General features: G+C 60.1%; 80 protein-coding genes and 1 tRNA gene. 45 read left to right on the top strand and 36 right to left on the bottom strand.

What is annotated here, in order from left to right:
• Positions 1-67: 67 nt before the first annotated feature.
• The 29 genes from ACUSIJ_RS24655 to ACUSIJ_RS24795 all read right to left on the bottom strand — a co-directional run bounded on the left by ACUSIJ_RS24655 (position 68) and on the right by ACUSIJ_RS24795 (position 14,623).
• The gene (locus ACUSIJ_RS24655) at positions 68-1,237 is read right to left on the bottom strand and encodes a tyrosine-type recombinase/integrase (protein WP_449311075.1); all 1,170 of its coding nucleotides are present in this window, start codon (positions 1,235-1,237) and stop codon (positions 68-70) included.
• A gap of 485 nt (positions 1,238-1,722) precedes the next feature.
• Positions 1,723-2,034, bottom strand: a complete 312-nt coding sequence (locus tag ACUSIJ_RS24660; RefSeq protein WP_449311076.1) for a hypothetical protein — start codon at positions 2,032-2,034, stop codon at positions 1,723-1,725.
• Positions 2,027-2,203: a hypothetical protein gene (locus tag ACUSIJ_RS24665; RefSeq protein WP_449311077.1), complete on the bottom strand. Its 177-nt coding sequence runs from the start codon at positions 2,201-2,203 to the stop codon at positions 2,027-2,029. Before ACUSIJ_RS24665 ends, ACUSIJ_RS24660 begins: the two co-directional genes overlap by 8 nt.
• A 284-nt stretch (positions 2,204-2,487) precedes the next feature.
• Positions 2,488-3,033 (bottom strand): hypothetical protein, encoded by a 546-nt coding sequence (locus ACUSIJ_RS24670; protein WP_449311078.1) that lies wholly within the window; start codon positions 3,031-3,033, stop codon positions 2,488-2,490.
• Positions 3,026-3,286 carry a hypothetical protein gene (locus tag ACUSIJ_RS24675; RefSeq protein ID WP_449311079.1) on the bottom strand — a complete coding sequence of 87 codons (261 nt, stop codon included), beginning with the start codon at positions 3,284-3,286 and terminating at the stop codon, positions 3,026-3,028. Before ACUSIJ_RS24675 ends, ACUSIJ_RS24670 begins: the two co-directional genes overlap by 8 nt.
• Positions 3,279-3,764, bottom strand: coding sequence for a hypothetical protein (locus ACUSIJ_RS24680; RefSeq protein ID WP_449311080.1), 486 nt, complete (start codon positions 3,762-3,764; stop codon positions 3,279-3,281). Before ACUSIJ_RS24680 ends, ACUSIJ_RS24675 begins: the two co-directional genes overlap by 8 nt.
• Entirely contained in the window at positions 3,761-4,567 is an 807-nt protein-coding gene (locus tag ACUSIJ_RS24685; protein ID WP_449311081.1) for a hypothetical protein, read from the bottom strand. The genes ACUSIJ_RS24680 and ACUSIJ_RS24685 overlap by 4 nt, the downstream gene beginning before the upstream one ends.
• Positions 4,560-5,048: a dATP/dGTP pyrophosphohydrolase domain-containing protein gene (locus tag ACUSIJ_RS24690; RefSeq protein WP_449311082.1), complete on the bottom strand. Its 489-nt coding sequence runs from the start codon at positions 5,046-5,048 to the stop codon at positions 4,560-4,562. The genes ACUSIJ_RS24685 and ACUSIJ_RS24690 overlap by 8 nt, the downstream gene beginning before the upstream one ends.
• Before the next feature lie 210 nt (positions 5,049-5,258).
• Complete coding sequence (locus ACUSIJ_RS24695) at positions 5,259-5,573, bottom strand: hypothetical protein (protein WP_449311083.1); 315 nt, start codon at positions 5,571-5,573, stop codon at positions 5,259-5,261.
• Positions 5,570-6,064, bottom strand: a complete 495-nt coding sequence (locus ACUSIJ_RS24700; RefSeq protein ID WP_449311084.1) for a hypothetical protein — start codon at positions 6,062-6,064, stop codon at positions 5,570-5,572. Before ACUSIJ_RS24700 ends, ACUSIJ_RS24695 begins: the two co-directional genes overlap by 4 nt.
• A gap of 22 nt (positions 6,065-6,086) precedes the next feature.
• Positions 6,087-6,437: a hypothetical protein gene (locus ACUSIJ_RS24705; protein ID WP_449311085.1), complete on the bottom strand. Its 351-nt coding sequence runs from the start codon at positions 6,435-6,437 to the stop codon at positions 6,087-6,089.
• Between the two features lie 91 nt (positions 6,438-6,528).
• Positions 6,529-6,801: a hypothetical protein gene (locus ACUSIJ_RS24710; protein ID WP_449311086.1), complete on the bottom strand. Its 273-nt coding sequence runs from the start codon at positions 6,799-6,801 to the stop codon at positions 6,529-6,531.
• Positions 6,782-7,042, bottom strand: a complete 261-nt coding sequence (locus ACUSIJ_RS24715; RefSeq protein WP_449311087.1) for a hypothetical protein — start codon at positions 7,040-7,042, stop codon at positions 6,782-6,784. The genes ACUSIJ_RS24710 and ACUSIJ_RS24715 overlap by 20 nt, the downstream gene beginning before the upstream one ends.
• Positions 7,043-7,236: 194 nt before the next feature.
• Positions 7,237-7,710, bottom strand: a complete 474-nt coding sequence (locus tag ACUSIJ_RS24720) for a hypothetical protein (protein ID WP_449311088.1) — start codon at positions 7,708-7,710, stop codon at positions 7,237-7,239.
• Positions 7,697-8,227, bottom strand: coding sequence for a hypothetical protein (locus tag ACUSIJ_RS24725; RefSeq protein ID WP_449311089.1), 531 nt, complete (start codon positions 8,225-8,227; stop codon positions 7,697-7,699). Before ACUSIJ_RS24725 ends, ACUSIJ_RS24720 begins: the two co-directional genes overlap by 14 nt.
• Before the next feature lie 6 nt (positions 8,228-8,233).
• On the bottom strand, positions 8,234-8,503 hold the full coding sequence (locus ACUSIJ_RS24730; protein WP_449311090.1) for a hypothetical protein: 270 nt from the start codon (positions 8,501-8,503) through the stop codon (positions 8,234-8,236).
• Entirely contained in the window at positions 8,490-8,726 is a 237-nt protein-coding gene (locus tag ACUSIJ_RS24735) for a hypothetical protein (RefSeq protein ID WP_449311091.1), read from the bottom strand. The genes ACUSIJ_RS24730 and ACUSIJ_RS24735 overlap by 14 nt, the downstream gene beginning before the upstream one ends.
• 330 nt (positions 8,727-9,056) lie before the next feature.
• Entirely contained in the window at positions 9,057-9,272 is a 216-nt protein-coding gene (locus ACUSIJ_RS24740) for a hypothetical protein (RefSeq protein ID WP_449311092.1), read from the bottom strand.
• The gene (locus ACUSIJ_RS24745; protein ID WP_449311093.1) at positions 9,269-9,481 is read right to left on the bottom strand and encodes a hypothetical protein; all 213 of its coding nucleotides are present in this window, start codon (positions 9,479-9,481) and stop codon (positions 9,269-9,271) included. Before ACUSIJ_RS24745 ends, ACUSIJ_RS24740 begins: the two co-directional genes overlap by 4 nt.
• Complete coding sequence (locus ACUSIJ_RS24750; RefSeq protein ID WP_449311094.1) at positions 9,478-9,672, bottom strand: hypothetical protein; 195 nt, start codon at positions 9,670-9,672, stop codon at positions 9,478-9,480. The genes ACUSIJ_RS24745 and ACUSIJ_RS24750 overlap by 4 nt, the downstream gene beginning before the upstream one ends.
• On the bottom strand, positions 9,669-10,067 hold the full coding sequence (locus ACUSIJ_RS24755; RefSeq protein ID WP_449311095.1) for an HNH endonuclease signature motif containing protein: 399 nt from the start codon (positions 10,065-10,067) through the stop codon (positions 9,669-9,671). The genes ACUSIJ_RS24750 and ACUSIJ_RS24755 overlap by 4 nt, the downstream gene beginning before the upstream one ends.
• Positions 10,064-10,705 carry a hypothetical protein gene (locus ACUSIJ_RS24760; RefSeq protein ID WP_449311096.1) on the bottom strand — a complete coding sequence of 214 codons (642 nt, stop codon included), beginning with the start codon at positions 10,703-10,705 and terminating at the stop codon, positions 10,064-10,066. The genes ACUSIJ_RS24755 and ACUSIJ_RS24760 overlap by 4 nt, the downstream gene beginning before the upstream one ends.
• Positions 10,702-11,172 carry a hypothetical protein gene (locus ACUSIJ_RS24765; protein ID WP_449311097.1) on the bottom strand — a complete coding sequence of 157 codons (471 nt, stop codon included), beginning with the start codon at positions 11,170-11,172 and terminating at the stop codon, positions 10,702-10,704. Before ACUSIJ_RS24765 ends, ACUSIJ_RS24760 begins: the two co-directional genes overlap by 4 nt.
• Positions 11,169-11,954 (bottom strand): ERF family protein, encoded by a 786-nt coding sequence (locus tag ACUSIJ_RS24770; RefSeq protein ID WP_449311098.1) that lies wholly within the window; start codon positions 11,952-11,954, stop codon positions 11,169-11,171. Before ACUSIJ_RS24770 ends, ACUSIJ_RS24765 begins: the two co-directional genes overlap by 4 nt.
• Positions 11,905-12,654, bottom strand: coding sequence for a hypothetical protein (locus ACUSIJ_RS24775; protein WP_449311099.1), 750 nt, complete (start codon positions 12,652-12,654; stop codon positions 11,905-11,907). Before ACUSIJ_RS24775 ends, ACUSIJ_RS24770 begins: the two co-directional genes overlap by 50 nt.
• Positions 12,655-12,728: 74 nt before the next feature.
• Complete coding sequence (locus ACUSIJ_RS24780) at positions 12,729-13,001, bottom strand: hypothetical protein (RefSeq protein ID WP_449311100.1); 273 nt, start codon at positions 12,999-13,001, stop codon at positions 12,729-12,731.
• The gene (locus ACUSIJ_RS24785; protein ID WP_449311101.1) at positions 12,998-13,264 is read right to left on the bottom strand and encodes a hypothetical protein; all 267 of its coding nucleotides are present in this window, start codon (positions 13,262-13,264) and stop codon (positions 12,998-13,000) included. Before ACUSIJ_RS24785 ends, ACUSIJ_RS24780 begins: the two co-directional genes overlap by 4 nt.
• The gene (locus tag ACUSIJ_RS24790) at positions 13,264-13,605 is read right to left on the bottom strand and encodes a hypothetical protein (protein ID WP_449311102.1); all 342 of its coding nucleotides are present in this window, start codon (positions 13,603-13,605) and stop codon (positions 13,264-13,266) included. Before ACUSIJ_RS24790 ends, ACUSIJ_RS24785 begins: the two co-directional genes overlap by 1 nt.
• Positions 13,606-13,612: 7 nt before the next feature.
• Positions 13,613-14,623: a DUF7666 domain-containing protein gene (locus ACUSIJ_RS24795; RefSeq protein WP_449311103.1), complete on the bottom strand. Its 1,011-nt coding sequence runs from the start codon at positions 14,621-14,623 to the stop codon at positions 13,613-13,615.
• Between the two features lie 701 nt (positions 14,624-15,324).
• On the opposite strand from ACUSIJ_RS24795, the gene ACUSIJ_RS24800 reads away from it, so the two are divergent.
• Positions 15,325-15,834 carry a hypothetical protein gene (locus ACUSIJ_RS24800; RefSeq protein WP_449311104.1) on the top strand — a complete coding sequence of 170 codons (510 nt, stop codon included), beginning with the start codon at positions 15,325-15,327 and terminating at the stop codon, positions 15,832-15,834.
• Between the two features lie 34 nt (positions 15,835-15,868).
• On the opposite strand, the gene ACUSIJ_RS24805 is transcribed toward ACUSIJ_RS24800, so the two are convergent.
• Together ACUSIJ_RS24805 and ACUSIJ_RS24810 are read right to left on the bottom strand one after the other, a co-directional pair.
• The gene (locus ACUSIJ_RS24805; protein WP_449311105.1) at positions 15,869-16,138 is read right to left on the bottom strand and encodes a hypothetical protein; all 270 of its coding nucleotides are present in this window, start codon (positions 16,136-16,138) and stop codon (positions 15,869-15,871) included.
• 89 nt (positions 16,139-16,227) lie between these two features.
• Complete coding sequence (locus ACUSIJ_RS24810; RefSeq protein WP_449311106.1) at positions 16,228-17,154, bottom strand: LexA family transcriptional regulator; 927 nt, start codon at positions 17,152-17,154, stop codon at positions 16,228-16,230.
• On the opposite strand from ACUSIJ_RS24810, the gene ACUSIJ_RS24815 reads away from it, so the two are divergent.
• The 21 genes from ACUSIJ_RS24815 to ACUSIJ_RS24915 all read left to right on the top strand — a co-directional run bounded on the left by ACUSIJ_RS24815 (position 17,074) and on the right by ACUSIJ_RS24915 (position 29,391).
• A complete protein-coding gene (locus ACUSIJ_RS24815; protein WP_449311107.1) occupies positions 17,074-17,313 on the top strand; it encodes a carph-isopro domain-containing protein in 240 nt (79 codons plus the stop codon). The two genes, ACUSIJ_RS24810 and ACUSIJ_RS24815, sit on opposite strands and share 81 nt — an antisense overlap.
• Complete coding sequence (locus tag ACUSIJ_RS24820; protein WP_449311108.1) at positions 17,310-17,567, top strand: ClpX C4-type zinc finger protein; 258 nt, start codon at positions 17,310-17,312, stop codon at positions 17,565-17,567. The genes ACUSIJ_RS24815 and ACUSIJ_RS24820 overlap by 4 nt, the downstream gene beginning before the upstream one ends.
• A complete protein-coding gene (locus ACUSIJ_RS24825; RefSeq protein WP_449311109.1) occupies positions 17,564-17,908 on the top strand; it encodes a hypothetical protein in 345 nt (114 codons plus the stop codon). Before ACUSIJ_RS24820 ends, ACUSIJ_RS24825 begins: the two co-directional genes overlap by 4 nt.
• Before the next feature lie 16 nt (positions 17,909-17,924).
• Complete coding sequence (locus ACUSIJ_RS24830; RefSeq protein ID WP_449311110.1) at positions 17,925-18,314, top strand: hypothetical protein; 390 nt, start codon at positions 17,925-17,927, stop codon at positions 18,312-18,314.
• 91 nt (positions 18,315-18,405) lie between these two features.
• Positions 18,406-19,425: a hypothetical protein gene (locus tag ACUSIJ_RS24835; RefSeq protein ID WP_449311111.1), complete on the top strand. Its 1,020-nt coding sequence runs from the start codon at positions 18,406-18,408 to the stop codon at positions 19,423-19,425.
• Positions 19,426-19,429: 4 nt separating this feature from the next.
• Positions 19,430-20,209, top strand: a complete 780-nt coding sequence (locus ACUSIJ_RS24840; RefSeq protein WP_449311112.1) for a ParB/RepB/Spo0J family partition protein — start codon at positions 19,430-19,432, stop codon at positions 20,207-20,209.
• Entirely contained in the window at positions 20,206-20,490 is a 285-nt protein-coding gene (locus ACUSIJ_RS24845) for a hypothetical protein (RefSeq protein WP_449311113.1), read from the top strand. Before ACUSIJ_RS24840 ends, ACUSIJ_RS24845 begins: the two co-directional genes overlap by 4 nt.
• A 183-nt stretch (positions 20,491-20,673) precedes the next feature.
• A complete protein-coding gene (locus ACUSIJ_RS24850) occupies positions 20,674-21,096 on the top strand; it encodes a helix-turn-helix domain-containing protein (protein ID WP_449311114.1) in 423 nt (140 codons plus the stop codon).
• Positions 21,093-21,449 carry an endonuclease gene (locus tag ACUSIJ_RS24855; protein ID WP_449311115.1) on the top strand — a complete coding sequence of 119 codons (357 nt, stop codon included), beginning with the start codon at positions 21,093-21,095 and terminating at the stop codon, positions 21,447-21,449. Before ACUSIJ_RS24850 ends, ACUSIJ_RS24855 begins: the two co-directional genes overlap by 4 nt.
• Positions 21,446-22,648 (top strand): DNA cytosine methyltransferase, encoded by a 1,203-nt coding sequence (locus ACUSIJ_RS24860; protein ID WP_449311116.1) that lies wholly within the window; start codon positions 21,446-21,448, stop codon positions 22,646-22,648. Before ACUSIJ_RS24855 ends, ACUSIJ_RS24860 begins: the two co-directional genes overlap by 4 nt.
• 61 nt (positions 22,649-22,709) lie before the next feature.
• Positions 22,710-23,681: a hypothetical protein gene (locus ACUSIJ_RS24865; protein WP_449311117.1), complete on the top strand. Its 972-nt coding sequence runs from the start codon at positions 22,710-22,712 to the stop codon at positions 23,679-23,681.
• On the top strand, positions 23,681-23,932 hold the full coding sequence (locus ACUSIJ_RS24870) for a hypothetical protein (RefSeq protein ID WP_449311118.1): 252 nt from the start codon (positions 23,681-23,683) through the stop codon (positions 23,930-23,932). The genes ACUSIJ_RS24865 and ACUSIJ_RS24870 overlap by 1 nt, the downstream gene beginning before the upstream one ends.
• A complete protein-coding gene (locus ACUSIJ_RS24875) occupies positions 23,926-25,506 on the top strand; it encodes a DEAD/DEAH box helicase (protein ID WP_449311119.1) in 1,581 nt (526 codons plus the stop codon). Before ACUSIJ_RS24870 ends, ACUSIJ_RS24875 begins: the two co-directional genes overlap by 7 nt.
• Positions 25,503-26,435, top strand: a complete 933-nt coding sequence (locus tag ACUSIJ_RS24880; RefSeq protein WP_449311120.1) for a toprim domain-containing protein — start codon at positions 25,503-25,505, stop codon at positions 26,433-26,435. The genes ACUSIJ_RS24875 and ACUSIJ_RS24880 overlap by 4 nt, the downstream gene beginning before the upstream one ends.
• A gap of 387 nt (positions 26,436-26,822) precedes the next feature.
• Entirely contained in the window at positions 26,823-27,485 is a 663-nt protein-coding gene (locus ACUSIJ_RS24885) for a hypothetical protein (protein WP_449311121.1), read from the top strand.
• A gap of 205 nt (positions 27,486-27,690) precedes the next feature.
• A complete protein-coding gene (locus ACUSIJ_RS24890; RefSeq protein WP_449311122.1) occupies positions 27,691-28,011 on the top strand; it encodes a hypothetical protein in 321 nt (106 codons plus the stop codon).
• Positions 27,995-28,177, top strand: a complete 183-nt coding sequence (locus ACUSIJ_RS24895; protein ID WP_449311123.1) for a hypothetical protein — start codon at positions 27,995-27,997, stop codon at positions 28,175-28,177. The genes ACUSIJ_RS24890 and ACUSIJ_RS24895 overlap by 17 nt, the downstream gene beginning before the upstream one ends.
• The gene (locus tag ACUSIJ_RS24900) at positions 28,170-28,301 is read left to right on the top strand and encodes a hypothetical protein (protein ID WP_449311124.1); all 132 of its coding nucleotides are present in this window, start codon (positions 28,170-28,172) and stop codon (positions 28,299-28,301) included. Before ACUSIJ_RS24895 ends, ACUSIJ_RS24900 begins: the two co-directional genes overlap by 8 nt.
• A 172-nt stretch (positions 28,302-28,473) precedes the next feature.
• A complete protein-coding gene (locus tag ACUSIJ_RS24905; protein ID WP_449311125.1) occupies positions 28,474-28,902 on the top strand; it encodes a hypothetical protein in 429 nt (142 codons plus the stop codon).
• A gap of 1 nt (position 28,903) precedes the next feature.
• Entirely contained in the window at positions 28,904-29,101 is a 198-nt protein-coding gene (locus ACUSIJ_RS24910; protein WP_449311126.1) for a hypothetical protein, read from the top strand.
• Between the two features lie 215 nt (positions 29,102-29,316).
• Positions 29,317-29,391: transfer RNA gene (locus ACUSIJ_RS24915), tRNA-Met, on the top strand.
• A gap of 2 nt (positions 29,392-29,393) precedes the next feature.
• Here ACUSIJ_RS24915 and ACUSIJ_RS24920 read toward each other — a convergent pair.
• Entirely contained in the window at positions 29,394-29,648 is a 255-nt protein-coding gene (locus ACUSIJ_RS24920; protein WP_449311127.1) for a helix-turn-helix domain-containing protein, read from the bottom strand.
• Between the two features lie 311 nt (positions 29,649-29,959).
• Here ACUSIJ_RS24920 and ACUSIJ_RS24925 point away from each other — a divergent pair, with 311 nt between their 5' ends.
• The 19 genes from ACUSIJ_RS24925 to ACUSIJ_RS25015 all read left to right on the top strand — a co-directional run bounded on the left by ACUSIJ_RS24925 (position 29,960) and on the right by ACUSIJ_RS25015 (position 42,318).
• Complete coding sequence (locus ACUSIJ_RS24925; RefSeq protein WP_449311128.1) at positions 29,960-30,337, top strand: hypothetical protein; 378 nt, start codon at positions 29,960-29,962, stop codon at positions 30,335-30,337.
• Positions 30,321-30,650, top strand: coding sequence for an HNH endonuclease (locus ACUSIJ_RS24930; RefSeq protein ID WP_449311129.1), 330 nt, complete (start codon positions 30,321-30,323; stop codon positions 30,648-30,650). The genes ACUSIJ_RS24925 and ACUSIJ_RS24930 overlap by 17 nt, the downstream gene beginning before the upstream one ends.
• 214 nt (positions 30,651-30,864) lie before the next feature.
• Entirely contained in the window at positions 30,865-31,248 is a 384-nt protein-coding gene (locus ACUSIJ_RS24935; protein ID WP_449311130.1) for a hypothetical protein, read from the top strand.
• The gene (locus ACUSIJ_RS24940; protein WP_449311131.1) at positions 31,205-33,010 is read left to right on the top strand and encodes a terminase large subunit; all 1,806 of its coding nucleotides are present in this window, start codon (positions 31,205-31,207) and stop codon (positions 33,008-33,010) included. Before ACUSIJ_RS24935 ends, ACUSIJ_RS24940 begins: the two co-directional genes overlap by 44 nt.
• Positions 33,007-34,317 carry a phage portal protein gene (locus ACUSIJ_RS24945; protein ID WP_449311132.1) on the top strand — a complete coding sequence of 437 codons (1,311 nt, stop codon included), beginning with the start codon at positions 33,007-33,009 and terminating at the stop codon, positions 34,315-34,317. Before ACUSIJ_RS24940 ends, ACUSIJ_RS24945 begins: the two co-directional genes overlap by 4 nt.
• A complete protein-coding gene (locus ACUSIJ_RS24950) occupies positions 34,301-34,906 on the top strand; it encodes an HK97 family phage prohead protease (RefSeq protein WP_449311133.1) in 606 nt (201 codons plus the stop codon). The genes ACUSIJ_RS24945 and ACUSIJ_RS24950 overlap by 17 nt, the downstream gene beginning before the upstream one ends.
• A 108-nt stretch (positions 34,907-35,014) precedes the next feature.
• The gene (locus ACUSIJ_RS24955; protein ID WP_449311134.1) at positions 35,015-36,295 is read left to right on the top strand and encodes a phage major capsid protein; all 1,281 of its coding nucleotides are present in this window, start codon (positions 35,015-35,017) and stop codon (positions 36,293-36,295) included.
• Positions 36,296-36,340: 45 nt separating this feature from the next.
• Entirely contained in the window at positions 36,341-36,595 is a 255-nt protein-coding gene (locus ACUSIJ_RS24960; RefSeq protein ID WP_449311135.1) for a hypothetical protein, read from the top strand.
• 3 nt (positions 36,596-36,598) lie between these two features.
• The gene (locus ACUSIJ_RS24965) at positions 36,599-36,805 is read left to right on the top strand and encodes a hypothetical protein (RefSeq protein ID WP_449311136.1); all 207 of its coding nucleotides are present in this window, start codon (positions 36,599-36,601) and stop codon (positions 36,803-36,805) included.
• 5 nt (positions 36,806-36,810) lie between these two features.
• On the top strand, positions 36,811-36,987 hold the full coding sequence (locus ACUSIJ_RS24970) for a hypothetical protein (protein ID WP_449311137.1): 177 nt from the start codon (positions 36,811-36,813) through the stop codon (positions 36,985-36,987).
• Positions 36,987-37,604: a head-tail connector protein gene (locus tag ACUSIJ_RS24975; protein ID WP_449311138.1), complete on the top strand. Its 618-nt coding sequence runs from the start codon at positions 36,987-36,989 to the stop codon at positions 37,602-37,604. Before ACUSIJ_RS24970 ends, ACUSIJ_RS24975 begins: the two co-directional genes overlap by 1 nt.
• A complete protein-coding gene (locus ACUSIJ_RS24980; protein ID WP_449311139.1) occupies positions 37,601-37,933 on the top strand; it encodes a hypothetical protein in 333 nt (110 codons plus the stop codon). Before ACUSIJ_RS24975 ends, ACUSIJ_RS24980 begins: the two co-directional genes overlap by 4 nt.
• A 290-nt stretch (positions 37,934-38,223) precedes the next feature.
• Entirely contained in the window at positions 38,224-39,102 is an 879-nt protein-coding gene (locus tag ACUSIJ_RS24985) for an NYN domain-containing protein (RefSeq protein ID WP_449311140.1), read from the top strand.
• Positions 39,103-39,451: 349 nt separating this feature from the next.
• Complete coding sequence (locus ACUSIJ_RS24990; protein WP_449311141.1) at positions 39,452-39,667, top strand: hypothetical protein; 216 nt, start codon at positions 39,452-39,454, stop codon at positions 39,665-39,667.
• Positions 39,668-39,793: 126 nt separating this feature from the next.
• Positions 39,794-40,441: a hypothetical protein gene (locus ACUSIJ_RS24995; protein ID WP_449311142.1), complete on the top strand. Its 648-nt coding sequence runs from the start codon at positions 39,794-39,796 to the stop codon at positions 40,439-40,441.
• 4 nt (positions 40,442-40,445) lie between these two features.
• Positions 40,446-40,841, top strand: a complete 396-nt coding sequence (locus tag ACUSIJ_RS25000) for a hypothetical protein (RefSeq protein ID WP_449311143.1) — start codon at positions 40,446-40,448, stop codon at positions 40,839-40,841.
• A 66-nt stretch (positions 40,842-40,907) separates the two neighbouring features.
• A complete protein-coding gene (locus ACUSIJ_RS25005) occupies positions 40,908-41,648 on the top strand; it encodes a hypothetical protein (RefSeq protein ID WP_449311144.1) in 741 nt (246 codons plus the stop codon).
• Positions 41,649-41,710: 62 nt separating this feature from the next.
• Positions 41,711-42,058 (top strand): hypothetical protein, encoded by a 348-nt coding sequence (locus ACUSIJ_RS25010; RefSeq protein ID WP_449311145.1) that lies wholly within the window; start codon positions 41,711-41,713, stop codon positions 42,056-42,058.
• A gap of 83 nt (positions 42,059-42,141) precedes the next feature.
• Complete coding sequence (locus tag ACUSIJ_RS25015) at positions 42,142-42,318, top strand: hypothetical protein (protein WP_449311146.1); 177 nt, start codon at positions 42,142-42,144, stop codon at positions 42,316-42,318.
• A 5-nt stretch (positions 42,319-42,323) separates the two neighbouring features.
• Here the strand turns inward: ACUSIJ_RS25015 and ACUSIJ_RS25020 are convergent, their stop codons facing one another.
• Both ACUSIJ_RS25020 and ACUSIJ_RS25025 read right to left on the bottom strand, forming a co-directional pair.
• Positions 42,324-42,614 carry a BrnA antitoxin family protein gene (locus ACUSIJ_RS25020; protein WP_449311147.1) on the bottom strand — a complete coding sequence of 97 codons (291 nt, stop codon included), beginning with the start codon at positions 42,612-42,614 and terminating at the stop codon, positions 42,324-42,326.
• On the bottom strand, positions 42,574-42,846 hold the full coding sequence (locus ACUSIJ_RS25025) for a BrnT family toxin (protein WP_449311148.1): 273 nt from the start codon (positions 42,844-42,846) through the stop codon (positions 42,574-42,576). Before ACUSIJ_RS25025 ends, ACUSIJ_RS25020 begins: the two co-directional genes overlap by 41 nt.
• 65 nt (positions 42,847-42,911) lie before the next feature.
• On the opposite strand from ACUSIJ_RS25025, the gene ACUSIJ_RS25030 reads away from it, so the two are divergent.
• Both ACUSIJ_RS25030 and ACUSIJ_RS25035 read left to right on the top strand, forming a co-directional pair.
• On the top strand, positions 42,912-43,280 hold the full coding sequence (locus tag ACUSIJ_RS25030) for a hypothetical protein (RefSeq protein WP_449311149.1): 369 nt from the start codon (positions 42,912-42,914) through the stop codon (positions 43,278-43,280).
• Positions 43,281-43,776: 496 nt separating this feature from the next.
• Positions 43,777-44,265 carry a hypothetical protein gene (locus tag ACUSIJ_RS25035; protein ID WP_449311150.1) on the top strand — a complete coding sequence of 163 codons (489 nt, stop codon included), beginning with the start codon at positions 43,777-43,779 and terminating at the stop codon, positions 44,263-44,265.
• Between the two features lie 32 nt (positions 44,266-44,297).
• Here the strand turns inward: ACUSIJ_RS25035 and ACUSIJ_RS25040 are convergent, their stop codons facing one another.
• Positions 44,298-44,660: a hypothetical protein gene (locus ACUSIJ_RS25040; RefSeq protein ID WP_449311151.1), complete on the bottom strand. Its 363-nt coding sequence runs from the start codon at positions 44,658-44,660 to the stop codon at positions 44,298-44,300.
• A 343-nt stretch (positions 44,661-45,003) separates the two neighbouring features.
• Here ACUSIJ_RS25040 and ACUSIJ_RS25045 point away from each other — a divergent pair, with 343 nt between their 5' ends.
• Positions 45,004-45,246, top strand: coding sequence for a hypothetical protein (locus ACUSIJ_RS25045; RefSeq protein WP_449311152.1), 243 nt, complete (start codon positions 45,004-45,006; stop codon positions 45,244-45,246).
• A gap of 67 nt (positions 45,247-45,313) precedes the next feature.
• On the opposite strand, the gene ACUSIJ_RS25050 is transcribed toward ACUSIJ_RS25045, so the two are convergent.
• Positions 45,314-45,532 (bottom strand): hypothetical protein, encoded by a 219-nt coding sequence (locus ACUSIJ_RS25050; protein ID WP_449311153.1) that lies wholly within the window; start codon positions 45,530-45,532, stop codon positions 45,314-45,316.
• Between the two features lie 341 nt (positions 45,533-45,873).
• Here ACUSIJ_RS25050 and ACUSIJ_RS25055 point away from each other — a divergent pair, with 341 nt between their 5' ends.
• On the top strand, positions 45,874-46,548 hold the full coding sequence (locus tag ACUSIJ_RS25055; RefSeq protein ID WP_449311154.1) for a hypothetical protein: 675 nt from the start codon (positions 45,874-45,876) through the stop codon (positions 46,546-46,548).
• The last annotated feature ends 666 nt before the right edge of the window (positions 46,549-47,214 follow it).

The following is a 47,214-nucleotide window of genomic DNA, read 5'->3' on the forward strand; positions in this document are numbered from 1 at the left end:
TATAGGTGGTGTCCCGGAAGGGATTCGAACCCCTGACCTACGGTTTAGGAAAACCTGAACCGCGCGTCTATTTGCTTTTTGTCTTCAGTTGCTTGCCGCCGGAGCGAGCCGCAACCTTGGGATTTTTTTGGGATTTCGCGCGGCGCGCCGCCTCGTCCCGAGGTCGAGACTCCATCGCCTCCGCTACGTCGTCGATCAGCGCGTGCGCATACCGCATCGTCGTTTTGATATCGGCGTGGCCGAGCATGTTCTGAACCGCCTTGAGGTTTTTTGAGGCACGCAGCGTACGGGTTGCTCCTGTGTGGCGCATGTCATGGATGTGGAAATCCTCGACCTTCGCCTTGTTCACGATGCGGCCGAATGTGGTTCCCCATCCATGATAGGTGATTGGGTACCGCCGGCCGCGGACCCACTCTCTGCCGGTGCGTTTGCACTTTTTCGTGCGCTTGGCCACATAGGTGAAGACGCTGTCCTTGTGATGGCCGCGTAGCGACCATAGGATGGCGCGAATCTCGGCGGTGATCGGGAGGACGTGATGCCTGTCGCCCTTTTGAGTGACACGGATCACCCCTGCGTGCCAGTCGACCTGTTTCCATGTGAGGTTCACGACTTCGCGCCGGCGCAGGCCGGTGGCTTGCGCAAACAGCCGGGCAGGGCGGTAATCCTCTCGCTCCGCCGCCTTGATGGCATCCTCTTCGACGAACGATAGCTCCCTGATCCTCTCCGGCGGCTCTTTCAGCCGGTGCGCGGACCAGTCCGGCATGTCGGGGAGCTGGATTTTCCAGATCTTTTGCGCCCTCGTCATGATGCGGCTCAGGAGGTCGACGGTCGTCCGATTGACGGTTGCCGGCGTCACCAGGCCCATCTCGGGCTTGCCCCGGCGAAATTCGGCACGTCGGCGGACGACAGCCAACGCGACCTTGTTGTCATCGATCTCCGACAGGAGGGTGTCTTTCCCGACGAGGTTGATGAGACCAGCCACCTTGTTCTCAACGCCAGGGTCCTTGAGGTGCTGGCCGACCTCATCCCACCAGCGGCCCGCCGCAACGTCAAGCGTGGTCGTAGCGGACGTGTATGCGCCGCGGGCGTCTTGCCGCTTCAGCTCCTCGCGGCGGCTTCTCTCGACGCCTTCGGCTCTGCGCCGGTCTTTAGTGCCCGTCGTTCCATAAAACCGAGTGCCCCGCCATTGGAAATCGTAGTAGTAGACTGACGACCCCTTGGGCTTGTAGACGGACATTCGCGGCGCCTCATTCGCTCAAGAAATTCCACAACGTCTGCGAGTGAAAATTCGCGACGGATGCTCCGCTGGCCAAGGCCCTTGTGCACGTATCGGATATTCCCCGCCTTCGCGTGTTCGCGCAAGGTCTTTTCATCCATGCCGAGTAGGTGGGCAGTCTCGGAGAGCGGCAGGGTAACACGTGCCTCGTATGCCCTCAGCAATGGCTCTGGGATAGCCTCCCTCATCCGTCACCTCCATTCTCTGAGCCTGCAGTGGGTGGTAAATCCGAGCGCCACTTGAGGCCGCCCCTGCCATCACCTGTGATCAGGGCTTTGGTCCCCACTGGCATGGTTTCTATCGGCTCCCACTTCTCTACTGTGTACCCTGCGGCGCAGAGGGCGCGGAGGGCGGCAGTCGCAAGCACGTTCGCGGATCCGGGCTGGAAAACGACCGGCCATGCCTTGCTGGCCTGCATCGCCTTCGCCATGATTTCGATTGCGGGGTCAGTCATCGTTCTGCCGCTCCAGATAGTCAAAGATCGCGGCCAGCGAGGAAGCGCCCACGGCATTGAACCCGACTGGCGAGTTTGGATACCAGTGCAAGATCCAGACGCTGTTTCGTGCAATGGCGGCCGATTTTTCTTCATCCGACACCCAATCGATGCTGCTGAGGTAGGCGTCGCCCCCATCCAACTCTTGCTCGGCCGTCGCATATCCGGACGAGTGCTCGTTGTACGATAACGTCAACGACGAGTGCTCGCCTTTCAATAGGGCCAACAGCCTCGCTTCGAGTTCTGCGATTGCGTGGTCAGTCATGATCTACCTCGATCTTGAAATGCTTACGGCTACGCTGCTTGGCGTTCTTCGCTGCCTGTCGCTCCATCTCCGGAATGTCCATCATTCCGGCAGGGATGGCGCCGTTCTTCCTCCCGGCCTTCTTGCGCAGCCATGACACGAGGGAGCGGATATCGCGGCTAGCCCTCATCTGGATGCCTCGGTAGGTGTTGCCATGCGATGGGGGTGAGGTTTACATGCACCGGATCGCCAGATTTCCAAATCCACGTCTCACCTGCTTCGGCCGGGGCTAGCGCCTCTCCGACATGCCCACCGGTTGTTGCCAGCAGCACATTTTCCCCAGCCGGCGCTGCGCTCAAATCCCTGTTCCACGCCGACACGAGATCGGAGCGAGTGTAGGGGGTGCCGCCTTGCGGGATGTTGTGGTATGTCCTGCGGTGCTGCTGATCTTCGGCATACGTCAGGCAAAGCGTTTCAGGCATTTCGTGCATTGGTCTCTCCCTCTCCCTTCAGGACAGCGTGGGCGTGGCGGAGGTCGGCGATGGTGATGAATCCGGCGGCTGGGTGCTCCCAGATGCTCAAGGTGGGGATATCATCGTCATCAATGCCGGCTTCATACGTCTCTCCAAACGGCCTCAGCGCTTCTTCAAGGGCGCGGATGCGGTCAGCAAGCGGCGTGGTGGCCCGTTCAACAGCCCGCGCCTCGCGCTCAGCCAGCAGCTCGGTGGCGCGGCCCTCGCTGATCTCGAATAGCGGATCGTCGGGATTGAAGGGCTCCGACTTGTCCGGCGCGCGAAGATGTCGGATGAAGATGCGCGGAGCATCGTCGCATGCCGCGAAACGGCGCCTGTTCTCCGCGAAGGTCACATCGTACCAAGCCTTGGCACGCGCGCACTCCAGCTCTGTTACCCTCGCTTGCAGCGCTTCGATGGTGTCGGCGGCGAACTCTGGCAGGCTGGATTCCTCGCCGTGGCCTTCGTAGAGCGGTGTCATCCGCAACTGTTTCACGATGTCAGTCATGGGAATAGCCCTTCATCATAGCCCCTCCTATTTCGCGGGCATGAGGCAGCCATTCACCAATCCTGCGCCGCTGCTCGGCCATGATTTCCTCGGCTGTCATCCGCTTGTTCGTGCCTGTGCGATCCTCCATGATCTCGTGCGTTAGATCGTGGACCGCCAGCACCTCGTCATCGGACATGGAGATGATGCGCTCGCGAAGATTGGCCGGTATGAGTCTCTGCCGCTGCGCTTTGGTCAGGCGCTTCTCAACCATCCCCACCTCCCTTGCTGTAATTCGGCAGCAACGGCTGCATCTCGTTGTGCTCATAGGCTGATGCGATGCGGGGGCGGACGTGCTCGGAAACCAGCGCCCCATCTGGCATGACGATGTTCGCGAGAAACTCGTCCTCGAATGTCACGATGCCGACCGCAACAGCCTCCAGCTTCGCCTTGACGACGAGTGCAAGAGCGCGCCATCTGGACCGGCACGCCTGTTCCCATGCTGCGAGCGCAGCGTCCGCCGTGCGGAGGGCGTTCTTGGTCGGGGTATGGGTGAACTCCCAGTCGGCGGGGTCGGGCATTTGCAGCCGGAACATGACGCGCCGGTCATTCATCACGAACACGACAGCGGCCTCATGCTCGCCCTCGACGTGCATGAATTCCTTGGCGCCGTACCTGCGCAAGGTGGCGCGGATCTCCGCGATGCTTTTGTCTGTCGATACCGACGTGTCGGCTGCGTAGCGGCGTGTCATGAGGTCTCTTCACCTCCCTTGCGGGCACGGATGGTGGCGGCGATGCTGATCGCGGCTTCGGCCGCTGCCCCGTGGAGAGGGGAGATATCTTCCGATGCTGTTTCTGATAGAAACACGCTATTGGCAGCCTTCTCGTCCGCCACCTTCGCGCACGCCTCACGCTCTTCCGCCAGCGCCTGTTCGGCAGCTTCGTATCTGCCAATTTCTGCCAATCCTTGTTTTGTTCTTTCGTTCAGTGTCGTCATGCGCGCTTGTGCGATTTCCGATACTGGATAGTCATCAGGTAAAGATGCATAGTCTATGTCTCGTAACACTTCACGTATTTTGGCTAACTCTTTCTCGGCCACTTCGGCGCGAGATTGCCATTTCGCTAAATGGTTTCGGACGTTGTCTTCTGCCTGCAACGTTGCCTTGAGAGCCTTTTCCTTCTCCGCTATCCGCTCCGCCGCGTAATCAGCGGCGAAGGCGGCGAGCAAGTCGGGGAAATGAACGTCCTGCATTTGGCTGTCCTTCTCCCGCCAGTAGCGTGCCGCCCTCTCCGCCAGATCGGCAGGCGGATCTTTGCCACCAATATACGCCGTCTCTTTGTCATCAACGGCGGTTGGTGATAGAGGGGCGGCGTCCAACGATCCGGGATTTCCGGACAGTTGCCCCGATCGCCTTTTCTCTTTCGCCGCCTTCTTCGTCGCGTAGTCAATGGCGCCTCTCCATGCGGCATACAGTAGAATGCGCTGCACGCTCTGGTCCGGGATATCGCGTTCCCGCGCCCATTTGTCGAACGCTTTCCTGTCGGCGTCAGCCATTGCTTTCTCCTCCATTCGTGCCCCTGATGGCGACAGGCTTGTCTTTGGTCCGATCGTGCTCGATTGCCTTGTCGGGCGGGGCGGTGCGCCAGTCCGGCCAATTGCGCGCCTCATTCTTGTCCTGCTTGGCAACGAGCGCGGCGATGATCTGCTCGGGCGAGTGCCCAGCGCGCCATGCTCCGTCGAGGGCAAGGATGACGACGTCGACCCATTCGGAAATGTCGGATGGGTCGGCATCGATCTCCGCCAGCTCCTTGCGGATATGATCGATGACGCCTTTGGTGCGCGCGCCGGGGCCGAAGGTCTTCTCGGAGAATGCGCGTTGCCGAGCGAGGTGTGCACGGAAGTCGAAGGACGGCTCCCGTTCTGTTGCCCAAGCGACAGCGGCGTGCCAAGTAAGCTGGCATGCCTCGTCACAGTTGAGGGGATGATAGACGCTGTCCCAGTATTCTTCAAAAGCGCGGTCTGTGTCAGTCGTCATACTAAAGGCTCCCCTGTTACGTCGCACCACATCCGTCTCGCACGGGCGAAGCATCCTACGAACTTCTGGACTGTTACCGTCTGTGGTTCTGCGTAAAAACCAGCGGCTGCCTCGTCGAAGGCCCTGGCTTTCTCAAGCCAATCTGGCGGAAGGTCAGTACGCTTCTCGGCAAGCTCATGCATGCGCTCTGACAGCGCCGTTCTCGTTGCGTCACTCATCGCTGTTACTCCGGTAGGGTGATGAGGCGATGGCATCTAAATAGCCGGTGAGATTGAACCCACCCGCCTTCTCAAGTGCTTTCAACTGCTCGTCTGTCGGCTCTATTGGCACCACAACCGCTGTACCGTCCATCAGTGCTGCGGCGGCTGCCGGGGTAAGGTTCAGAGTCTTCAGAGCATGATCGGCGACGCGGGTCGTTTCCTTGCGGCGAAGCTCGCCGGCCATCATCTCGATTGCCGGTGGGCCCTCCGGGTAGAGGAATGCCGTGACAAGCGCATCAATCAGCTTTTCGCGGGGATCGGTCATGGCTGACCCCTGTTCTGTTCGCGATATCGGCGCAGCAGCTCTTCACCGGCCTCTGGGTTGATCCTGTCGAGCTGGAGCAGCGCCCAATGCAGCCCATCGGCGAAACCTCTTCTGCTGCCCTTCCGGAATTCCTCAATGTACCGCTCCGTGCGTCGGCGCTCGCGATCATCGACGACTGTCGTCACAGTGACCGCGAAAGCGCCGCGTGACTTCGGTTCGGCGGCGATGAATCTATAATACCCAGGCTCTCCAGCTTCTGGCACGGTGCGCCACCATTCGTGACGGACGATGTCTCTGCCCTCCTCGCCGAGGCGTAATGGCACGTACCGGGCGTCGTGTTCTGGGTCGGCGCCGGTGTGCTTGTTCACCGCGTGGGCGAACTTCCAAACATCGTGGTGCCCCTTGGCGTAGAAACCGAGCAGCCCGCCACCATCAGGGCCAGCTTCACGAATCTCGATGATATCGGATACATAGACCTTTTCGTCGGTCATAGCTCTACTCCTGGATATCTGATCAGTTGACCACGACGTAGGGCATGCCACCCGGTAGCGCCGACCACAGGTCGCGCGGCAGTAGAAACCGGGCCTTCCCGGCAGCAATGCCGAGCATGAAAAGCTTGTCCATGGTCGGATGCATTCCTGTCCATTGCCCGCCACCCCTGTCCATGCAGGCATTCAGGAAGGACCATCCTCCGCCGCCGGCTGCTTGGAACTCGTCCGGCAATTGGGCGAGCATCGCCTCAATGTCGGCTTCTCGGCCGGCAACGTCGAGGGCAACGCAGCCCATCACACCTTCGGTGGTCTCGCCAGCTTCTCGGAAGCATTCCGCAAATAGCCGTTCAACGTTGCAGGCGGTAAGTTTCATAGCAACCACCCCACTAGCGCACCGAGCAGAAAGAAGAATATGGCGAATACACCGGCGAAAAATCGCAGGTCGGAGCCTGATGGTCCCCACATTATAGTTCTACTCCTGCGGCTTTAAGGGCGGCGAGGGCTTTTTCGTGCTCGGCCTCGATGTCGTCCAAGTCGAGGATGCCCTCGTCCAACACGGAGACAAGCCGTTTCAGCGCCTCCACCAATGCTGGATAGGAGTTGATTGCGCGCCGAACGTATTCAGGGTGACGGTGTACTGTGGCCACATGCGTCCACTGTACACCGTCCTTGAAGTAGCCCAAGAGGCCGCCGCTGGTCATTTCCCAAGGCAGGCTATCAGGTATCTTCACGGTCATGGCGTGTCCTTTCCTTGAGCATGGCGTCGGCGTATTGGTAGGATGTTGTAGCATAGTGCAGGAGAAGCTCTTCAAAGGTACCGAACCCCGATGGTGCATCCGCTGTGACAAGTGCCTGTAAAGCCTTCGCGGCGAAGTAATCGCGGACGCTGATGCCCTCGTCGGCCTTGACGACATCAGCGTGATAGCCAATCTTCTGTTTCACGAGCGGAAAGGCTGGTCCACCGTTATCCTTGCTCATCCTGGTATTCCTCTGAGTTGTTGCAGACCGGGCACGGGCGACCGCGACGGTTCTCGCCGACCGTCCACTCGTCTTTGACCCATCCAGTGCAATGGCCGCAGTGCGGGCAGGTGAACTCAATGCAGCCTTCGCCGGCGTCGCTGACGTGCATGCGCTTGACGGGCGCTCTGCGGTGGCGTGGGAGGTCGCCGGCCTCAAACAGTGTCTGGCTCACGGCCTTCCTCCCTTGCGATAAGAGCCTTCAGCAGCGCGGAGAGGATGGCGAGGGTCAGCGACGCTTCATGCTCCGCGTCAAACTCTTCTCCGTCTGCAGGGGTAACTCGTGCCCCGTACAACGGCTCACCGGGAGTAAGTCTGCCCTTGCCGAAGAAGTAGAATGCTCCAGGAAGCGCCCGCTCAATCAGAGCAACGGCGGCGTCGATTGATGCGCTATACTTGGGGCAATTCCACCAGTCCGCGACATTGTTGGCATGGTTCAGATGCTGCGCACGGTTCCTGCGCCAGACATCCTCAAACCGGACAAACTTGGCCGGTGAGAGTTCGACCCGCGAGCCGTAGTCAGGGATGAAAGCAATCTGGATCTTGGCATCCAACTCCCTATCCGGTCCGTCTGCCGTCTCTACCCGCACCAGCAGGTCACGGAGGGTGGGGAGGTCATAGGTGGTCATGGCCGGGCTCCAGTCGCAAAATCTTGACGGCCAGATCTAGCGCCGCGTCTTTCCCTTGGCCTGGCACGCGAGTGACGGCAATGTCCTGCCGGAACAGAATTCTGTCGAACGTGGACACGCCAAATTTCAGATTGTTCGCAGCCTGCCATTCGTCGGCGGCTGCCTTTAATCGCCGGTCAAGGTCGGCGATCTGGTGAGGTGTTGCTGCAAACACCGGACCGTCATCATACTCGCTATTGGCGCGATCATTGCTGTAGATATCATCCTCGACCGCTTCGATTATAGTCCCGGCATTCAGCCAGTCCGCAAGGCGGATAGGCGGGTTCGTCGCGTAAATCACCGTGGCGAGGCCGGTGAAACCGCGATCCTTGTCAGCAGTTTTGCCCGCGTCGTCGTCGTGATCCTCCAGCCAGTCGCCTAGCGCATCACGCGGGTCGTTATGCGGCCCATAGTGATAGACATCGTCACCTGAGGTTGCCGCATACCAATCGCCGCCAGTCAGTTTTTCGCTGTTCATTCCCCATCACTCCTGCGGCAGGAGTGCGCGGATGGCAGCGTCTATATCCTCTGCCATCTCGACGGCGGATTCGTGCCGTTGCACCCACGGTTCATCCCTCAGACAGCGCCGCGCCGGTTCCGCCAATCTATCAACCTCCTTCAGCGCCTCTTCGAGCGCGATGCGGATGACGATGCGGGCGTCTGAACGCGTGATATCGATTGGTCCGGGGCGCGCTTTGGACCAGTTAGCCTCAAGAGCCCGTGCCGCGCGCTCGATCAGTTCATTGGGGGTCATAGTCGGGTCTCCGAACACTGGTGACGATGACATTGAACTCCTGTGAGGTTCCGTCATCACCGCCGTAAATGCTGTCGATGTAGCCGGTTATCTGAACCGGGATGCGCATTTCAGGAGGACACGGGCCGAGCGGTGGTCTCTCTGCGAAATGCTTGGCGAGCTTACCTCGGCCTTTCTTGACGTCGAGCAGAGCGAAATCGCTGGTGATCTTGATCCAGCTCATTCCAGTCCCTCCCCGACCTTGTACTTGACGGGGACGCAGGCGATGCGGTTTGTGCCCATGCAGGCGGCATGGCTGTCTGCTATTGCCCGACTGCCGTGACCGAAAGCTTTTCCGCCCTCATACACGCTCAACCACAGCTCACGTTCTTCGGGGACGTTGATGAGGTTGCGAGGCTCGCCTGCGTCCCGGGTGCTGAATTGGCCACCTGATCGCCAGCATTGGAGAGCGTCGCTATCGCCGATGTACCCCAACACCGGAAATGACCCACGTGCAGATGTCGTGATAATCTCCACCGGTCTGCCGTCACGCGTCTGGACGGGCTTGCTCCAATCAATTGTCATTGCCTGTCACCCCCTGCACGATGTTCCGAAGCAGATTCAGTTCGCGCTCCATTTCTGCGACAATGTCGGCCCGGACATATTCCGTGGCGCGCTCATGCCGGATGTCCTCGAAATACCCGTTGACGAAAGAGGCATAGCCAGGCAGGGACACGCCGCCGCCTCGGATGACGGCCCAGATGCGGTCGGGTGCGGGAGCCTTGGTCATCGGGCGGCCTCCCTGTCCGACGGCCGCACAGGCACGATAATCCCGTACTCGTCTATGAGGTCGGAAAGCTGGTCACGGTCGACGCCGAGTTCACTGGCGACGCGGTTCCAGAACGCGGGTGTTTCAATCCGCTGGGTTTTCGCCGTTTCGAGAATCACGGCTGTGACGGTGTTGCGGGCTGGCTTTCGGAAATGTCGGCGAGCCATCATGCGCTCCAGTCAGTCAGCGAGGCGCGTGCAGACGCGATGGCCGCAGCCGCTTTCTTCAATTTTTCGCGCAGCTCGTGGACTTCCGCAGCGAGAGAATTGTTCTCGCGCTCCAGATCGTCAATCATTAGATCCCGCGCGTCGATAACTTTGCGGTTATCGCTGTCATTGGACAGCCAGGAGAAGAAGTTCATTTAGATTTCCTCTTGGGGAACGGGCGAGAGGCAATCTTCCTCTTGCGCCTTTGTTCTGGTGGCGGATCGTCGCCATTGGCTTTGGCAAGGATGCGCATGTCGAAATCTGATGCGTCGCGCGCGAGGCGCTTTGCCTTTGCGATCGCATGGATGTCTCCGCCGGCAGATGTCGCGGGCCTACCGTTGGTCTTGGCCTTGTGGCAGTCGCGGTGAACGGCTCGCAGGTTGGACAGATCATCAGCGCCGCCGAGCGCCAGCGGCACGGCGTGATCGAAGTCGAGCCCGGTCAGATCGCCCAGCCTGCCACCGCACAGCGGGCACGTGGCCTGCGCGACTACTACCTTCAGCTTGTCGAGCGTCGTGATCTTGCGGCGAGTGGCGGGTGCGTCCGTCATGCCGCCTCCATCTGGTCGATGTTCTGGCGGTGGACATCAAAGCTCGTGACGCTCACCCACGGGTTGGCTTCCCATGCGCCGGGGCCGTTGATGCTGTTCCAAAGGGTGCGGAAACTGTCTTTCGCGGTTGGGCAGCATTGCGTTTGCGGCATCAGGTAGTCTCGCCACCCATCACTATCGCATAAGACACCTTCCGCAATCGCATCTTCTTCGCTGATATCCTGCAAGCGCTCAACGCGCACGCCCGTGACGATCAGCGTCAGGCGGGAAGCCCAGCGGGGCATGTGGATGCTCGGCCTCGGTTTGGTATAGTCTCCGCCTGTCGGGTTGCCGTCAGCCCAATACCAGGGAGGCAAGAGGCCATCCCGGTCGACATCCAGACTATCGTATGAAAATGCCTCACGCACCCATAAACGATCACCAGGAGAGAAGGACTTGAATGGCCCGACCGCGCAGCCATCCGAAATCCACATCCCGCCACGAACGGGATCGTGGAACCATCTCGCCGTTTCCGGGGAGACGTTGCGGAAGTCACGGCGAGAGGGCTGCGGCTTCAGCACCCTTCGCGTCATCGTCTTGCGACCGTCGATCAACGCGCGGACCATCGGGGCGGAAAAAAGGATGGGTTTGTCTGTCATGCCGCCCTCGCGCTACGTTGGGGTGCCGCCGGTGCGCGCGGAGCGGTCATCTCCGCGATCTCCGCAAGCAGCTCTTGGTGCTCGACGCCGATGGCCTGCGCGAGCGCTATGGTGGCGCGGGCGAACCATTCTCCGAAGCGGGTCTGGTCCATGGCTGCAAAGCTGATGCTGGCCGGCACGGCGTACGGCTTGCCGGTGAGCAGATTGACGCGCACCTCGGCGAGACCAGTGGCAAGCTTCAACTCGTCGAGCAGCACATCCTCGCTCGGCCAGCGGTCGGTGTTGTCCACGACCTTGCGCAGGGCGGCGAACAGCAGCCGGTGGTGCTTCGGGTTGCGGGCGCGGCGCAGGGTGACGAGCACATCTCGACCATCCTTGATTTGCGCCATCATCTCGTCGGCCATGACATCGCTCGGTACTAGGGTGTTGCCGCGCTTGGTGAAGCATCTGGCGTCGAGGTCGCTCATGCTGCCTCTTGCCCATATGCGGCAGCACGCAGTTCTGCCCGCTTCGCAGCCCATGCCTTGCGCACATCGTCCTTGTCGGTGGGCGCGAGGACTTCAAGCGCTTCCTGCGTTTTTGTGTCCTTATACCAGTCCGCCAGATCCGCCTCGCTCTCGGCGAGGCTGATGGCGTAGAGCATTGCCGCCTTCACACCTTTCTCGCCGGGAGAGGGGTCGCGCGGTGCGGAGCTCTGCTGACGGTCCTGCGGCTTCTGGTCGGCAGACTGGCGCGAACCGGAGTTCCCGCGCCCATTCGCGGCGGGCTTATCCTCATCGGCGTCCGCGTCGTCATAGTCGCCGGTCGGCACCTGGAACATCGCCAGCAAGAAGTACTTCCGCGCGGCTGTGTGAGCCTTGTTGAGCGCCTTGTCGTCAAAGCCGCCTTTGGTGTTTTTCGCGGCCGCAACGCCAGTCTGCCGGATCGGGTGCGGCCACACCTCGCCCGACGAATGGGCGATGGTGAAATCGTAGTCGACGGCGATGGCGCTTTCGTTCGCGATGAACTCGCGCCCGACCTCGTTCTGGAAGATGACGACGCCGTGCTTCGCCAGCAGGGGCTGCAAAGCGTGAAAAAGGTCGGCGGCGGTGGCGTACATGTACCGGTGGAAGTCGTTCTTGCCGCGCTTCTCGACGCTGCCGACCTCGCCGATAATCTTGGCGATTGCTGATATGATGTTCGTGGGTGCGCTGGACATATCACACCACCCTTTCAGTGCGGACAGTGACACCTGCCGGAGGCGCGCCATTGGCCTTGTGGTAGCCGCGCGCCGCGCTGATGATGGCTTCGCGGATTGAGTCCGTGAGCGGGAGGTCGATCAGTGCGGCAACTGGGTCAACGACCTCGAACACAAGCACGGTACGCAGCGATAGGGCGCGGGCATTGCCGGCCTTGAGCTTGACGTGCGCATCCTTCTCCGCAATGGCGGCGGCGCGCTCGGCTCGGGCTGCATCACGGGCGGCAGCTTCGGCGTCCAGCGCGGCCGATCCCAGATCTACACCGACCTCGCCTTGGGCAGCGTTGTCGCGCGCATCCAGTTCCGCCATCTCGGCTTCGCGGGCCTTGCGTGCGGCGTCCTCGGCGGCGCGGCGTTTCTCTTCCGCCTCGGCGCGACGCGCGTCTTCCTCGGCGCGGGCAAACGCGGTGAGGCGAGCCTTCAGTTCGCCGGTGATCTTGTCGAAGATCGTTGTCGGCGCCTTGTAACGGGCGTTGATCTCCCTTACCTCATCATTGAGAGGCTTCACGAGACGCTTGCGCTCGTCCTCGAAATCGGCTGCGTTCTTTCGCAGCGTATCGATGTGCGCGGCTGCTGCGGTCGCGGTAGCCTGATCGCCCGGCTGGATTACGGGGTTATCTGCCAGCCACGCGGAGACGCCCGTGATAATGGGTTGCGCCAGTTCGATTGGCGCCGGCGGGCAGTTGTGCCCTATAGTTGCTGCGACAGACATGATCGTCTCCAATCAGCGGGCCGCGTTACGGGCGGCGAAAAACAGGCAGATGAGGCTCGGTCCGAAAGCGACGGTTAGTGCCGTGAGGCCGAAGATGATGTCCGTCGTGCGCCGCCTCCCCTGACCTTGCGGAGGATGGCGCGCGCCCTATCGGCGAACTCGCCTTCTTCGCTCTGGGTGGCGACAGAAAGCGTTTCCTCAAGGGAAGCAACAAGCTCGTCGAACAGAAGAATCTGCTCAATCGTGAATATCTTTCCGCCGATGGTGAGCTTTTCGGGGGCGAACTGTCTCGCGACTACTTTGTGTGATACGAGCGCGTCCGTGTTGATCACGAGGTCTTGTTTCATGCCGCGCTCCCGATCAGTTCTGCGTCGATCTCGGCGAGAGCAGATAGCGCCTCAGCGCGGATTGCTCTCAATTCATGGACACGGGCAATAGCCTCGTCGTAAAACCACTCAGCACGAGCGCAGTGGCCGTTGATGTTGATGCCAGCGGAAAGCATGGCCTGCCAACAGTCGTGGGTGTTCGTGGTATCTGCGCCAGCTTCAAACACGGCTCGCGCGGCGCGCTCGATGGACGCAGACAACGTGCGGGGGTAAGTCGTGATCATTATCGTGCTCCTGCACGAAGGCCGACGTAGAGGCCGGCGTCGTGATCGAATTCGAGATCGAGCTTTCCGGCGTCGTCGAGACGCATGATTTCGGCCGAGATCATCGCGAAAAACGGGTCGTCCTCGGCCAGTCGCTCGCGTTGCAACGGAGCGTCCTTCTTGTCGGTCTCATCCACCGCCAGCGTGATGCTCTCGACGCGCTCGACATAGGCGCGGTCCTGCTCGTAATCCCACGCAACAGTCAGATCCGCGATACCGTCCGTGATGATGCCGATGGCATGGCCGGGGCGGATCAGAACGGGGAATTGTTCGAGGCGATAGGGTTGGGATTGAGTGTTCATGGCGCCCTCAATCCTCATCGTCTTCGGCGTCATCCGCCGGGACAGGTTTGCCGTTGTGCAGGGTGTAAAAAACACCCGGCTCAATGCCGTTATCTCCTACCTTGCCGGACCAGTGGTTGCAGATACCGCCGTCGTCGTCGCGCTCGATTAGGAACAGGACAGAGCCCGCCTTTTCTCCGCGCGCCTTGCCGAATTCGCCGGTGGCAATCGCAACACCGTTTTCGCTGTCGACGGTCGCGGATGCTTTGTATCCGGTCGCGAGAGCTGCACTCCGGTGCCCCGTGGCGGACGACGCGCTCCAGTCCCCCGTGGCGGACGACGCGCTCCAGTCCCCCGTGGCGGACGACGCGCTCCGGTCCCCCGTGGCGGACGACGCGCTCTGGTCCCCCGTGGCGGACGACGCGCTCCAGTCCCCCGTGGCGGACGACGCGCTCCGGTCCCCCGTGGCGGACGACGCGCTCCGGTCCCCCGTGGCGGACGACGCGCTCTGGTACCCCGTGGCGGACGACGCGCTCCGGTCCCCCGTGGCGGACGACGCGCTCCAGTCCCCCGTGGCGGACGACGCGCTCCAGTCCCCCGTGGCGGACGACGCGCTCCGGTCCCCCGTGGCGGACGACGCGCTCCGGTCCCCCTCAGAATGATTACTGCCAGACGGCGTTGTCCGGTCCAGCACCCACTTGATGGTCCGCGTCACGATTTCATGCCACGTCAGTTCGAACTTCAATGTGATGGATGCAGACGCGAGTTTCCTGCCATCGCGGTCACGCTTGCCGAATTGGTCTACGATACCGAAACGGTTTTTCCCCGGGGCATAGAAGTCGAGCACAGACAGCGGATGCTCATCGACAGGGCAAGCATGGAAGCCTTTCTCGCAAGCCTTGATCTTGCCTTCGACGGTGTAGGTGCGGCCGAACTCAAATTGGAAGCCACGGCATTTCAGATCGGCATCGAAACCCTTGATCGACTCCACCACATCCGTGGGCGCATCAACAGGGCTCGGGGAAATCTCGTTGGTCATCGCTCTCTCCATATCCCCCTTGCGTTGTGCGCTCTGTCGTGGGGTATGGGGAGACGATACGTATCGTATTGGCCCGTGTCAACACAAAACGTATCGTCTCAGATTATTTTTTACGAAACGTGTCGCATCCCCTCCCGACCTGCGGTATAAGAGGAGTGAGGGTGCCGCGTCAGCGATCCTCCGGCCATCGGTCTTAACGGTTTGTTAACCAGTCCGGGGCCTGATAAACAAAGAGGCCGCCGCAGGAGGGCAACCCCGTGACGGCCATGTAACCCCTCTCTAGGGGAAACGATGTGTCATCATTGGGCCGCCCAATCGCAAGCCCTCAGATGACGCGCTTCGGATCAGGTCGGAAGCCTGCGGAAGTGCCCGCAGACATTCTCCAGCTTACCGAAGCGAATGCGTGTGTACGGGTTAACCCATACCATTCGCAGCTCCTACGGCTGCGCACCGCATTGGACAATCCGTCCCCTCGCGTGGTACGAGGAGACGTGATCGCGAGACGTGACCGGTACTTTAGAGGTTGCGCGCCACGTCAAGTGACCCAATGAGCCCGGACAGGACTGCCATCCTGTCCGGGTTATCTTTTTTGGGCTGCAACGACCATATTCATGAACCCGGGCGCGTACAATGAGACGTCTCTGCCTCTCCCCATCTTCATGTGGATGTGCTATCCGTTCGCGAACGAATGGAGACCCTCTATGTCTGACGTCATTTCCAAAGCGCTGAAGAAAATAGCTGATCTTCAGGCGCAAATATCTGAACTTAAAAGATTTATTGAGATGCATCGAGCGTTAGAGGCGGAAGTCGCAGACAGACAATCCTCGCTGGGCGCAGATGAAGATGAATTATCCAGTGCCAGAAATGCCCAGGAATATGAGACGATTCCTGTGGAAAATTTAGGCTCCAAACGTAGGCGCGGCACAAAGCCGTCCGATATCGTGGAGATGGTCGAGAGAATCATCCGTGACGTCGGCCGACCGATGACACGCGGGGAGCTGGTACGGGCGCTAGAGCAACGGGACGCAAAAATTCCCTATGAGGACAAAGGGCGGTATGTCGGCACCATCGTCTGGCGGCATAAGGGGCTGTTCGAAAACATCGAAGGGCGCGGATACTGGTTGCGTGGCGAGCCCATACCGCCGACCGCGCCGGCTGACCTGCCGGAGAACCCCGGCTTACCGGACATCGACGACGACGTGCCATATTGAGAGGAGCAGTTGAAGACCCGCCGAGCGGGGTGCCTCAACCACTCTTAGCGCCGCGCCATGCCGCGATAAGCACCGCTGCCAATCCTGCAACGATTGCCGCCCCAAGTGCATATCGCCAGCGTTCATTATCGGTCGCTTTGAGCCGCTGATCGACGATCTTGTGAGCGAGATCGGGGCTCTGTTCGGCAATCTTGCGAAGTTCGGCCAGGTCGGCGTCGAGGTGAACGTGGCCGATGGCTACGGGGTTGAATATACGCGCTCTACCGTACCGTTGGGCGTCACCGTTGGGGGCTGTTTCTGCCATGTCGGTCCCCGTTTTAAGGTCCATACCGCGTCACTGGGGCAGGCTCATTCTTCGGATTGCCATCAAAGCCGCCGCCCATCTTTGCGCCCTCACATCCTCGATATGCGTGCAGCTACACGGCCGATAACGAAGGTGCCATCATCAAGAGTGAGAGTGATCGGCCGGTATCGTTCGTTCCGGGACGTGCAGAGGATCTGAAGCGGATCGCTGTCGCGGATCAGTTCGACCTGCTTGATAATAATCTCGCCGTTATCACTGACGGCAAAGATCCCGCCTTGTCGGAGGTTGGTGTCCGTCCGATCGATCAGCACCCGGTCGCCATCGGATAAGTCTGGCTCCATGGAATCGCCGCGAATGCCGATGATCTCGGTCTTGCCGAAGGTCAGGTGTAGCTCGTCGCGAACGAACGATTGGGGGAGTATCCATTCAGCACGCACCGCATCGGCCTCATACGTGGTGCGCCCGTCAGATGTCCAGCCCTGCGTGAGGTAGCCGCCGGCCCCGGCGCCTGCCCGCGTCTCGACTTCCACAATTGCACCCGGCGTCAACTCATGGCCGTGACCGGTCGATGATTTTGCCTTCGGGGAGTCCTGATTGTAATCGGCCTCTTGCTGGTCGGGGTCAAACGAGGATACCAGACCGGTCCTCATTGGCCCGGACCCGGAAAACAGCCACGACTCGCTGACGCGGAAGGCCTTGGCATACCGTTTGACAACGTCCGCCTTTAGGCCCCGACCGCCATTTTCGTGCGCGCGATACGTGATTTCATTCCAGCCGAAGGCGCGTGCCGCGTCGGCTGCGGTCTCGTATCCCGCATCTTCTCGTGCCCGTTGCAGTCGCTCGCCTTGAGAATCAGTCATTACGGACTTATGGCACATTGCGCGATACGTTTCGTCTTGACGTATCGAGATACGTATCGTATCGTCCGTATCGCCATGAAGACATTTGCTGACATTATCGACCTTTTCGGCGGCCCGGCGCGTATCGCAAGGGCTATCGGCGTCACGACCGAGCACGCATCAATCATGAAGCGTCGTGGCTCGATTCCGGCCACCTACTGGCAACGGGTCGTCAGCGCCGCAGAGCAAGAGGGCGTCAATGGGATTACATTGGACGTCCTTGCGGCGGCGGCAGCATTCAGGGCCTCTCCCTCTCCCGTCCGGAGGGCCTCATGACGGACAAGACCATCTATTGCTCGTTCTGCGGCAAGAGCCAACATGATGTCGCGCAAATTGTAGCTGGGAAAGACGCGTTTATCTGCAATGAGTGCGTTCGGGTGTGCGTAGACGTCATCGACGACAGCACCGGCTCTTCTGAACTGACCCGGCGCCTCGTGCACCTTACCGAGACTTCGCGAGCCCTAGACAGGGTGGTTCGCCGTCTCGACATCCTCTCCCCCGAACTGCCACCGGTCAGGAGAGCCTCATGACCAACGCCCTATGCTCCCCTGTCATGAGGCTCTCCGTCTCCGTGCCGAGGCTGGATCTGATCACGGTCGTCCCTTCCGTCGATCATGATCTGCCTCGGCACGGATCTCCGCTTCTCTCTGGCCAGTGCGCGTTTGCGCCGGGTCATGAGCACGTGCGCGAGCATGACGGCTTCGCGCGAAAGGTCCCCCAACCACACGACATTGTCATCGTCGGCGATGTCATCGGTGTCTCTGCTGCCCATCCAGTTTCTCCATCCGCAATGGCCTCTCACAGCCGTGTCCAAGAAAACACGGAGCCTTTTGCAGATGCGAAAATCCTCATTGCAACATTCGCAAACTAGTAACGGAGCTAACAACGTGTCCGCTGCGTATCAAGCCGATATTCACCCTGTCGATCAGGCGTCTTTATGGGCCGACGAGATGGTGATGCGCGAGCTACGTCAGCCGGGTGATCTCGATAACGCTTTGAAGCGCGTTGGCCGCAGAACGGGTGTCGGATATCGACTGTTGTGGTCGCTGCGCTACAGACGACCCAAAGACATATCGGCCTCTGCCTTCCTCAAATTGTGGCAGGCATGGGAGGCTTTCAAGGAAAATCAGATGCGAGCACTTGAGCATGACATCGCCAGAACCCGGTTGGAGGCCGGCAACGACCACCATTCTATTGCTGCGGCTGAGGCTGTTCTGGAGCCGCGTGGCGGCCCGGATGAAGCGCCGGTGGCGGATGCTGCTGACAGGTCGGTTTAGCGGGTAACGGTCGCGCCGCGAGTGTCGCCCCCGGCCTCGCGAGTTGAGCGCTTAACGACCGGGGGCTTCAAGCAAAGCAAGGTCTTTATAGATGAACGCATCAGTAATTTCAACCGACCTGTTCAGGATCAAGGTCTCTACCGAGAGCGATCCACCGGGTTCCGCGACGGAGACGCCACATCAGCGCGTGTTTCGTCTGGTGTCCGAGCGGCGCTACGAAGAAGCGGCCCGCCTCGCCAAGCCGTTGATCGACGCTGACAGGGCGAGCGGTTTTTTCATCCGCGATGGCACGACGGAGATGCGCCGCGCGCGGGATTGGCTGAGTGGGGAAATCGATGACGCGCGCCACGCGCCCACGTCCGGTTTCCACCGGATCACGCCGCAACGTGCACAGGCGCTGTTAGAGGCTAACGCCGACAACCGGTACATCAACTCGGCGGCGCTTGCAGAGCGGATGCGCGATGTCGCCGAGGGCAGGTGGGAAGAGAACGGACAGTCGATCATTGTATCGAAGTGCGGCTTTCTCAACGACGGACAGCACCGTATGTGGGCCGTGCTCCTGACCGGTCTAGGCATTCGCAGCAATGTGGCGTTCGGCCTCAAGCGCGAGACGCGGAACACGGTCGATATGGGCGCTGTCCGGACTGGCGCGGATCGGTTGAAGTTCGATGGCGTCAACAGCGCGGCGGCAAAGGCCGCAGTGGCGAGGTTGGCATTCCAGATGCTCAATGGGCGCGCGCCGTCGCGGCTTGAAGAGCAAGAATACTACCATAACAATCGGGTCCTGATGGACCTTGCCTGCGATGTGGTCACGGGCGTCGTCCGTGGCACAAGCCCAACAGCGTTTCGTGTCGCCGCCTTCTACTTGCTATTGAACAAGACGCCGGCCGACGACATCAAGCAGTTTTTCGCGGACGTGAAGAATGGCAACAAGTCACGCACGCGAGGGTGCGCAGCATTCTCACTGAGGGAGGCGCTCACTACCTACAAGGTCAAGCTTCCACGTGACCAGTGGGCTCGTTCTGCTGTCTGGCACTTCTGCTACTGGACGGCCGGTAGGTCGTCCGCAAAGCTGCTTGACCCTGCCGTCCTGAGCATTCCGGCGGTGTAGAGCCATGAAGCGGCAGGTCATCACCGTAAGGGAGATCCACGTCCGTCCAGACCGCATGCGCGGTCTGGACGAGGCGAAGGTGCGCGAGCTTGCGGAGTCGATCCGCGATTTCGGCCTCCTCAGCCCTATCGGCGTGTGCGTCCGGAACAACGTGGAGGTCGAGCCCGGCGAGTTCGAGGACTTGGTGAAGGTACTTATTTATGGGCGCCACCGGTTGGAGGCGCTGCGCCTTCTCGGGGAGTGCATGGTCGAGGTAAACGTCCATGACGCCGACGACCCGCACGTCGAATTGATGGAGATCGCCGAGAACCTGCATCGCCTTGATCTGACGAAGGAACAGCGCGACGCGCACATTCGCAGATATGCCGAGATCCTCGCCGATCTGCGAGAGAAAGTGCCGCATGATGCGGCGCTTTCATCGGCGCCGCAGCCACAAACGGGGCGCGGCCACAAGAGCGTCGCGACGGAGATAGCCGAACAGACAGGGCTGAGCAAAGACACGGTCGAGCGCGTGCTTAACCCGGAGCGAGCAGAGGCGGAGCGTCAGAAACAACGGGAGAGGCGCGAGCGGGAGAAGGCCGCACGTCAGTCTCCCGACGCCGATACCTCCGTCATCGCCGACGCGAAAAAGACCAATGAAGCAATCGCCTTCCGAGACGCTGACGACTTCGCCAACTGGCTGATGGCCCGTCTCGATCTGGCAGAGCTTCCGACGCTGATCTCATGGCTTGAAGGCACCAAGCCAAAGCAAACCATTGCCGCCCTCCGGAGGCTTTCTGCATGACCAACATCACCCGCATCACCAACGAACGCGCCATGGAGCTGACAGGCGCCACACTGCCGTGCCCGCCCTTGTGCGCGCCTCTGACCAACGGATCAGACAGCAGCCCCTATCTCGACAGGCTGAACCTGCGTGTCGCCTCGGCGCTGGCGCTGGCCGATTTAAACGAGTGCCACAAGCCCGGTGCCGGCGAGCTCGATATCCCGCGCGGCTACGGCAATCACGTCCGGATACATCCCATAGTCCGGTCTCTATCCGGCTCTGCACTGGCGGGGTCGATCTGATGACAGCCAGGACCAAGAAAGAGCTCACTCACGGCGCTGTGCCTGCCGCCGACAGCGCACGGCAATCTCCGGCTCGCGAGCGCGCCGTGTATCGGCCGGTATCATCTGACTGCGGTATCCGCGTCCATGTGCGGCCGGACGGCATTTCGGTCCCTTTCATTTCCCTCATCCATGGAGGCGGCCGTGTCTGAGACTGCATCGCAGATTATCTCCAATTACCGCCGTGTCCGCAGTGTCTTCTGGCAGGACCCGCCCAAGGTCGTGAACGTGGCGCCTCCCGAGCCGCCTAAGCGGGATATCATCGACCTCGCATCTTACCCGTACACCATTGATGATCACGACGAGATCATGCCCCGGCGTGGCCGCGCCATTGTGGCCGAGGTCGCGCACCGGCATGGCGTGACGATGACCGATATCGTCTCCCACCGTAGGGATGCGAGATCGTCGCTGGCCCGGCACATCGCCATGTGGCGCATGCACCGAGAGACGCCGCTGACCATGCCGCAAATCGGACGCATCCTCGGCGGTCGAGATCACACAACCATCTTGCATGGCATTCGCAAGATCGACCGCCTCATCGCTGAGGGAAAGGTAGTGGCGCGATGACGGTGATCACGCTTCCCTGGCCCCCGCCATGTCTGTCGCCGAACAGCCGGGCACATTGGGCTGAAAAGGCCCGTGCCGCGAAGAAGGCGCGCCGCGACGCATTCATGCTCGCACAGCACGCACGGATCGTCAGCCCGCTGCCATGGGAGCGGCTGCACGCGGACATCGTGTTCCACGCGCCGTCTCGCCGAGCCTATGACCTGGACAATGCTCTAGCCCGTGCAAAGAGCGCCCTCGATGGAGTGGCCGACGCCACCGGCATTGATGACAGCCGATGGACCTACAGCATATCGCGTGGAGAGCCTGTGAGGGGCGGTGAGGTCGTTGTTACCGTATCGGAGGGCGCGGAATGACCATCCGCTACGCAAGCATATGCAGCGGGATAGAGGCGGCGAGGCCGATGCGGGCCCTCGACCTGTTCAGCGCCGCAGCGGGCGGCTGGTCTCTTGGCCTGCATCGCGCCGGCTTCGTTACCGTCGCGGCCTGTGAGGTCGTGGAGTGGCGGCGCATCCTATATTCGGAGAACAATCCCGGTGTCCATCTCTATGACGATGTCCGAACACTTACAGCAGATCGAATTATTTCCGATCTCGGATACCTCCCCGACATCATCGTCGGAAGCCCACCTTGCCAGGATATCTCCAGCGCCAACACCAAAGGCAAAGGGATCAAGGGCGAGCGCTCCGGCCTCTACCTCGAAGCCGTCCGTCTCGTTGGAGAATGCCGCCCTCGTTGGTTCTCTTTTGAGAACAGCGCTAATCTCAGAACTCGCGGCGCTGACGCAGTCCTCGATGAGCTGGAAGCGCTCGGCTACGCCTGCTGGCCGTTCGTGGTACGTGCTTCAGACGTCGGGGCCAACCATGAACGCGCTCGGTCGTGGCTTATCGGATGCGATGTCGCGCAGGTTGGCAACCCCACGGAAGACGGACGCGGATCGCGGGTTTCGGGGCGACGTGCTGAGCCAGATCAACGGATACGCCAGTCGTCATGCGGGGATGATGCCGACACCGACAGCGACACGATACGGCTCGCAGAGCTACCCGGACGACACGTCGCGGAAGCGACCATCGTTGGAAACTCTGCTTCACACCCCCACGAAAACCGGGAACCTGCATCATCCCTCAATGGCAAAGTGGTCGACTGCGGCGCCATGGCAGGTGATAGCCAATCCGGAGGCGTTGCCGACGCCCACCAAGAGGGACGGCCGAATGGATCGCTGGTCGCCAGCATACGACAGGCGGAAGTCCCCTACGATGGACGCGGTTCTGGATGGAGCAATGACGGGGCGAGCGCCAGACAAATGGGCTTACGCACGCCAGATCGCGGCGGTGCTGGCGAATGCTGGCCTCAATGGTCCATCGAAAACCTTGCCCATCAGCTACGGCTGGATGATGGGCTTCCCGCCTGGGTGGCTGACACGCGCATTGCGACAGGCAGTGGAAAACGGACGTCTGCCGCGAGCCTGATTGTCGAGGCGTTCGGCGATGCCGTTGTGCCGCAAATCCCCGAGGCCATTGGCAGGGCGATCCTTCGCGTAGAGGCGGCCGAATGACCGTCTCCCCTCCATCCCCCACATCCAATCATAGAGAGGGCGCGCCGCAATGAGTGTTCTGATGAACTATCGCCGCGAGAGAGCGCTTCCAGGACTGTGGCACGACTATGCCAACCTGTTCCCAATGTTGGACGCAGTGGGGCAAGACGCTCTGCGGGTTGACGTTCAGCAGTTCGGGGTCCGTGAGCCAGTTGTTGTGTTCCAAGGGCGCATTCTCGACGGGCGCAATCGCTACATGGCCGCGCGCGATCTGGGGCTGGATTTTCCGGTCGCGGATTTCGACGGCACGGACGCGGAGGCGCTGAACTATGTGCTGTCCACCAACCTCCATCGCCGCCATCTCACTGAAAGCCAGCGCGCCGCCGTGGCTGCCAAGCTGGCGAACATGCGACAGGGTGAACGCACGGATCTGAAACCTTCTGCAAATTTGCAGAAGGTTTCGCAGGCCGAAGCTGCCGACATGCTGAACGTATCAGAGCGCAGCGTCGCCACCGCCAGGAAGGTGATCGAGCAAGGCGCGCCGGATCTGATCGCCGCTGTCGAGCAGGGCAGTGTCTCCGTGTCCGCCGCCGCCGTAGTGTCGAAGCTTCCGCAGGAAGAGCAAGCTGCGGTGATGGCCGAAGGGCCGAAGGCAGTCAAGGCTAAGGCGAAAGAGGTCCGAGAGCAGAAGGCCAGCCCTGGCAACGAGCCGCCCAGGGGCGACACAGAGACGGCGAAAGAGAGGCGCGAGCTCGCCAAGATGACCGACGAGGCCCTGATCGATGAGGTCATTGGTCTCCGGGCTGATTTGGCCGATGCTAAGGCCAAAATAAAAGCGCAGAAGGTCGAGATTGAGAATCTGAAAGAGGAAAACAGGCTTTTTACCCTCAACAGCGATCAAGGACGCACCATTGGCCTTTTAAATAAGCGGCTGGACCAAGCCAATTTTACCCGAGATCAAGCAATGGAAGCGGTAAAGCGCGAAGAGTTCAGGCGAACGCAGGCAGAAAAGCGCGTCGCAGAACTAGAAGCAGCGGGGATACCGCTGAACTGATGAGTATCCTCGCTCGCATCCGCGCCAATGGCGGAGATGTCATTCGTGACGAGTGGCGGTTTTCACTCAAGCCCGGCCGGCTTAAGCCGGACGCCATTGCGTGGATCAAGGCCCACTGGATCGAAGTATGCGTCGAGGCTTGGCCTGCGTTTGGCGCGTTCGAGGAAAGAGCAGCAATCAGAGAATTTGATGGCGGCCAAGCTCGCGCCGACGCTGAGCGGTCGGCCTATGACGAGGTGACGGCATGCTGACGTTCGTCCAGCCGAAAGAGATCATTCTCAGGCCGTACCAATCGACGGCTATCGACGCGCTTCGGAGCGGCATCCGCACCGGGCGGCGGAGGCAGGTGCTTTGCCTTGCGACGGGCGGGGGCAAGACGCTCACTGCTGCGAGCCTGATGAAGCAAGCCAGTGATCGCGGCAGCTACAGCATGTTCATCGTTGACCGCGTGTCTCTTGTTGATCAAACTAGCCAGACATTTGACGACTACGGTATTCGGCACGGTGTTGTACAGGGCAATCACCCGCGTTGGGCACCGTATGAGAATGTACAGGTTTGCTCCGCGCAGACGCTTGCAAACAGAAGCCTGCCGCGCGAGCCATCGCTGATCGTCGTCGACGAAGCGCACGTCCGCATCAAGTCAACGATGGATTATATCCATGCGCACCCGAATACGACTGTGATCGGACTGACGGCAACGCCGTTTACGCCGGGCATGGGGCGTGATTGGGATGGCATAGTTGATGCAATTACTGCACGGCAGCTGATCGACAGCGGGTTTCTCGTGCAGCCGAAAATCTACGTTGCGAAAAGCCCGGATGATGTGGACCTGGGGCTGAACAGCTTCGGCGAGTTTTCAGACAAGAGCGCCGAGGACGCAGGAATAAAGATTGTCGGTGACGTTGTTGGGGAATGGATCAAAAAAACCCATGAACACTTTGGCGGTCCGGCGAAAACCATAGTATTCTCACCGACAGTTGAACATGGCCGCGAATTGTGCGCGGCGTTCGCTGCGGTGGGCTACAACTTCCAGCAAGTCAGCTATCTCGACAAGGACGATGACGCACGCAGAGCGAAGATCGAAGAATTTCGACGCTCTGACAGTCTGATTCATGGCCTTGTATCCTGCGCGGCGCTCACCCGTGGCTTTGACGTGCCCGATATCCTGATCGGTATTTCCTGCCGTCCATATCGCAAAAGCTTGTCCAGCCATATGCAAGAGATCGGCCGCATCATGCGCTCTCACCCGGAAAAATCCAAGGCTATCTGGATTTGCCATTCTGGAAATGTGGAAAGATTTGCCGCTGACATGTTCGACGTGTGGGACAATGGCGTTGGCGATTTATCTAAGGCGGAAAAGCGCGATAGCACAGCACGGAAACGCGATGAGACCACGCGGGAAAAGGTGAAGTGCCCGGAGTGCGGTGGCGCGATGCGCGGAAACCTTTGCATGTCTTGCGGCTGGGAGCGCCCGGCGCGATCTGGCATCCACGCCGTAGCCGGCACGCTGCATGAGTTCAATCCCGAAGCCCTAGGGTTGACAACGCGCCCCGGTCTCCGCGCCGAGGTGCTGAAGGATCCTCGCAAGGTTTGGGAGGCGGCTTTAGTGTATTGCACCGCCAATACGCGGAAGGGCGAGGATCACGCGCGGAAATGGGCGTATGGCCTTTTTGGCGGCAAGGAGGGGATTTACCCGAACAGCAAACTCCCGTTCGGCTGGTATGGCATCGCCGTGCCGGCATCGGTTGACCAAAGCGCACTCGCTCTGGTCGAGCGCGAGACCAAAAGATTTCGGAAAAACAGCAAGCGGAGGGAGGCGGCATGAACCGGTCCACGCTTGAGGACGCCATGCGTGCAGCCTGCGCGGCCGTGCTGATCAACCCACCGAAGCGCGAACCGACACCGGGCCGGTGGACGAAGACAGATACCTACGAACGCAACGGCAAGGGCGACGGCCGCATCCTGATCTTTGACGACGGGATGGGCGGGTTGGCCCACAATTGGCAGACGGGGCAGCAAGAGCGGTTCTCGATCCGCAACGAAATCTTTTCCTCTGCGCCGGTGCCGTCTCGCCCATCTCCAGACCCGGAAGCCGCGCGCCTAAAACGGGCAGAGCAGGCCGAGGTCGAGCGCATCTGCGAAGCCATCGTCAAGTCATGCCGGCAGGAGCCGCACCCGTACCTGGCGCGCAAGGGCTTCCCGGAAGAGTTGGGGCTTGTCCACGACGATCCTCGCGCAGTGCTGCCGGCCACGTCATTTGGCGAGATGCTGGCGAAGGCTATGCCCGTAAGCGAAGGCCCGGTGTTAATCGTGCCGGGCCGCATAGGCCGGCGCATCACCGCCGTACAGTTCATCGACGCAGAAGGCGCAAAGAAAAATATCTTGCGTGGGCAGATAGGCGGCGCGTCGCACAGGATCGCCACAGGATCGCGCACAGTGGTCTGTGAGGGCATTGCAACGGCGTTGTCCGTGCGTGCTGCCCTGCGGCTTCTGAACGTGCCTGCGACCGTCCTGGCGGCGTTCTCGGCGTCCAACGTCGCCAAGGTAGCGGCAGCGATCCCCGGCGCTATGGTCGCCGCGGACCACGATAAGTCCATAGAGGCCCTGGACGGGCTCGGCACGGGTGAATTCTACGCCAAACGCTCCGGCTGCCCGTGGACTATGCCGCCAGAGCTCGGAGACTTCAATGACTTCCATATGGCACGCGGCCTTCGGGATGTGGCGCTGCATTTGCGAGGGGTTATCTCGGGATGAATTTCAAGGTGCCCCTGCACGCCATAAACATGCAGGCCGGTTTGGCGGGCGGTTTTAAGACAGTGGCGCCAGATGCAGGAAACCCACCACGGGGCGGGGCCAAAGGTAAAGCGCAGTCCGAAAGAGCAAAGCGCGGCCCCCGGCACAGTGATCAAGGTGCCGAAAGTAGTGCTCAACGATTTGGGGATTATCACGCCACCAAATCGGCCAAAACGACGGCTCGGCTCCAGCCAGCAAGATCGCGGAGGCATTGGGACCACCCTGGCTCTTTAGCCGGGGGCTGGTCGTCCTATGCCTTTACTCAGGCTCTCACCATCCAGCAAGTACCTATCAGGACATAGGAAATAGAGACCCGTAGAGAAATTAACCTATAAAGGATATTGCATAATGGGCAAGGGCAGCAAACCTCATCGTAGCAGCGGCAAGAGGAAGGGCCAGAAGAATGCTCCCACTCCGGTTGTCGTCATAAAGGGGCGGGCCCGTGAACAAGTCAAGCGGGAGGCCAACGGAAGACCATCGCGAGCTGGAACGCAAAACCCCCGCCTTGTCGCCTTGTCGCAGCCGCATCGGGCATGGCTGCCGGAAGCGAAGAGGGCCGACCAGCGCGCAGAAAGCCTCCTCGGTCAACTCCGGTTGCTCAAGCTGATCACGCAAGCGCAATACCAGGCCGGCGTGAAGTGGCGCAAGCTGATGATGGAGTTCCATGCCGTCATGGCGTCTCCCGCTATGCCTAATGGGCCGTTGGCGAGGATCGCGGCCGGAGAGAGGCATGGTGATGCTGCGCCGGTTCACGGCGGGTCTTCAGCGATTGAAACCGAAGAAGAGCGTCGAGATAGGGTGCTGCGCTCCCTCGGGGATGTCGGCGCGGGATTGCGGGAGATTGGGCATTCCAAACAGGCATTCTCGTCGTTGGAAGCTGTGATCCTATATGATCGGACTCTGGACGATTACGCGCATCTGTTCCGTGGCCTCAACGCCCTTGTGAGGCTGTGGAAGATATCGGAGTATGATGAGGATGAGGGTGTTGACACAGACGAAGGGGTCGTGTAGTCATTAACAGAAGCTGGATTGGTGCGCCCGGATGACATCTGAGGCGCATTTCGCTTTTTTGGCCCCACCTTGGGAGGCCGCCATCCCCATTCAACTCGCTATTCACCTGACCGTGCCAGTGCTGCTGGCATGGCAGGCATATGCATGTCCGTGGATCGTGTTCCACTGGCTCAAGCCGTTTTCTTTCCCCCTATAGGAGTTCTTGATGTCCGAAGCATTCTCCGCGACCGTCACCATCTCCACGAACGAGTCCGGCGACACCAGTGTGTCTCTGGTTGCCAGCGAGCCTGTGGTTGCCAGCGTTCGCGAACGTGTCGCGGACCATGGCGGCGAAAGGGAAACGGCGGTGGACATCATCCCGCCGGATGTGAGTGAGACGGAGTTCATCGAGACCGACGACGGCGAGGGCGATGAGCTGGTCATCGAGTTCGCAAACGATGATGCGGACGACGAAGACAACATCGACATCGAAGACGATGACCTCCCGCTTGCCGCCGAGGAGGAAGGCCATGCCCTGCCGCACTGAGCCGGACGTCACCCTGGACGAGCTTCGGCGAATCGAAGCGCTCAAGCTCGCCGTAGAAGTCGCCGGGTGGACTCGTTCCGCCTCCGACCATGACGCGGTCATCGACATCGCGAGGGACTTTGCGGCCTATCTCGCAGGTGACGATGAGGACGCCGGCGATGAATGACGTGCTGGAGCTGATCAACGGCTTGTTCGCGACAATTGCCGGCCTCGCGCTCGCTCTGTTCGGCCTTGCGTGGCTCACGCTGCTCCCGTCGCTGGGACTGGCGTGGCTCGCGGGGTGGATTTGATCGAGGTTCGACGGCCCGGCTGTCTACCGGTGCCGTCTTGAAGACCCGGTGCTGGCGCCGGGCCGCGTACCGCATAGCGTAGTGCGGAAGTCGGATAAAGGTGCCTGCAAAGACCTCGTGAGGGGCTCGCCCGCAAGGGTCCGACTAGGGCAATAGATTTCAGATGCTTCCTATGGGCAAGCCCGGCGAGTGCTGGAACGCTCGCCGGGCATTTCATTTTGAGGAACAAGAAATGGTTGATTACAGAACCGGACAGTTGGTCGAAAAGGTTGCCGCGCTTGAGGGCGCCGTCTCCGCTCTCGCTGATCGCATTGATGTCGCCAACAGGGTGGCGGGCACAGCTGGCGGGGCCTTTCTGTCGAAGGCGCCCAATCTCGTCGAAATCCGAGACAGCCATCTTCGTCTCAACAGCGGCCAGCTTGTCGACGCCGAGCCAGCTGATCCGCTGACACTGCGCCATCCAGGCGGCAATATCATAGCCGTACTCGATGGTCATGTCGTCCTGAAAGAGGGCTTCAACTACACGGTCGACAAGGAAGCCGGTACCGTGACGCTGAAGTATCCGCCAGCGTATCCGGTTCGCTTTCTCTTCGGAGGCTGACATGTCTGACGACGCACGCATTGCCGCGCTTGAGGCGCGTATCGCCACGCTGGAGGACGCCGTGGCGAGGATTGAGCAATTCAGGATTCTTGCTCCTCATGAAGAGGCTCGTCTTCGCTGTGAGCTGACGCAGGAGATAGGGCAGCTAACGCGTCGGCTAGAGCTTTGCGAGCGGCTTTCCGGAAGGACCGCCGAATAGCCGTCTCATCGCGTCCCTGCCCGGCCTGGATGGGCAGTGAGATCGTGACAGACCTATGCCCATGCGGGTGCCCACTATCGACAAGTGTGAGCGTTCCATTGTCACTGCTAAAGTTGACGTGGAAATTGCCTTCTTCGAATGCCATGTCTCGTCCCCTGCCGGTTGCTGCAAGCCCAGCGTGAACGAGGCAGTGGCGGAGTCAAGCAAACCTTCGTAGCGGGATGGAGAAGTAGCATCTTGCCGGCCTCATAAGCCGGAGACCGCCGGTGCAAGTCCGGCCCCTGCCTCCAGCTTATTCGCCGCGCCGCGCCTTCCTGCGGATGATAGTGATATCCTCACCGGCCATCGGCCACGGATCAAGCTCAAGGTAGAGTGCGGTACACGCAAGCGCCACTGTATGCGGGATAACCACCGGCCGGTCATCCTCGCGCCGCGTACCGCGTTCATAGTTCTCGATGGTTGGCTTTGAAACACCAAGGGCTCCGGCGGCCTGCGCCTGAGAGTAGCCCATCGTCTTCCGCCATCCTTTAAAATCGTCGGGCGTCATGGTATTGTTCCTTCCACGGGGAGGTGAGACGACCTTTCTTCCGGTAGGGACCGGGCTTTCGCCCGATCCCCTCGCTCTTAGCGTCTAACAATCAGGGTGAGTGTCCAAGCCCAGATCCTGAATGTCAGCGTAAGCCGGAATTTCAATCGTCTCACCTCCTTTCGGTTTGCCGGGCCACCGCGACCCGGCAAGAATGTTGTATCGTACTGTGTACGAATTTGCAAGCGATAATCGCGGCCAGATACCTTAAAATGTACGAATTTTTGCCGTCCAGCGCATGCCGGGCGGCCTTTTCTGTATGAGGACATGAGATGACTGATCGTCGGTACCAAGCACTTGATCTTGCTATCAAGGCTGGAAAGCTGGAACTGGCTGGCGCCCTTTATCGCTGGTTGGAAACTGGTCGGTGGGGTGACGAGGCGCCAGCCGTCGTGCTCGCCGCTGGCACTGTGACAGACGGGAAGGTGCTGGCCGCCTATCAGGCGCTGCCTTGGGGACATGCATGGCCCGAGTATCTCGTTAATACGGATGGAGACCGCGTTTCGTTTGTCGTCGATCGGGACGGCGGCTGGCCATATGCCAGGGTCGATGAGGGCGTCACCGGGCCGCTGTGGGGCGTGTACCTGCGCAAGGTGCAGTATGACCCGGTGACGGTCGAGGACATCGCTTCGGATGCCGAGGCGTCCTAACCACCGTTGGTGCCACGCTGGCACGAGCACCGAACGTGGCTATGGCGCGGAGTGGCGCAAGCTCCGCGCCGCCGCCCTTGCCCGCGATAACCACCTGTGCCAAGCGTGCCTGGCCGCCGACAAGCTTACTCCTGCCACTGATGTCGATCATGTCACCCCAAAGTCCAAAGGCGGGGCAGATGACCTGTCCAATCTGCAAAGTCTTTGCCGACGCCACCACGATGAGAAAACGGCACGCGAGGCTGCCGAGGCTCAGGGCCGCAGGGTCAAGAAGCGCATCTGCTTCGACGCCGATGGGCGCCCGGTTTGGTAGGCGCGGAACCTGTGTCGCCCCGAACACGGTGTTTCACGAAATCACATTTCACGGCGCGAAAGTGTTGCTGAAACGCATCAAGTGCGGAAATGCAACACACCTAGGCGGGGGGGGTGGTCGAAAGTCTGAGACCTTGGGGGGTAGGAACCGGCAGGGGGTCCTTCCTTCCACATCCACAAAATGGACAATGAGGCTGACCTATTAGGGGCTCGTGATGGCAGGTAGGCCGAGAACGCCGGTTGCCGTCGCGAAAGTGATCGGCGCCGACAAGAAAAATCCGGGACGGCACGCGAGCCGTGCGAACCCAAAGGTTGGGCCGCTCGGGCGACCGCCTACGCGACTGAACGAAGTTGAGCGCGAGGCGTGGAATTTGTTCGCCGATGAAATGCCTTGGTTGGCGAAATCCGATCGGGCTCTTGTGGAGACGGCGTCGCGGCTGCGTGCTCGGATGATGACCGATCCCAACATGGGCGTGAACGCTCTGGCGCAGCTTCGGATGTGTATCACAGAAATGGGCGGTGGACCGGCGAGCCGATCGAAGGTTTCTGCGCCAGATGATGACGGTGCTGATGACCCGGCGAGCGAGTTCCTCAACTGACCCAACGACGGAATATGCGCGTCTGGTCGTTGAGGGGAAAATCGTAGCCGGGCCGCATGTACGTGATGCATGTCGGCGTCATCTGCGGGATCTGGAAAGCGCTTCTAGGCGCGGTCTGATCTGGGACCCGGAGGCGGCCGAGCGTTTCTTTCGGTTTTGCCGCGTGATGCTTCGGTTGAGCGAAGGCCAGTTTGACGGCGTGCCGTTTGAGCTTCATTTGTCGCAGAAATTCATATGCGGATCGCTGTTTGGCTGGAAGCGGAAGGTCAACGGGAAGCGTCGGTTCCGCCGAGCGTACATTGAGCAAGGAAAGGGTAACGGCAAGAGCCCCATGGTTGGCGCGATCGGTCTCTATGGCCTCGTCGCTGACGGTGAGGCTGGGTCTCAGGTTTATGCCGCGGCATCAAGAAAGGACCAGGCGGATGTGCTGTTCCGCGACGCCGTGAAGATGGTCAATCAATCGCCAGCGCTTGACAGCGCATTACAGCGAAGCGGCGGCCCTGGGAGGGAGTACAACCTCGCGCATTTGAAATCCGGGTCGTTCTTTCGCCCTGTATCTCGCGAGACGAAAAAGACAGGTTCCGGGCCGCGCCCACATTTTGCTCTGTGCGATGAAATCCATGAGCACCCTGACGCTGGCGTGATCGAGATCTTGGAGCGTGGCTTCAAGTTTCGCGAACAGCCACTTCTGGTGATGATCACGAACAGCGGATCGGATAGGAAGTCTGTTTGCTGGCAGGAGCGCAAGCATGCCGTTGCTGTTGCGGCTGGAGAGGTCGAAGACGACACGGCTTTCTCCTACGTCTGCGCGCTGGATGAGGATGACGACCCGCTGGATGATCCTTCCTGCTGGGTCAAGGCAAACCCGTTGCTCGGGGTGACAATAACGGAAGAATACCTCGCGCTTCAGGCGAAGCAGGCGAGGGACATCCCAGGGCGCGCGAACGGAATTCGCCGGCTGCATTTCTGCCAGTGGACAGATGCTGAGACGGCATGGATACGGCGCGCTGCATGGGAGGCGATCGAAGACTCGACGCTGAACATTGACGAATTCGTCGGTCGCCGGTGCTTCGCAGGCCTCGATCTCTCTGCGAAGACCGACCTTACGGCGAAGGCGCTGGTGTTCGAGGATGGGCACGCGGACGATGGGAGGCCGAAATTTGCGGCATTCGTGCACGGGTATACACCGGCCGATACGTTGCGGGCGCGGGCTGACAGGGATGGCGCGCCATATGACAAGTGGGTGGATCAGGGCTTCCTGACAGCTACCCCCGGTGAGAAAACCCGACTTGATTTCGTAGCGCATGACTTGCTCAACGACGCCGAGCGATTCGATATCGATTTTGTTGCCTACGACAACTTCTTGATCGCTGATTTCAAGGGTGAGGTGGAGGACCTGGGCGGCGCCATACCTATGCTTGATCATCCGCAGGGGTGGAACAAGCGAAGGCGCGAGGCGCCTGATGGTTTGGAGATCGAGCTGTGGATGCCCGGCTCAATCGATCAACTCGAAACGCTGGTCCTTGAGAAACGGCTTCGCGTCCACGTGAATCCGGCGCTTCAAACTGCGGTGGCGAGCGCCGCTTTCGATACGTCACCGGCGAATCTTCGGCGCTTCACGAAAAGCAAGGCCACGGCACGCATCGACATGGCTGTCGCATTGGCGATGGCGGTAGGAGCGGCGACGGCTCGGGCTCATGAAGAGGCGGTGGTGTCTCCTTGGGACGATCCCAGCTTCAGCTTAGTGGGTGCATTCGCATGAGATTATTTGGCTGGGCGCGCCAGAAGGAAGAGCGTGCCGCGACGATCGAGAACCCCACGGTTCCGGTTAGTTCGGAGAATTTTCTTGCCTTCTTTGGGGTCGGGTCGGCCGGTCTGCCTCACGTCACCATCGACACGGCTCTGACTGTGCCAGCAGTCTTGGCGGCAGTGGCGTTCCTGTCGCGGACACTGGCCGCGATTCCGTTGCATGCTTATCGCGACGGCAAGGATGGATCGGAACGACTGAAGGGCAAAACCGCTGTCACGGTGCACGAGTTTGCGAACGATGAGATGTCGTCGTTCAAGTTCCGGCAGTACTTTTGGCAGCAGGTGTTCACCGGGGGGCGCGGCCTCGCCTACATTGAGCGCAAGGGCCGCGAAATCGAAGCGATCTGGCCGCTCGATCCACGCAAGGTCTCGATCAGCCGCCAGGGAATGCGGCTCACCTACAAGCACGACGGGCAGGTGTACCAGTCCCGCGACGTGATCGACGTACCGTTCATGCTACAGGAAGATCAGACGAGGCATTACGGGCCGATTGCGAAAGCGGCGAAGGCCATCCAGCTTGCCATCGCCATGAACAACTACGGCAGCACGTTCTTCTCTGGTGGCGGCGTACCCCCTTTGGCTCTGGTGGGGCCGCTACCCCAGGGAGCGGAGGGTCTAAAGCGCGCGATGATCGACATCAGCCGGTCAATCGAGGCGGCAAAATCATCGAGCAAATCGGTCTTTCCCATCCCCCCAGGGCATGAGCTGAAGCAGGTGGGCTTCGACCCCGCGAAGGGGCAGATGACGGAAGCGAAGCGGGCGCAAGTTGAGGAAATCGCGCGGGTGTATCAGTTGCCGCCGGTGTTCTTGCAGGACCTGTCCCGCGCCACTTTTAGTAATGCCGAGCAGCAGGATCTGCATCTCGTGAAGCACCTAATCGGGCAGTGGGCGAAGGCGTTCGAAAGTGAGATGACCCTGAAGTTGTTCGGGCGTGCAAGCACGGATCGGCGGTTCGTCGAACACAACCTGGACGGCTTGATGCGGGGTGACTTCAAGTCTCGGATCGAGGGCATCGCGCGCGGCATCATGACCGGACAAATGACACCAAACGAGGGGCGGCTGTTGGAGAACCGGCCGCGCCACCCCAATCCGGCTGCGGACGAATTGCTGGTTCAGGGTGCAACCGTGGTCCTCGGCAGTGCGCCGGCGGCTACCGTCAGCGCCGGGATGGGCCATAACGGTGGCCCTCCGCTCAACGAGCCGAATGGGCAGAGCGAGGTTGACGAAAGAGATGGAGACAGAAATGCCGACGAGCAATGAAACCGAGCGCCGGTCGCACGTTGGCGCGGTGTCGAAGCGGGAGGCGGATGAAGGTTCGTCTACGATCACTGGATATGCTGCCGTGTTCGACGAGCGCGCGGACATCGGGGGCTACTTCTACGAGGTGATCGCGCCGGGTGCATTCGCGGAGTCCCTGCGGTCGGCCGACGTCCGGGCATACTTCGGGCATGACAGCGGTCGTGTGCTGGGCAGATCATCCGCTGGCACGTTGAGATTGCAAGAGGACGATCGTGGCCTGGCCGTCGAGATCGATCTGCCTGACACCAGCGACGGCCGGGATGCCCGTGAGCTGATCGGCCGGGGCGACATCACGGGCATGTCGTTCGGTTTCATCGTGACGAAACAGGAATGGGACGAGACGGGCGATATTCCGGTTCGCACGATCCATGCCGCTGACCTGATCGAGGTATCGATCGTGTCCGTGCCCGCCTACGACGGCACCTCTATCGCGCTTCGATCTCTTGATGAGATCCGTAAAGGGCGCCGCAAGCACAATTTCAACGCTGCTGCTAACCGCATCGCCGGCCGCAAGGCGCGTGCCGAAATGCGGTTCCGCGGCATAGTCTGAGCTCCCCGGCATTGCCGGAGTCGGCAGGTTAGCGTTCCCGCTTCCCGCCTTTTCGCACCCGCCCGTTGAGGCGGGTTTTTTGTTGGCGGCAAACCCCAGGAGGATTCAATGTCGCTGAAGGAATTGATCGAGAAGCGGGAAAAGCTCGTCGCTGATGCCCGCGCCGCACTGACGGAAATCACGGCCAACACGGACGAAAGCCGCGCGGCCGAGCTGGACCAGCGCCACGACACCATCATGGCGGAGTTCGACCGCACCGACGCGCTGATCAAGCGTGAACAGCGCGTCGCCGATGCCGAGCGTCGTGCGCAGGAAGCAGAGCAGGAAGAGCGCGAGCGTCGCCGTCCGGTCCCTGGCGGAACGGAAGGGCGTGGGCAGGAAGACGGCGAGCGGCCGACCTATCGTTCGGTGTTCCACAAGCTCCTCCGTCACGGCGGCGCGATTTATGAACTGACCTCTGAAGAGCGGCATGTCCTCCAGGAGGGAGTCATCCGGGACGCCGAGTTCCGGGCCCAGACAACGACGGGCGGCAGCGGTGCGGCCGGCGGGTTCACCGTTCCGACTGAGCTTGAAGCCATCATCATCAAGACCCTCAAGGCGTGGGGTCCTCTGTATGACGATGACATCACGACTGTCATCAACAGCGTGAGCGGCAACCCGATCAAGCTGCCGACCGTGGACGACACGAACGTGCCGGCTGTGGCGCACGCCGAAGGTGTGGCACTGACTGACGACGGCGGCAGCGACGTCACGTTCGGGCAGAAGTCGCTGGACGCCTACGTCTTCGACACCGAGTTCGTGCGCTTCTCGCTCGAACTGGCGCAGGATTCGATCTTCAATATCGAAAATCTGCTGGGCGAACTGCTCGGTGAGCGCCTGGGGCGCATCGCCAACCTCAAGTTGACGGTCGGCACCGGGTCTGGTGAACCGCACGGTATTGTTGTCGCCTCGGGTCTGGGGAAGACCGCCGCTGCCACGGCTGCGGTGACCTACGACGAGCTGATCGATCTCGTGCACTCGGTGGACCCGGCTTATCGCCAGTCGCCGAAGGTGCGCTTCCAGTTCAGCGATCTCACGCTGGCTTCTCTGCGCAAGCTGAAGGACGGCGAGGGTAGGTTCATCTGGTCGGCGGGTGACGTGCAGGGCGGTGAGCCGTCCACGCTCCTCGGCTATCGCTACTCGATCAACCAGGCCGTACCCAACATTGCCACCGGCAATCGGGCCGTCCTGTTTGGAGATCACAGCAAGTACTTTGTGCGCAAGGTCGGCGCTCCGGTGATCGGGGTTCTGCGTGAGCGGTTCTGGCCCGACCTCGGCATTGCCGGCTTGATCCGCTTCGACGGCGAGCTGGGCGACGCCGCGGCCGTCAAGCATTTGGCTCTGGCGTAATCGAGATGGCGGGGCTTCGGCCCCGCCAACCCACAGGAGGAACCGATGTCCTATTCGTCGAAGAACTACTCCACCGATGGCGGCGATAAGCTGGTGATCGGCGGCGCCCTGGAAATTGCCGAAGGTGCTACCGTGACCGGGCTCGTGACCGCCGCTACGGAATATACCGATACCAAGGCGCGTGACGCGATCAAGACCAAGGCGGAGGTCGATGCGCTTGAGTCGCCGGCCGAAGACTATGCGGACTTGACCGAAGCGACGGCCGCCATCAAGGCCGTGATCGACGCGCTGAAGGCGTAGGCCATGAAGGTGCGCATGAAGGTCGGGCTCTCTGGCCCGGCCTATACCCTCTCGCCCGGCGATGAGCGGGATTTCCCTGACGGTGAGGCAATTCGGCTGATAACCGCCGGCTACGCCGATCCGGCTCCGGGCGGCGGCATCGAACGCACAGTGCGTGCCCCGCCTGCTGAAACCCGCGCACCGCGTCGCAAGCCTAAAGCTGAAGGATGATGCCGATGGTCGCAATCATGCGTGTGGCTCTATCTGGGCCGGACCACTCTCTGCAACGCGGCGATCTGCATGAATTCCCTGATGATGAAGCCCAGCGGCTTATTGCCGAAGGGTTTGCCGATCCGCTGTCGTCCATGCCGGTGACGCCGGATCCCGAGCAAACGCCTGCTGAGGAAAGCTGATGCTGACGCTCGTCACCCCGCCGGCTGTTGAGCCTGTGTCCGTAGAGGAGGCGAGGGCGGCTCTCGGCCTGCCGTCTTCGGTTTCCGGTCTGACGATCGGCGCAGCTCTCGTGGCGTCGCGACAGGCCCTCGACGGCAAGAATGGTTGGCTGCATCGCGCGCTGATCTCGCAAACGTGGGATCTGACGCTTGATGATCGGCCGGGTGTGTCGGTGTGCCTCCCGTTGCCTCCGGTGCAATCCATCGTGTCCGTGTCTACTTGGGACGGAGCCGCATGGGTCGAGTTCCCGTCGACGGAGTACCGGTTTTCCGCCGGCATTCCGGACGTGGTCATCTCCCGCCACGGCTGGCCGGCCGGCGTCGGTCCAAGGTCGTTCCGGGTGCGCTATGTCGCTGGGTATGGCGATGCGCCTGCTAACGTCCCGCAGGCCATTCGACAGGCGATCATCCTGCGCGCACGGCCGATCATCACGTCGATGACTGTCGATCCTGCGTTGCAGCGTGAGCGCGTGGATGGTGTTGGTGAATTCCAGTGGGGCTTTACCGCGGCGACGGCTGATGTTTACGAAAAGGCGGCGGCGTCGCTGCTGGATGGCTACAGGGTGCCTGTCCTATGACTCCTGAACAGGCCAAGGCGGCATATCGGCGGCAGATAGATGCTCACGGCGAGGCGGTGACGCTGCGCAAAGGGTTCGACGGTGCCGAGATTAGCGTTAGGGTGCGTGTCACTGGTTTTCAGCCCGAGCAGCTTGTCGGAAGCGTGACGCTTGGGCATCGGCGGATTGTCATTCTGGCGGAAGACGTCCCATCGTCGTGGGGCGTGCCGCAGAAAAACGACCGCGTGATTGTCGGGGCGCTGACATTGACCGTGCAGCACGTAGATTCGTCGACGCGCCGGGTGGCGGGGGAAACGGTCGCATTCGATTTGACAGCAACGGGGGCTTAGGGTTTGTCGTGCAGGCGGACGCCGGGGCGCCGCCCCTCTTCACCCCGCCAGGCTTGATCCGCGAGCGCTGGGAGATTCTTGCACCGCAGAGGCTGCGAATCTCACACAAACGGTACCCTGCGGCGTTGCCGCAGGGTACCGTTTGTGTGAGATAGCGCAAGCACCCTTTTATGTTGACAAGCCCTCTGCTCATGCCTAAATAGCTTTATCTCGTGCCGCTCGCTATCCTAACTAGGGCGTGCACGGCTAAGAAGGCTCCTGCGGGAGCCTTCGCTATTTCTGGGGTGCTTATGGATAGGGTCGCTATTTTTGTCGACGCCGGCTATCTTTTTGCGCAGGGCAGTAACCTGCTAACAGGCAAAGGAAAGCAGTTGAGAGCCGATCTGTCCATCGCTGCGAGGGCCGTCGTTGAGGAGTTGACCGCCTTCGCGGAGACAAAAACTCAACATTGTAGTCTACTAAGAATATATTGGTACGATGGCACTCTCGCGAGCGGGCAACTTAGCTCCGAGCAGTCGCTGATCGCAGATCTCGATAATGTAAAGCTGCGTCTTGGCTTTATAAACAGCCATGGGCAGCAAAAAGGAGTTGATTCATTAATTGTAACTGACCTTATAGAGCTCAGCCGGCTTCATGCAATATCAGACGCCATATTGCTTGCCGGTGATGAGGATATACGGGTTGGTGTGCAGATAGCCCAGAATTACGGTGTTCGTGTTCATCTTTTGGGTATACACCCTGCCAGAGGATCCCAGTCACGGCAGTTGTTGAGGGAGGCAGACACAACCTCAGAGTGGGATCGGATAACCGTCGAGAAGTTTCTATCGGTCCGAAAGAGGGTTCCATCGCCTTTAGCGGCTTCGCCCGACTCATCAGTGGCCCAACCATGCGCTGTTCCTGATGCCGCCCCGGTAGCAGCGAGTTCTATAGACTCACAAGTTTTAATCTTCATTGAGGAATTGAGTGCTTCAGATGTTCAGGGAATTGGCGCCTTTTGGAAAACAGATTCAGGTGTTCCAAGTGACATAGACAGGGCAATGCTTGCCGCTTGTAGGTCGGCGCTTGGGCGAGACCTTACGAGGGATGAGATCCGGCAGATGCGTAATCTATTCAAGAAAAAGATAAAAAGCAGGATTGCGGCGCAACAAAATAGTAGTGGCGGCACGTAATACGCAACTCTTACAGATTCTGTATGACCTCAGCGTTTTTGTGTCATAGACTTCACGATGACACGACGCCGCCGTGCACGAGTCGATCTGGGCTCCTACCCCCAGGGCGGCTGTACGCCGATCTCCCGCCGCATCGTCGGCCGTTGCGCATAAGGTCATATGGGCAATCGCATGTCCCGACATAGGGCGATCGGACGGGCTCCCCTGCACGTCGTGAAGGGGTCGGATGCCGCCTCATGACCCTTGTTTCCCTCGCCCACGACCGGGCTCGCGACCTGCATAATGAGGTTGTCGACCGATACAACGAGATCGACGATGCGCTCGGCGAGCCTGGTGAAGGGACAGCGGCATGACCAAGTTCGATATCGAAAACGAGCTGATCGACCTTCACGGTTTCGCTGAAACCATTTCCTCCGCTGTGATGGGGCTGGAATGTCTCGAAGAGCGGAAGAAGGCAGGAGTATCCAGGGCCGCTGAAATCCTCGCTGATCGACTGTGGGATTCACACGATATCATCACCAAGGCACAGTTCGACGCCATCAACGAGGCTGCGCAGGCGGCGTAAGGATTATTGGCACGGAACGGCAGGCGTGGCGTGGAGCGTCGTGGGAAGGCGCGGTGCGGCATGATGCGGCACGGCCGGCAAACAGATGGTCGCCTTCACGGGCGACCATTTTCTTTGGGGGGATAGATGGCAAGAGTAAGGGCCTTTCAACGTGACATCCAGCTGCTCATCGACCGCCGTCTGTCCCCGGAAGCGCAGAAGAAGATGATCGCGAAAGCTGCCGAAGGTGTTTTGAAGGACGTTCAGGCTCAGAACGCCGCGGTGCTCGGTCGCGTTCCGCCGCACGAACATTGGGTCGATGGCCGAGAAGGGGCACCGTTCGAAAGCATCCACCTGCCGAGCGGCAATATCACGATCAGGTTCAAACTGGTCAATGAAGTGGTCGACTGGCTCTATCAGAAGATAGCCGAAAACAGTCCCCAAATGACGGGGCGGTATCGACGATCTCACAGGCTGTTTGCTGATGGTGTTGAGGTCGATTCACCTGATCCGACATTGCAGGCGCAGAAGTGGGAGATCGTCAGCAACGTCCCTTATGCGCGGAAGATCGAGCGCGGTCAGTCGGCGCAATCGCCGGATGGCGTTTACGAGGTTCTGGAGGCAATCGGAAACCAGCGCTTCGGCAATATTGCGCAGATCAAATTCACGTGGATCGGCATAGTCGAAGGCGGGATGACCGGCCAATACAAGGATATCGCGGGCAAGACGAGAGGCGAGGTGCGTATGATCAACAAAGAGATACGCTACCCGGCCTTGAAAATCTGGGCGAGGTAACAGCATGGCGAGCAAGACAGTCATGGACGCCGTCAAGGCGCTGTTGCCATCTATCTGGACTGGCACGCCAGTCTACTGGCCCAACGATCCGAACGGCCAACCGCCGCTGGACGGCAGCGAGTTCCTTGCCGTGCAGTTCCCGGTGGCCGAGGAACATGGCACACCGTCGCCGCTGGAGACGGGCGGCGTCCGGTTTGTGTATTCAGTTCCTGCTGGTGCGGGCACCGATCCGTACATGCAAAAGATCGATGCCTTCCGCGATGCGCTGCGGGGCCGCTTTTTCCTGGGGGTGCTGTTTCAGGCGCCGTCACCCCCGACGATGCTGGATGGTGAAGACGATCACGGAAGCTACTTCCTGATCAGCTTCGCCATTCCGTATCGGCACTTCGTCGGCGCCTGACCAAACCACCATCATCGTGCAATACTGGCCGTCCGATTGGGCGGCCTTTCTTTTTGGAGGGCCGTCATGGCTATTTCTGCAACGGCAGGTAAGAAGATCTACATCGGCGGCAAGCTGCCAGCCCAGACCACCGATTTCATTGCGGCCGATTTCACCGCGGCACTTGCTGCGAAGGTTCCTGTGGGTTGGGTTGAGAACCTGGGGACGTTCGGCGACGAGGCGACAGAAATCACGTTCGAATCCATCGATACCGGGCGCACGCAGAAGCTCAAGGGCACCCGCAATGCGGGCAATCTGGCGCTTGTCGTCGGCTTTGACCCGAACGATCCCGGCCAGCAGGCGCTGCTCGCTGCCGAGAAATCTCCCGATGACTATGCGTTTGAGGTCGAATGGAACGATGCCGAGGGCGGTGGTCAGCCGACAGTTCGCCGGTTCGTGGGCAAGGTCATGTCTGCGTCGGAAGCCTACGACACAGTGAACAACGTCATCCGTCTGAACGTCACAATCGGCATCAATTCGAATATCGTTCAGATCGCTGCTGCTGCCACTCCGCCCGTCGCTCCCACCTTCTCGGTTGACCCGAGCATCAGTGGAGGTGGCGATACGAAGACCGGTGTGCTCGGAACCTTCTCCGGCACGCTGCCGATCAACGTGGCCACGAGGTGGAAGCTCGACGGCAATATCGTCGCCATCAACGTGACGTCGTTCGATTCCACCGGCCTTCTCGGCGATCTCGTATTCGAGGTCACCTTGTCCAACGCCGCCGGGTCGGTCACGCGGGCATCCACTGCAGTCACACTCGACTGATCTGCATGGCCCGCTACGGCGGGCCTTCCCTTCTTGTATCCTCCCTGTGAACGGAGTTTTCTATGTCGATTCGTCCCGGTGAAGTCGAAATCACTCTCGGCGGCAAGATCGTTACCCTACGCCCGTCGCTCCAGGCAGCTCGCACGCTCAACAGGCGCTACGGCAACTTCAATGCCCTGATCGCCGCCATCGCCAATCAGGATCTGGAAGCGTCGCTTGCGACGATCGTTGTGGGCGCCGGTGCGGAGGGCAAGGAGGTCCGCGCTCTGGAAGATGCCGCATGGAGCGAAGGCACCATCAATATCGCTGGCGACCTGATCAAATACGTCTCCAGCCTTTCCAACGGCGGCCGGCCGGTCAGTGACGACGATCGGCGTGAGGATGGCGGTGCCGACCCAAACGGAGCCTGAGCCACGACGAGTTCTTCGACTGGCTCTTTAAGATGGGGACCGGGGTGCTCGGATGGTCACCCCGTGATACCCTCGATGCCGACATGACGGATATCGTGTCGGCCTACGAGGCGCGGATCGGGCTCATCGGCGACGTGCTCAAGGCGGTCTTCGGCCCCGGAGACGCCAAGAGCAAGCCCGCCATTGGCAAGGTCGATTTCAAGGCGCTGCCGAAGTTCGACGACGTGTCGCCCGAGGCGTTTGACGCGATGTTCGGATGAGGCGGTCAGCGCTTGAGCCCGAGCGCCTTCCGCAGTTCAGTATTCATCTTCGCCTGCCAACGTGGCCCTGTGGCCTTGAGAGCGGCCAGAAGATCGGCATCGAGGCGCACAGAAACCTGCTGCTTGGGGCTCGCAAGCTTCGGCCTTCCCCTCGGTCGGGTGAGCGTACCCTTTGCCTCCCGGATCACCTTGCCGCCGACAGCCAGCTCCGCCCGCGCAAGCTGCTCGTCGGTCCACTCCGGCGCGTCATCCGGGTCAATCAAGGTGGGGTCGGACTTTACGTGCTTCGCGTTCATGGCAGTACCTCATCGAAATAATGTGTCGGGCCTCACCGCGCGGGGTCCAGACCACCATCACGATCCGATCCTTGAGAAAGCCATAGGTCTGAAAGCGAGTCTCGCCATAGTCCTGTCGGTCGTCCTCAAGCGTCAGCGTGCGCCCGGCAAACACCTCGCCTGCATCCATGAAATCGATACCCCGGTTTTCCAGGGTCCATGCTCGTTTCGTGGGGTCGCAGGTGATCGTCATGGATTATTTGTATCACAATAATTCGCGACGTCAACAATAAATGTATCACGAAAATGGGTGGCGACATGAAATTCAACCCCAATATCGCCCGCGACATTCTGCTCGACGTTGAGGTCGGGGGTCATGTCGTCGCTGACCCGGCAGAGAAGCACGGAGCGGGCATCTACGAGCGACACGGTGTCCTGACGAGAGAGGGCGGGCTGATCGCCGGCACTGTGGTCAAGCGTCGCGGCGGCGTGGAAATCGTCGAGGACGCCGCTCTAACCCCGGTTGGCCGTGAGGTCGCAGTCATTCTCCGGGACGAGATAGCCTGGAGCGGGACACCGGAGAGATATCGGCACTACATACTCCGCCTTGTGGTTTCCGGAGTGCAGGGCGGCGGCGACAGCCGGAGCATTTTGATTGATCGGCTCCGGCCAGACTTGTGGCCCTGATCCGCAGCCGGTGAGTGATTCTTTCGCCGCTGGCTTCCTGATGGGCAGGGCTTGACCGAATCATTGCCGAGCCCCAATCTCGCCACAAACGGGCGGGGCGAATGTTCAGGCAAGCGGATAGCGTTGATGATTGGCTGGATCTCGCTCGATCAAGCCGAGACGTTGCCTCTCTCTGCGCGCGGGAGTTCTCTTCGGCGAGTGCTGCTTGGACGCAGGCGGGGTTCGCAGTCGAGTGCGTCCTGAAAGCGGCCATCATGGCGAAGGAGCGATTGAACTCGTTCCCATCAAAGACCGTCCGCCGTGATTTGCATACTCACGATTTAGCTCGTCTCGCTCGCATTTTAGGAATGGATATACCGCTTGATCATGAGCTGGCGCCTCATTGGCGTGTCGTGTTACAATGGCGCCGAGAGCACACGTATGTCGTTGGTGATATGCCGCCAAACGTGATCAATGAGCTGCTGGCTGCCGTGTTCTCAGATGATGGAGTGGTGCCGTGGGTGTGCCGGAACTACCTCGGGAATTATATGACGCCGGAGCAGAATATCTGGCGCAGTTAAGGGAGCTTGGTCTTCATCCAGAGGGCTTTCTATGGCTGTACCGCGTCGAAGATCGGCAGTTCGTTTTGACCATCATCTGGTCCGGCATCGATAAGCACGGCCCCCTGTCCATGTCGAAGCTGCTGTTCAAGGCGTTCAACAATTCGTTGCTGCCGCGAGAGATCGACCCGTTTCACGTTGATGTTCGCAGCCCCAACGAGTTCGTGGCGCATATGTTGATGGACCACATTCCCAAGGCGCGCGCCGCAGGCGGGAATTACATGCAGATGGATCGGTCCATCTCGGGCACTGGTGCGGATGCCGAGGTGGTTTACCGCTGGGAAGACGGCTGGGTTTATCACCTTGCGGACAAGCCCCGGTCAGTCCATCAGGTCCGCCAGGACTGGAATCGCTTCCGTCAGAACGTGGAACGGTTGGCGGCGTAACCCCGCCCGGTTTAGCGGGCGAGGTTGGTAGGCTAACGTACGTGCTGTGTATTGAGGAGAGGCTGCAGTTGCTCGATCAGCAGTTTCTCGATTGCATAAGCGGCCCCAGGTACGACGACGCGAAGGGCGTAGACATATGTTCCGCCGGCATGCTGGAAATCATGGATACGTTCGTGATTTCTGAGGCGTTCATAAAGATCTCTTGCCTGTCCGACGTAGATCGCTGTCCTATCGGGCCGTGCCACTATATAGACAGCTTCATATCTGTGCCACTTGACGTCATGTGCGAGGACCGGGTAGAAGAACATTCTTCCGACGGAATGTATATCAACATAAACTGGCAGATCTGGTCGCAGCAATAGATTGTTATAGAACAGTCTCTTCAATGCGTTCATGGGGTATGTCATCGGTTCAACTCCGTGTCGCTGGCCACGTTTGGCCAAGCGGAAGCTAGAAGAAAAGATCGCGTTACCCGCTGTTGCGGGAGCCTAGATCGGCAGGCGTTGCCGTCTCCAGCCTCCGGCGATGGATATCGACCGGGTGTCAGTCTTGCGCGTTGCCGAAAACCCGCCAGATAGGGACGGGGGCGAATCAGCGCGCTGCTAGATATTGTGATAATTCCCGCCGTTGCCGTCAATATGTTGAGGTCTGACCTATCAACTCAATCGCGCTGACTCGTGTGACGGGGCCGTATGGCGCTGGCGCGCGCTTCATTTTCATTTGGAAAGGATGGATGAAATGAACAGGGAACAGAAGCTTGAGCTCCTCCGCCGTGTGAGCGAAGGGGTTGATGACCTGGTGGCCGAGGTGAGCCGGGTGAACGGTACCGCATACGGTGATCGGGAGTGGTTCGTTGCCGCAATTCAGAATTTCGAGGCCGGGCTTATGGCGCTCGACCGGGGGTTGCTAGGCCGTAGTGAGCGCTTGCCGCCCGCCAAGCCTCTTGACCCGTTCTGGTGGCGTAAAGAGAAGGCGGCGTGAAAGACCCCGGCGGGATAGCCTCCCACCGGGTCTCGGTTAGTTCGCGCTTGGCAAGGCCGACACGGGGTCACGCACCTTCATTCGGGGTGAAGTCCCTCCCGTAGAGCGCCTTATAGACAGAGAGAACTGTGTCTTTGGCGATCTCTGATTTCTCGATGGACGAAACTCCGGCAACGACGGCGTAGATTATTTCGTGCGAGCGGTCGTCGCTGGTGAACGTCTCGCGCGCAAACCGAATAGCCGAAATCGCTCCATCTAGAATCTTGATCTCGTTATCTATGCTCATCCCCATGCCCTCCTTTGTTGTTTAGGCTGGGCGATGACACGACGCCGTCGAGCACGAGTCGATTCAGCTCATAGTGCAATTTACAGTTGCATGAAAGGTAGGCAGTATCATCGGATGTGAGGCGACTGCGTTCCCGCTTTGTCCTTGACGTCCTGCCCGCGTTAAAGGTAAATAGGTACGCTGTCATTTTTGTATGCGGGCGAAACCTACCTGACGATCCGATAACCGCCGCCGCCCGTCGTTTATGCTCCAACAACCGTGCAGACGCAATCCGCGCCCCAGCAGACAGTGTGCCACAGCGCCGCGAGAGGCGTGGTGCATTGCAACTCGTGGTGAATCCGATGAAAGTATTCCACGGCCTCTTGGCTATGACCGCACTGTTGGCTACTCCGGCCGCAGCCCAGAGCGACGACATTTTACAGCAGATCGTCAGGGATCAACTGGTTAAAATGACCGGCACTCTCTTCGTCAGAAGCGACCCGTACTTCCATGGGGGCGCCCTTACAGGATGCCAACTCGTTTATGAAACCATCACTCAGGATTGGACATATCGACAAGGCGGATATATTCGAGCTGACGGGTCCTTGTCGATTATGGCTATGCAGAATGGCGAACAGCGCGCCATCGGCGCAACCATGAAGACAGTCATCAACCAAATAAGCGTCAATCAACAGAATGGAATAGAGTTTATCCCGTCCCCTCCATCGCGGACATACCTAGTTGGGCGAGGCCTGAAAACAAATCTTTCCAGTGTAGTTGATTCTTATCAGACCGACACGCCGGGAGCCCTGTTCGTTATTCTTCAGCTTTCTCCAACAATTGAAATGCTTATGGATGGATTTCTAGAGAAACGCTTAACGATTGCGTTCAATCAATTTGACAAGGGGACTGACGTAAATCTAACCATTGAGTTAGACGTGGAGAACACCGACAACAACGGGATAAGGCTGCGGAGCGGGAAAGCGGTGACAAGCTTCATAGAATGTGCGACGCTCCTGTCAAATGAAGACAATTGAACACGATCCAAACGAAGGCAAGCGAGACAACCGCATATGGTGGGTCATCTGGCCGATCGTCATATTGTGCTGGGCCGGATACCTATCATTCAATGAACCCGATTTGTGGAGCCCGTCGCTCGGCGGGCCCACCGTTGGAGTGCTCGCCATCTGGGCCATCGAAATCACCGGCAACAAGTTCCCTGACGGGTGGCGCTAGTTCCGCTTACGGGTGTGGCTACAATTAGAGCTCACCCACTCCCTGCCCTTGGGGCTGGGGCACTTTGCCGGGAACGCTCCCTCGCCGCCTCAATCCCAAGGTCAATCAGTCGGCGTATGGCCTCTGACCGCGACGGTAGATCGTCCTGCTCTTTCCGCCACGCGTCGATTGTCGCCACCTGAGAGGGGGCGATGACCATTTGGAGGCGGACAGATTTTAGCTCCTCAGACATGCGCGCAAGATAGCGCAGTTACACAACATAAGCAACATCCTTGACAGCATGACAAAGTTGTGTAACTTAAGCGGGCCAGTGTGGTGTTGCGAGCACCACGCCGGCCCTAACCAAGCGAGCCTGCAAGGAGGCTAGAATGTCGGCAGATACCCTTTGTCGGACAACCAATCGCGGACAATATCCCTGATGGCTTCGGGGCGAATTCCGGTCCCTCAAAATTGAGGAACCTTAAGAT

This window comes from Pseudochelatococcus sp. B33, from assembly GCF_053570585.1.

What these genes read in the sequence shown, in the direction of transcription:
- ACUSIJ_RS24655 (WP_449311075.1), bottom strand. Translation starts at nt 1,237, where the DNA reads ATGTCCGTCTACAAGCCCAAGGGGTCGTCAGTCTACTACTACGATTTC.
- ACUSIJ_RS24660 (WP_449311076.1), bottom strand. Translation starts at nt 2,034, where the DNA reads ATGACTGACCACGCAATCGCAGAACTCGAAGCGAGGCTGTTGGCCCTA.
- ACUSIJ_RS24665 (WP_449311077.1), bottom strand. Translation starts at nt 2,203, where the DNA reads ATGAGGGCTAGCCGCGATATCCGCTCCCTCGTGTCATGGCTGCGCAAG.
- ACUSIJ_RS24670 (WP_449311078.1), bottom strand. Translation starts at nt 3,033, where the DNA reads ATGACTGACATCGTGAAACAGTTGCGGATGACACCGCTCTACGAAGGC.
- ACUSIJ_RS24675 (WP_449311079.1), bottom strand. Translation starts at nt 3,286, where the DNA reads ATGGTTGAGAAGCGCCTGACCAAAGCGCAGCGGCAGAGACTCATACCG.
- ACUSIJ_RS24680 (WP_449311080.1), bottom strand. Translation starts at nt 3,764, where the DNA reads ATGACACGCCGCTACGCAGCCGACACGTCGGTATCGACAGACAAAAGC.
- ACUSIJ_RS24685 (WP_449311081.1), bottom strand. Translation starts at nt 4,567, where the DNA reads ATGGCTGACGCCGACAGGAAAGCGTTCGACAAATGGGCGCGGGAACGC.
- ACUSIJ_RS24690 (WP_449311082.1), bottom strand. Translation starts at nt 5,048, where the DNA reads ATGACGACTGACACAGACCGCGCTTTTGAAGAATACTGGGACAGCGTC.
- ACUSIJ_RS24695 (WP_449311083.1), bottom strand. Translation starts at nt 5,573, where the DNA reads ATGACCGATCCCCGCGAAAAGCTGATTGATGCGCTTGTCACGGCATTC.
- ACUSIJ_RS24700 (WP_449311084.1), bottom strand. Translation starts at nt 6,064, where the DNA reads ATGACCGACGAAAAGGTCTATGTATCCGATATCATCGAGATTCGTGAA.
- ACUSIJ_RS24705 (WP_449311085.1), bottom strand. Translation starts at nt 6,437, where the DNA reads ATGAAACTTACCGCCTGCAACGTTGAACGGCTATTTGCGGAATGCTTC.
- ACUSIJ_RS24710 (WP_449311086.1), bottom strand. Translation starts at nt 6,801, where the DNA reads ATGACCGTGAAGATACCTGATAGCCTGCCTTGGGAAATGACCAGCGGC.
- ACUSIJ_RS24715 (WP_449311087.1), bottom strand. Translation starts at nt 7,042, where the DNA reads ATGAGCAAGGATAACGGTGGACCAGCCTTTCCGCTCGTGAAACAGAAG.
- ACUSIJ_RS24720 (WP_449311088.1), bottom strand. Translation starts at nt 7,710, where the DNA reads ATGACCACCTATGACCTCCCCACCCTCCGTGACCTGCTGGTGCGGGTA.
- ACUSIJ_RS24725 (WP_449311089.1), bottom strand. Translation starts at nt 8,227, where the DNA reads ATGAACAGCGAAAAACTGACTGGCGGCGATTGGTATGCGGCAACCTCA.
- ACUSIJ_RS24730 (WP_449311090.1), bottom strand. Translation starts at nt 8,503, where the DNA reads ATGACCCCCAATGAACTGATCGAGCGCGCGGCACGGGCTCTTGAGGCT.
- ACUSIJ_RS24735 (WP_449311091.1), bottom strand. Translation starts at nt 8,726, where the DNA reads ATGAGCTGGATCAAGATCACCAGCGATTTCGCTCTGCTCGACGTCAAG.
- ACUSIJ_RS24740 (WP_449311092.1), bottom strand. Translation starts at nt 9,272, where the DNA reads ATGACCAAGGCTCCCGCACCCGACCGCATCTGGGCCGTCATCCGAGGC.
- ACUSIJ_RS24745 (WP_449311093.1), bottom strand. Translation starts at nt 9,481, where the DNA reads ATGATGGCTCGCCGACATTTCCGAAAGCCAGCCCGCAACACCGTCACA.
- ACUSIJ_RS24750 (WP_449311094.1), bottom strand. Translation starts at nt 9,672, where the DNA reads ATGAACTTCTTCTCCTGGCTGTCCAATGACAGCGATAACCGCAAAGTT.
- ACUSIJ_RS24755 (WP_449311095.1), bottom strand. Translation starts at nt 10,067, where the DNA reads ATGACGGACGCACCCGCCACTCGCCGCAAGATCACGACGCTCGACAAG.
- ACUSIJ_RS24760 (WP_449311096.1), bottom strand. Translation starts at nt 10,705, where the DNA reads ATGACAGACAAACCCATCCTTTTTTCCGCCCCGATGGTCCGCGCGTTG.
- ACUSIJ_RS24765 (WP_449311097.1), bottom strand. Translation starts at nt 11,172, where the DNA reads ATGAGCGACCTCGACGCCAGATGCTTCACCAAGCGCGGCAACACCCTA.
- ACUSIJ_RS24770 (WP_449311098.1), bottom strand. Translation starts at nt 11,954, where the DNA reads ATGGCGCGCCTCCGGCAGGTGTCACTGTCCGCACTGAAAGGGTGGTGT.
- ACUSIJ_RS24775 (WP_449311099.1), bottom strand. Translation starts at nt 12,654, where the DNA reads ATGTCTGTCGCAGCAACTATAGGGCACAACTGCCCGCCGGCGCCAATC.
- ACUSIJ_RS24780 (WP_449311100.1), bottom strand. Translation starts at nt 13,001, where the DNA reads ATGAAACAAGACCTCGTGATCAACACGGACGCGCTCGTATCACACAAA.
- ACUSIJ_RS24785 (WP_449311101.1), bottom strand. Translation starts at nt 13,264, where the DNA reads ATGATCACGACTTACCCCCGCACGTTGTCTGCGTCCATCGAGCGCGCC.
- ACUSIJ_RS24790 (WP_449311102.1), bottom strand. Translation starts at nt 13,605, where the DNA reads ATGAACACTCAATCCCAACCCTATCGCCTCGAACAATTCCCCGTTCTG.
- ACUSIJ_RS24795 (WP_449311103.1), bottom strand. Translation starts at nt 14,623, where the DNA reads ATGACCAACGAGATTTCCCCGAGCCCTGTTGATGCGCCCACGGATGTG.
- ACUSIJ_RS24800 (WP_449311104.1), top strand. Translation starts at nt 15,325, where the DNA reads ATGTCTGACGTCATTTCCAAAGCGCTGAAGAAAATAGCTGATCTTCAG.
- ACUSIJ_RS24805 (WP_449311105.1), bottom strand. Translation starts at nt 16,138, where the DNA reads ATGGCAGAAACAGCCCCCAACGGTGACGCCCAACGGTACGGTAGAGCG.
- ACUSIJ_RS24815 (WP_449311107.1), top strand. Translation starts at nt 17,074, where the DNA reads ATGAAGACATTTGCTGACATTATCGACCTTTTCGGCGGCCCGGCGCGT.
- ACUSIJ_RS24820 (WP_449311108.1), top strand. Translation starts at nt 17,310, where the DNA reads ATGACGGACAAGACCATCTATTGCTCGTTCTGCGGCAAGAGCCAACAT.
- ACUSIJ_RS24825 (WP_449311109.1), top strand. Translation starts at nt 17,564, where the DNA reads ATGACCAACGCCCTATGCTCCCCTGTCATGAGGCTCTCCGTCTCCGTG.
- ACUSIJ_RS24835 (WP_449311111.1), top strand. Translation starts at nt 18,406, where the DNA reads ATGAACGCATCAGTAATTTCAACCGACCTGTTCAGGATCAAGGTCTCT.
- ACUSIJ_RS24840 (WP_449311112.1), top strand. Translation starts at nt 19,430, where the DNA reads ATGAAGCGGCAGGTCATCACCGTAAGGGAGATCCACGTCCGTCCAGAC.
- ACUSIJ_RS24845 (WP_449311113.1), top strand. Translation starts at nt 20,206, where the DNA reads ATGACCAACATCACCCGCATCACCAACGAACGCGCCATGGAGCTGACA.
- ACUSIJ_RS24855 (WP_449311115.1), top strand. Translation starts at nt 21,093, where the DNA reads ATGACGGTGATCACGCTTCCCTGGCCCCCGCCATGTCTGTCGCCGAAC.
- ACUSIJ_RS24860 (WP_449311116.1), top strand. Translation starts at nt 21,446, where the DNA reads ATGACCATCCGCTACGCAAGCATATGCAGCGGGATAGAGGCGGCGAGG.
- ACUSIJ_RS24865 (WP_449311117.1), top strand. Translation starts at nt 22,710, where the DNA reads ATGAACTATCGCCGCGAGAGAGCGCTTCCAGGACTGTGGCACGACTAT.
- ACUSIJ_RS24870 (WP_449311118.1), top strand. Translation starts at nt 23,681, where the DNA reads ATGAGTATCCTCGCTCGCATCCGCGCCAATGGCGGAGATGTCATTCGT.
- ACUSIJ_RS24875 (WP_449311119.1), top strand. Translation starts at nt 23,926, where the DNA reads ATGCTGACGTTCGTCCAGCCGAAAGAGATCATTCTCAGGCCGTACCAA.
- ACUSIJ_RS24880 (WP_449311120.1), top strand. Translation starts at nt 25,503, where the DNA reads ATGAACCGGTCCACGCTTGAGGACGCCATGCGTGCAGCCTGCGCGGCC.
- ACUSIJ_RS24885 (WP_449311121.1), top strand. Translation starts at nt 26,823, where the DNA reads ATGGGCAAGGGCAGCAAACCTCATCGTAGCAGCGGCAAGAGGAAGGGC.
- ACUSIJ_RS24890 (WP_449311122.1), top strand. Translation starts at nt 27,691, where the DNA reads ATGTCCGAAGCATTCTCCGCGACCGTCACCATCTCCACGAACGAGTCC.
- ACUSIJ_RS24895 (WP_449311123.1), top strand. Translation starts at nt 27,995, where the DNA reads ATGCCCTGCCGCACTGAGCCGGACGTCACCCTGGACGAGCTTCGGCGA.
- ACUSIJ_RS24900 (WP_449311124.1), top strand. Translation starts at nt 28,170, where the DNA reads ATGAATGACGTGCTGGAGCTGATCAACGGCTTGTTCGCGACAATTGCC.
- ACUSIJ_RS24905 (WP_449311125.1), top strand. Translation starts at nt 28,474, where the DNA reads ATGGGCAAGCCCGGCGAGTGCTGGAACGCTCGCCGGGCATTTCATTTT.
- ACUSIJ_RS24910 (WP_449311126.1), top strand. Translation starts at nt 28,904, where the DNA reads ATGTCTGACGACGCACGCATTGCCGCGCTTGAGGCGCGTATCGCCACG.
- ACUSIJ_RS24920 (WP_449311127.1), bottom strand. Translation starts at nt 29,648, where the DNA reads ATGACGCCCGACGATTTTAAAGGATGGCGGAAGACGATGGGCTACTCT.
- ACUSIJ_RS24925 (WP_449311128.1), top strand. Translation starts at nt 29,960, where the DNA reads ATGACTGATCGTCGGTACCAAGCACTTGATCTTGCTATCAAGGCTGGA.
- ACUSIJ_RS24930 (WP_449311129.1), top strand. Translation starts at nt 30,321, where the DNA reads ATGCCGAGGCGTCCTAACCACCGTTGGTGCCACGCTGGCACGAGCACC.
- ACUSIJ_RS24935 (WP_449311130.1), top strand. Translation starts at nt 30,865, where the DNA reads ATGGCAGGTAGGCCGAGAACGCCGGTTGCCGTCGCGAAAGTGATCGGC.
- ACUSIJ_RS24940 (WP_449311131.1), top strand. Translation starts at nt 31,205, where the DNA reads ATGATGACGGTGCTGATGACCCGGCGAGCGAGTTCCTCAACTGACCCA.
- ACUSIJ_RS24945 (WP_449311132.1), top strand. Translation starts at nt 33,007, where the DNA reads ATGAGATTATTTGGCTGGGCGCGCCAGAAGGAAGAGCGTGCCGCGACG.
- ACUSIJ_RS24950 (WP_449311133.1), top strand. Translation starts at nt 34,301, where the DNA reads ATGCCGACGAGCAATGAAACCGAGCGCCGGTCGCACGTTGGCGCGGTG.
- ACUSIJ_RS24955 (WP_449311134.1), top strand. Translation starts at nt 35,015, where the DNA reads ATGTCGCTGAAGGAATTGATCGAGAAGCGGGAAAAGCTCGTCGCTGAT.
- ACUSIJ_RS24960 (WP_449311135.1), top strand. Translation starts at nt 36,341, where the DNA reads ATGTCCTATTCGTCGAAGAACTACTCCACCGATGGCGGCGATAAGCTG.
- ACUSIJ_RS24965 (WP_449311136.1), top strand. Translation starts at nt 36,599, where the DNA reads ATGAAGGTGCGCATGAAGGTCGGGCTCTCTGGCCCGGCCTATACCCTC.
- ACUSIJ_RS24970 (WP_449311137.1), top strand. Translation starts at nt 36,811, where the DNA reads ATGGTCGCAATCATGCGTGTGGCTCTATCTGGGCCGGACCACTCTCTG.
- ACUSIJ_RS24975 (WP_449311138.1), top strand. Translation starts at nt 36,987, where the DNA reads ATGCTGACGCTCGTCACCCCGCCGGCTGTTGAGCCTGTGTCCGTAGAG.
- ACUSIJ_RS24980 (WP_449311139.1), top strand. Translation starts at nt 37,601, where the DNA reads ATGACTCCTGAACAGGCCAAGGCGGCATATCGGCGGCAGATAGATGCT.
- ACUSIJ_RS24985 (WP_449311140.1), top strand. Translation starts at nt 38,224, where the DNA reads ATGGATAGGGTCGCTATTTTTGTCGACGCCGGCTATCTTTTTGCGCAG.
- ACUSIJ_RS24990 (WP_449311141.1), top strand. Translation starts at nt 39,452, where the DNA reads ATGACCAAGTTCGATATCGAAAACGAGCTGATCGACCTTCACGGTTTC.
- ACUSIJ_RS24995 (WP_449311142.1), top strand. Translation starts at nt 39,794, where the DNA reads ATGGCAAGAGTAAGGGCCTTTCAACGTGACATCCAGCTGCTCATCGAC.
- ACUSIJ_RS25000 (WP_449311143.1), top strand. Translation starts at nt 40,446, where the DNA reads ATGGCGAGCAAGACAGTCATGGACGCCGTCAAGGCGCTGTTGCCATCT.
- ACUSIJ_RS25005 (WP_449311144.1), top strand. Translation starts at nt 40,908, where the DNA reads ATGGCTATTTCTGCAACGGCAGGTAAGAAGATCTACATCGGCGGCAAG.
- ACUSIJ_RS25010 (WP_449311145.1), top strand. Translation starts at nt 41,711, where the DNA reads ATGTCGATTCGTCCCGGTGAAGTCGAAATCACTCTCGGCGGCAAGATC.
- ACUSIJ_RS25015 (WP_449311146.1), top strand. Translation starts at nt 42,142, where the DNA reads ATGACGGATATCGTGTCGGCCTACGAGGCGCGGATCGGGCTCATCGGC.
- ACUSIJ_RS25020 (WP_449311147.1), bottom strand. Translation starts at nt 42,614, where the DNA reads ATGAACGCGAAGCACGTAAAGTCCGACCCCACCTTGATTGACCCGGAT.
- ACUSIJ_RS25025 (WP_449311148.1), bottom strand. Translation starts at nt 42,846, where the DNA reads ATGACGATCACCTGCGACCCCACGAAACGAGCATGGACCCTGGAAAAC.
- ACUSIJ_RS25030 (WP_449311149.1), top strand. Translation starts at nt 42,912, where the DNA reads ATGAAATTCAACCCCAATATCGCCCGCGACATTCTGCTCGACGTTGAG.
- ACUSIJ_RS25040 (WP_449311151.1), bottom strand. Translation starts at nt 44,660, where the DNA reads ATGAACGCATTGAAGAGACTGTTCTATAACAATCTATTGCTGCGACCA.
- ACUSIJ_RS25045 (WP_449311152.1), top strand. Translation starts at nt 45,004, where the DNA reads ATGAACAGGGAACAGAAGCTTGAGCTCCTCCGCCGTGTGAGCGAAGGG.
- ACUSIJ_RS25050 (WP_449311153.1), bottom strand. Translation starts at nt 45,532, where the DNA reads ATGAGCATAGATAACGAGATCAAGATTCTAGATGGAGCGATTTCGGCT.
- ACUSIJ_RS25055 (WP_449311154.1), top strand. Translation starts at nt 45,874, where the DNA reads ATGAAAGTATTCCACGGCCTCTTGGCTATGACCGCACTGTTGGCTACT.